Origin of the sequence: Polycladidibacter hongkongensis (genome assembly GCF_001561995.1) — a bacterium.
Lineage (GTDB): Bacteria > Pseudomonadota > Alphaproteobacteria > Rhizobiales > Stappiaceae > Pseudovibrio > Pseudovibrio hongkongensis.
The window spans coordinates 1-56,142 of the sequence record NZ_LLWC01000008.1 but is presented as its reverse complement, the minus strand read 5'-3'; the positions used below and the strand labels follow the sequence as shown (position 1 = coordinate 56,142).

At 53.3% G+C, this 56,142-nt stretch carries 53 protein-coding genes and 1 tRNA gene (1 of these 54 only partly in view); 28 read left to right on the top strand and 26 right to left on the bottom strand.

The annotated features are described in order from the left end of the window. The 3 genes from AYK82_RS18160 to AYK82_RS01425 all read right to left on the bottom strand — a co-directional run. Window positions 1-1,218, bottom strand: partial view of a L,D-transpeptidase family protein gene (locus AYK82_RS18160; RefSeq protein ID WP_208976350.1) — the 5' portion only. It extends 51 nt beyond the left edge of the window; 1,218 of the gene's 1,269 nt are visible here — the first part of the coding sequence; its start codon is at window positions 1,216-1,218; its stop codon lies off the left edge, out of view. Between the two features lie 222 nt (window positions 1,219-1,440). Then, window positions 1,441-2,397, bottom strand: a complete 957-nt coding sequence (locus AYK82_RS01430; RefSeq protein ID WP_068310580.1) for an acetyl-CoA carboxylase carboxyltransferase subunit alpha — start codon at window positions 2,395-2,397, stop codon at window positions 1,441-1,443. A gap of 231 nt (window positions 2,398-2,628) precedes the next feature. After that, entirely contained in the window at window positions 2,629-3,480 is an 852-nt protein-coding gene (locus AYK82_RS01425) for a DUF3108 domain-containing protein (protein WP_208976349.1), read from the bottom strand. A gap of 349 nt (window positions 3,481-3,829) precedes the next feature. On the opposite strand from AYK82_RS01425, the gene rpmB reads away from it, so the two are divergent. Then, a complete protein-coding gene (gene rpmB, locus AYK82_RS01420) occupies window positions 3,830-4,117 on the top strand; it encodes a 50S ribosomal protein L28 (RefSeq protein ID WP_068310578.1) in 288 nt (95 codons plus the stop codon). Window positions 4,118-4,132: 15 nt separating this feature from the next. After that, a complete protein-coding gene (locus AYK82_RS01415) occupies window positions 4,133-4,780 on the top strand; it encodes a queuosine precursor transporter (RefSeq protein WP_068310577.1) in 648 nt (215 codons plus the stop codon). A gap of 82 nt (window positions 4,781-4,862) precedes the next feature. On the opposite strand, the gene AYK82_RS01410 is transcribed toward AYK82_RS01415, so the two are convergent. The 4 genes from AYK82_RS01410 to AYK82_RS01395 form a co-directional block, all read right to left on the bottom strand. Beyond that, window positions 4,863-6,002 (bottom strand): esterase-like activity of phytase family protein, encoded by a 1,140-nt coding sequence (locus tag AYK82_RS01410; RefSeq protein WP_068310575.1) that lies wholly within the window; start codon window positions 6,000-6,002, stop codon window positions 4,863-4,865. A gap of 3 nt (window positions 6,003-6,005) precedes the next feature. After that, complete coding sequence (gene cobT, locus AYK82_RS01405) at window positions 6,006-7,886, bottom strand: cobaltochelatase subunit CobT (RefSeq protein ID WP_068310573.1); 1,881 nt, start codon at window positions 7,884-7,886, stop codon at window positions 6,006-6,008. A gap of 12 nt (window positions 7,887-7,898) precedes the next feature. Beyond that, window positions 7,899-8,885 carry a cobaltochelatase subunit CobS gene (cobS, locus tag AYK82_RS01400; RefSeq protein ID WP_068310571.1) on the bottom strand — a complete coding sequence of 329 codons (987 nt, stop codon included), beginning with the start codon at window positions 8,883-8,885 and terminating at the stop codon, window positions 7,899-7,901. Window positions 8,886-8,976: 91 nt separating this feature from the next. Continuing rightward, window positions 8,977-9,597, bottom strand: coding sequence for a J domain-containing protein (locus AYK82_RS01395; RefSeq protein WP_068311264.1), 621 nt, complete (start codon window positions 9,595-9,597; stop codon window positions 8,977-8,979). Window positions 9,598-9,716: 119 nt separating this feature from the next. On the opposite strand from AYK82_RS01395, the gene AYK82_RS01390 reads away from it, so the two are divergent. Next, entirely contained in the window at window positions 9,717-9,974 is a 258-nt protein-coding gene (locus AYK82_RS01390) for a BolA family protein (protein ID WP_068310569.1), read from the top strand. 9 nt (window positions 9,975-9,983) lie between these two features. Here AYK82_RS01390 and AYK82_RS01385 read toward each other — a convergent pair whose 3' ends face one another. The 3 genes from AYK82_RS01385 to AYK82_RS01375 are packed head-to-tail and all read right to left on the bottom strand — an operon-like array spanning window position 9,984 to window position 13,082. After that, a complete protein-coding gene (locus tag AYK82_RS01385) occupies window positions 9,984-11,276 on the bottom strand; it encodes an HlyC/CorC family transporter (protein ID WP_068310567.1) in 1,293 nt (430 codons plus the stop codon). Beyond that, the gene (gene aroB, locus AYK82_RS01380) at window positions 11,276-12,406 is read right to left on the bottom strand and encodes a 3-dehydroquinate synthase (protein WP_068310566.1); all 1,131 of its coding nucleotides are present in this window, start codon (window positions 12,404-12,406) and stop codon (window positions 11,276-11,278) included. The genes AYK82_RS01385 and aroB overlap by 1 nt, the downstream gene beginning before the upstream one ends. A 40-nt stretch (window positions 12,407-12,446) precedes the next feature. Then, window positions 12,447-13,082, bottom strand: a complete 636-nt coding sequence (locus tag AYK82_RS01375; RefSeq protein WP_068310564.1) for a shikimate kinase — start codon at window positions 13,080-13,082, stop codon at window positions 12,447-12,449. A gap of 211 nt (window positions 13,083-13,293) precedes the next feature. Here AYK82_RS01375 and AYK82_RS18085 point away from each other — a divergent pair, with 211 nt between their 5' ends. Together AYK82_RS18085 and xerD are read left to right on the top strand one after the other, a co-directional pair. Continuing rightward, complete coding sequence (locus AYK82_RS18085; RefSeq protein ID WP_172795173.1) at window positions 13,294-13,434, top strand: hypothetical protein; 141 nt, start codon at window positions 13,294-13,296, stop codon at window positions 13,432-13,434. An 8-nt stretch (window positions 13,435-13,442) separates the two neighbouring features. Beyond that, window positions 13,443-14,369: a site-specific tyrosine recombinase XerD gene (gene xerD / locus AYK82_RS01370; RefSeq protein ID WP_068310562.1), complete on the top strand. Its 927-nt coding sequence runs from the start codon at window positions 13,443-13,445 to the stop codon at window positions 14,367-14,369. Window positions 14,370-14,411: 42 nt separating this feature from the next. Here the strand turns inward: xerD and AYK82_RS01365 are convergent. Beyond that, window positions 14,412-14,497: transfer RNA gene (locus AYK82_RS01365), tRNA-Leu, on the bottom strand. 233 nt (window positions 14,498-14,730) lie between these two features. Here AYK82_RS01365 and AYK82_RS01355 point away from each other — a divergent pair. Next, window positions 14,731-15,309 (top strand): YqaA family protein, encoded by a 579-nt coding sequence (locus AYK82_RS01355; protein WP_068310558.1) that lies wholly within the window; start codon window positions 14,731-14,733, stop codon window positions 15,307-15,309. Window positions 15,310-15,317: 8 nt separating this feature from the next. After that, window positions 15,318-15,848 (top strand): disulfide bond formation protein B, encoded by a 531-nt coding sequence (locus AYK82_RS01350; RefSeq protein WP_068310556.1) that lies wholly within the window; start codon window positions 15,318-15,320, stop codon window positions 15,846-15,848. A gap of 67 nt (window positions 15,849-15,915) precedes the next feature. Here AYK82_RS01350 and ppa read toward each other — a convergent pair whose 3' ends face one another. Then, window positions 15,916-16,449, bottom strand: a complete 534-nt coding sequence (gene ppa, locus AYK82_RS01345; RefSeq protein WP_068310554.1) for an inorganic diphosphatase — start codon at window positions 16,447-16,449, stop codon at window positions 15,916-15,918. Between the two features lie 455 nt (window positions 16,450-16,904). Between ppa and AYK82_RS01340 the strand changes: the two genes are divergently transcribed. Beyond that, entirely contained in the window at window positions 16,905-17,288 is a 384-nt protein-coding gene (locus tag AYK82_RS01340) for a DUF2794 domain-containing protein (RefSeq protein ID WP_068310552.1), read from the top strand. Window positions 17,289-17,363: 75 nt separating this feature from the next. On the opposite strand, the gene AYK82_RS01335 is transcribed toward AYK82_RS01340, so the two are convergent. From AYK82_RS01335 to AYK82_RS01325, 3 genes are all read right to left on the bottom strand, one after another. After that, window positions 17,364-18,119: a Bax inhibitor-1/YccA family protein gene (locus tag AYK82_RS01335; RefSeq protein WP_082733669.1), complete on the bottom strand. Its 756-nt coding sequence runs from the start codon at window positions 18,117-18,119 to the stop codon at window positions 17,364-17,366. 145 nt (window positions 18,120-18,264) lie between these two features. Then, window positions 18,265-20,847, bottom strand: a complete 2,583-nt coding sequence (locus AYK82_RS01330) for an ABC transporter permease (RefSeq protein ID WP_068310550.1) — start codon at window positions 20,845-20,847, stop codon at window positions 18,265-18,267. Then, the gene (locus tag AYK82_RS01325) at window positions 20,844-21,560 is read right to left on the bottom strand and encodes an ABC transporter ATP-binding protein (protein ID WP_068310548.1); all 717 of its coding nucleotides are present in this window, start codon (window positions 21,558-21,560) and stop codon (window positions 20,844-20,846) included. The genes AYK82_RS01330 and AYK82_RS01325 overlap by 4 nt, the downstream gene beginning before the upstream one ends. 168 nt (window positions 21,561-21,728) lie before the next feature. Here AYK82_RS01325 and AYK82_RS01320 point away from each other — a divergent pair, with 168 nt between their 5' ends. Both AYK82_RS01320 and thpR read left to right on the top strand, forming a co-directional pair. Beyond that, a complete protein-coding gene (locus AYK82_RS01320; RefSeq protein ID WP_068310545.1) occupies window positions 21,729-22,364 on the top strand; it encodes an arylesterase in 636 nt (211 codons plus the stop codon). Between the two features lie 152 nt (window positions 22,365-22,516). Further along, complete coding sequence (gene thpR / locus AYK82_RS01315) at window positions 22,517-23,053, top strand: RNA 2',3'-cyclic phosphodiesterase (RefSeq protein WP_068310543.1); 537 nt, start codon at window positions 22,517-22,519, stop codon at window positions 23,051-23,053. Between the two features lie 63 nt (window positions 23,054-23,116). Here the strand turns inward: thpR and AYK82_RS01310 are convergent, their stop codons facing one another. Together AYK82_RS01310 and AYK82_RS01305 are read right to left on the bottom strand one after the other, a co-directional pair. Then, window positions 23,117-23,437, bottom strand: coding sequence for a hypothetical protein (locus tag AYK82_RS01310; RefSeq protein ID WP_068310542.1), 321 nt, complete (start codon window positions 23,435-23,437; stop codon window positions 23,117-23,119). A gap of 245 nt (window positions 23,438-23,682) precedes the next feature. Then, window positions 23,683-25,365: an acyl-CoA dehydrogenase family protein gene (locus AYK82_RS01305; protein WP_068310540.1), complete on the bottom strand. Its 1,683-nt coding sequence runs from the start codon at window positions 25,363-25,365 to the stop codon at window positions 23,683-23,685. A gap of 203 nt (window positions 25,366-25,568) precedes the next feature. Here AYK82_RS01305 and AYK82_RS01300 point away from each other — a divergent pair, with 203 nt between their 5' ends. Further along, complete coding sequence (locus AYK82_RS01300; protein WP_068310538.1) at window positions 25,569-26,435, top strand: YihY/virulence factor BrkB family protein; 867 nt, start codon at window positions 25,569-25,571, stop codon at window positions 26,433-26,435. Here AYK82_RS01300 and AYK82_RS01295 read toward each other — a convergent pair. Next, window positions 26,432-27,313, bottom strand: a complete 882-nt coding sequence (locus tag AYK82_RS01295; RefSeq protein WP_208976348.1) for a DMT family transporter — start codon at window positions 27,311-27,313, stop codon at window positions 26,432-26,434. The two genes, AYK82_RS01300 and AYK82_RS01295, sit on opposite strands and share 4 nt — an antisense overlap. Before the next feature lie 153 nt (window positions 27,314-27,466). On the opposite strand from AYK82_RS01295, the gene AYK82_RS01290 reads away from it, so the two are divergent. Further along, on the top strand, window positions 27,467-28,675 hold the full coding sequence (locus tag AYK82_RS01290; RefSeq protein WP_068310536.1) for an NAD(P)/FAD-dependent oxidoreductase: 1,209 nt from the start codon (window positions 27,467-27,469) through the stop codon (window positions 28,673-28,675). Window positions 28,676-28,689: 14 nt separating this feature from the next. On the opposite strand, the gene AYK82_RS01285 is transcribed toward AYK82_RS01290, so the two are convergent. Next, window positions 28,690-29,472, bottom strand: coding sequence for an alpha/beta fold hydrolase (locus AYK82_RS01285; protein WP_208976347.1), 783 nt, complete (start codon window positions 29,470-29,472; stop codon window positions 28,690-28,692). Between the two features lie 281 nt (window positions 29,473-29,753). On the opposite strand from AYK82_RS01285, the gene AYK82_RS01280 reads away from it, so the two are divergent. Next, window positions 29,754-30,377 carry a L,D-transpeptidase gene (locus AYK82_RS01280; RefSeq protein ID WP_082733667.1) on the top strand — a complete coding sequence of 208 codons (624 nt, stop codon included), beginning with the start codon at window positions 29,754-29,756 and terminating at the stop codon, window positions 30,375-30,377. A gap of 136 nt (window positions 30,378-30,513) precedes the next feature. On the opposite strand, the gene secA is transcribed toward AYK82_RS01280, so the two are convergent. Beyond that, a complete protein-coding gene (gene secA, locus AYK82_RS01275; RefSeq protein WP_068310534.1) occupies window positions 30,514-33,303 on the bottom strand; it encodes a preprotein translocase subunit SecA in 2,790 nt (929 codons plus the stop codon). A gap of 259 nt (window positions 33,304-33,562) precedes the next feature. Between secA and AYK82_RS01270 the strand changes: the two genes are divergently transcribed. The 5 genes from AYK82_RS01270 (at window position 33,563) to AYK82_RS01250 (ending at window position 37,304) form a co-directional block, all read left to right on the top strand. After that, window positions 33,563-34,417, top strand: coding sequence for a peptidylprolyl isomerase (locus tag AYK82_RS01270; RefSeq protein ID WP_068310532.1), 855 nt, complete (start codon window positions 33,563-33,565; stop codon window positions 34,415-34,417). A 110-nt stretch (window positions 34,418-34,527) separates the two neighbouring features. After that, on the top strand, window positions 34,528-35,760 hold the full coding sequence (gene argJ / locus AYK82_RS01265) for a bifunctional glutamate N-acetyltransferase/amino-acid acetyltransferase ArgJ (RefSeq protein WP_068310530.1): 1,233 nt from the start codon (window positions 34,528-34,530) through the stop codon (window positions 35,758-35,760). After that, window positions 35,741-36,556 (top strand): GNAT family N-acetyltransferase, encoded by an 816-nt coding sequence (locus AYK82_RS01260; protein ID WP_068310528.1) that lies wholly within the window; start codon window positions 35,741-35,743, stop codon window positions 36,554-36,556. The genes argJ and AYK82_RS01260 overlap by 20 nt, the downstream gene beginning before the upstream one ends. Before the next feature lie 74 nt (window positions 36,557-36,630). Further along, entirely contained in the window at window positions 36,631-37,032 is a 402-nt protein-coding gene (gene mutT, locus AYK82_RS01255) for an 8-oxo-dGTP diphosphatase MutT (RefSeq protein WP_068310526.1), read from the top strand. A gap of 26 nt (window positions 37,033-37,058) precedes the next feature. Continuing rightward, window positions 37,059-37,304, top strand: a complete 246-nt coding sequence (locus AYK82_RS01250) for a Flp family type IVb pilin (protein WP_082733702.1) — start codon at window positions 37,059-37,061, stop codon at window positions 37,302-37,304. Here the strand turns inward: AYK82_RS01250 and AYK82_RS01245 are convergent. Continuing rightward, a complete protein-coding gene (locus AYK82_RS01245) occupies window positions 37,301-38,185 on the bottom strand; it encodes a class I SAM-dependent methyltransferase (RefSeq protein WP_068310521.1) in 885 nt (294 codons plus the stop codon). The genes AYK82_RS01250 and AYK82_RS01245 overlap by 4 nt on opposite strands. 199 nt (window positions 38,186-38,384) lie before the next feature. Between AYK82_RS01245 and AYK82_RS01240 the strand changes: the two genes are divergently transcribed. The 4 genes from AYK82_RS01240 to AYK82_RS01225 all read left to right on the top strand — a co-directional run bounded on the left by AYK82_RS01240 (window position 38,385) and on the right by AYK82_RS01225 (window position 40,861). After that, on the top strand, window positions 38,385-39,086 hold the full coding sequence (locus AYK82_RS01240; protein ID WP_068310519.1) for a ComF family protein: 702 nt from the start codon (window positions 38,385-38,387) through the stop codon (window positions 39,084-39,086). An 83-nt stretch (window positions 39,087-39,169) separates the two neighbouring features. Beyond that, window positions 39,170-39,430: a glutaredoxin 3 gene (gene grxC, locus AYK82_RS01235; protein WP_068310517.1), complete on the top strand. Its 261-nt coding sequence runs from the start codon at window positions 39,170-39,172 to the stop codon at window positions 39,428-39,430. 31 nt (window positions 39,431-39,461) lie between these two features. Continuing rightward, the gene (locus tag AYK82_RS01230; protein ID WP_068310515.1) at window positions 39,462-40,313 is read left to right on the top strand and encodes a carbon-nitrogen hydrolase family protein; all 852 of its coding nucleotides are present in this window, start codon (window positions 39,462-39,464) and stop codon (window positions 40,311-40,313) included. Next, window positions 40,310-40,861 (top strand): DUF1178 family protein, encoded by a 552-nt coding sequence (locus AYK82_RS01225; RefSeq protein ID WP_068310513.1) that lies wholly within the window; start codon window positions 40,310-40,312, stop codon window positions 40,859-40,861. Before AYK82_RS01230 ends, AYK82_RS01225 begins: the two co-directional genes overlap by 4 nt. 21 nt (window positions 40,862-40,882) lie before the next feature. On the opposite strand, the gene AYK82_RS01220 is transcribed toward AYK82_RS01225, so the two are convergent. The 3 genes from AYK82_RS01220 to ubiG all read right to left on the bottom strand — a co-directional run bounded on the left by AYK82_RS01220 (window position 40,883) and on the right by ubiG (window position 43,104). Beyond that, complete coding sequence (locus AYK82_RS01220; RefSeq protein ID WP_068310511.1) at window positions 40,883-41,449, bottom strand: hypothetical protein; 567 nt, start codon at window positions 41,447-41,449, stop codon at window positions 40,883-40,885. A 181-nt stretch (window positions 41,450-41,630) separates the two neighbouring features. Beyond that, complete coding sequence (locus AYK82_RS01215; RefSeq protein ID WP_068310509.1) at window positions 41,631-42,329, bottom strand: alpha/beta fold hydrolase; 699 nt, start codon at window positions 42,327-42,329, stop codon at window positions 41,631-41,633. 19 nt (window positions 42,330-42,348) lie between these two features. Then, complete coding sequence (gene ubiG, locus AYK82_RS01210; RefSeq protein WP_068310507.1) at window positions 42,349-43,104, bottom strand: bifunctional 2-polyprenyl-6-hydroxyphenol methylase/3-demethylubiquinol 3-O-methyltransferase UbiG; 756 nt, start codon at window positions 43,102-43,104, stop codon at window positions 42,349-42,351. A 158-nt stretch (window positions 43,105-43,262) separates the two neighbouring features. Here ubiG and AYK82_RS01205 point away from each other — a divergent pair, with 158 nt between their 5' ends. From AYK82_RS01205 to AYK82_RS17680, 5 genes are all read left to right on the top strand, one after another. Next, on the top strand, window positions 43,263-44,516 hold the full coding sequence (locus AYK82_RS01205; RefSeq protein ID WP_068310505.1) for an aspartate kinase: 1,254 nt from the start codon (window positions 43,263-43,265) through the stop codon (window positions 44,514-44,516). 91 nt (window positions 44,517-44,607) lie between these two features. Further along, window positions 44,608-46,875 (top strand): phosphoenolpyruvate--protein phosphotransferase, encoded by a 2,268-nt coding sequence (gene ptsP / locus AYK82_RS01200; RefSeq protein WP_068310503.1) that lies wholly within the window; start codon window positions 44,608-44,610, stop codon window positions 46,873-46,875. Window positions 46,876-46,947: 72 nt separating this feature from the next. Beyond that, a complete protein-coding gene (gene prfA / locus AYK82_RS01195; protein WP_068310501.1) occupies window positions 46,948-48,021 on the top strand; it encodes a peptide chain release factor 1 in 1,074 nt (357 codons plus the stop codon). A 4-nt stretch (window positions 48,022-48,025) separates the two neighbouring features. After that, window positions 48,026-48,886 (top strand): peptide chain release factor N(5)-glutamine methyltransferase, encoded by an 861-nt coding sequence (prmC, locus tag AYK82_RS01190; RefSeq protein WP_244265695.1) that lies wholly within the window; start codon window positions 48,026-48,028, stop codon window positions 48,884-48,886. A 399-nt stretch (window positions 48,887-49,285) separates the two neighbouring features. Then, entirely contained in the window at window positions 49,286-50,080 is a 795-nt protein-coding gene (locus AYK82_RS17680) for a DUF4167 domain-containing protein (protein WP_082733666.1), read from the top strand. A gap of 34 nt (window positions 50,081-50,114) precedes the next feature. Here AYK82_RS17680 and AYK82_RS01180 read toward each other — a convergent pair whose 3' ends face one another. Beyond that, a complete protein-coding gene (locus AYK82_RS01180; RefSeq protein WP_082733665.1) occupies window positions 50,115-50,876 on the bottom strand; it encodes an MOSC domain-containing protein in 762 nt (253 codons plus the stop codon). Window positions 50,877-51,049: 173 nt separating this feature from the next. Here AYK82_RS01180 and clpB point away from each other — a divergent pair, with 173 nt between their 5' ends. Next, window positions 51,050-53,632 (top strand): ATP-dependent chaperone ClpB, encoded by a 2,583-nt coding sequence (clpB, locus tag AYK82_RS01175; RefSeq protein ID WP_068310497.1) that lies wholly within the window; start codon window positions 51,050-51,052, stop codon window positions 53,630-53,632. A gap of 49 nt (window positions 53,633-53,681) precedes the next feature. Here clpB and AYK82_RS01170 read toward each other — a convergent pair whose 3' ends face one another. Further along, window positions 53,682-55,628, bottom strand: a complete 1,947-nt coding sequence (locus tag AYK82_RS01170; RefSeq protein ID WP_068310495.1) for a M23 family metallopeptidase — start codon at window positions 55,626-55,628, stop codon at window positions 53,682-53,684. Window positions 55,629-56,142 lie beyond the last annotated feature (514 nt).

Here is a 56,142-nt window from a genome sequence, read left to right as displayed (position 1 = left end):
TTTTGCAACTTGAACTTTCGCTTGTTTTGGCGCTTCAAGCACCACCGGGGTCGCGTCCTGCGGCTGCTCGCGTCTTGCGAAAATTGAGTTGAAGAAGCCGATTGCGGCGTCAGCGGAGTTTTCCAGCAGGTTTGGCTGCTTTGGTTGGCTGTCCTCCTGTGGCTTTGTTGTGGGGGCGTTTGCCATTGAGCCGCCTCGTGTCAACTCCACTTGCGTCTGCTGTGATGACGGCTTCGCCTGAACTTTTTCTTGAGCTTTTGTGTTTGTCGGAAGTGGCGTTTCCAGCTTGTCTTCTGATCCAAAGAGGCGGGCAATTGCGGCATCGCGCTCTGCCTTGCGGCGTGCTTTTTCAATGTGATCTGCTATGGCGAGTTTGTCTTTTGCTTGCCGTTTTGAAAGCCCCTTGCTCAGATAATCGGGTGTTGTGTAGGCAGGGCATTTGCCGTTCGCGTCAAATTTGATGCGTGAACCAGCTGGTTTTGCATTGAATACATAACGCCCTTCACAAACCTCCACTTTGGGCGGGGTCTTGGTGATCTCGAAATGATCGGAGCCTTCTTTAAGCATCTGCCAGAATTTGTAGTGCTTGTTGTGGCGGTGGCGGGCCATGTTTTGCGCTGTCATGTGAAAGGGGAAGGCCTGCACTTGAAACTTTCTTTGTCCGCCAAAAAAGGCATCACGGCCAAGGGCGTAGATGTCAGCGATTTGCTCGTCTGTCATGGCATAGCAGCCTCTGGACGAGCAGGCGCCGTGCACCATCAAGTGTGACCCTGTCCGGCCATGGGCACGGTCATACTTGTTAGGAAATCCGAGGTTAAACGAAAGATAGTATGAAGAGTTCGGGTTCATGCGCCCCGGGGTAACTTCGTAAAAACCTTCGGGGGCTTGCCGATCTCCTTCTTTGAACTTCGGGCCTAGCTTGCCAGACCACTTGCAGATCTCGTAGGTTTCAAGCTTGGCGTATTTACCGGATCTGGTCTTTTTCCAGATTTCCAGCTCGGATTCCTCTTTAAAAATGCGAATGAAAATCGGAGCATTCGCTGCCATATCCAGCTTCTCCATTCTGCGCTTGAGCGCAGAGGAGACAGGGCGGTCTGCTTTATCCAAGCCTTCAAAGCCTGACTGGCAGGATACCATGAAGGTGAGAGCGGCCAATATGGCCATAAGCTTCAAGAGCGGCCAGCGCATAAACGCCGACAGGAAACGGGGAGCCTGCATGGTACCTACCATAATTCCATGTCCACGAGCCGCCTTCCGTAAATGCAGGCCAGTGGTGCTAGCAAATTCGCTATAAAGTTCAATATAATCTAATTGAACTAAGCTGCAATTTGTAGCCAAGTTTTATCTTTGCATTACTGGTAAGGCATGAGAAATGTGCACGAAAAAAGGCACCTGAATGAAATTCAGGTGCCTTGATTGGTTAATCTGCACAGGATTCTGCTAGGGCAGTTGACGACCGATGCGCAAAAACTTTTCTTTGCGATGCTTGCGTACATCTTCGCGGGTCATAGCGCCATAGGTTTTAAGCGCAGCCTCAACGGATTGGCCAGCACGGTCTACGACGATTTCTTTTGCGCGGTGTGCGCCGCCGATTGGTTCGGAGACAATCTCGTCGATTACACCGAGTTCTTGGAGGTCTTGAGCTGTGATTTTCATGTTGGTGGCTGCATCTTGGGCGCGCGTGCTGTCACGCCACAGGATGGATGCCCCAGCTTCCGGAGAAATCACCGAATAGATCGAATGCTCGAGCATTGCCACGTGGTTTGTTGTGGCGATTGCAATGGCACCGCCAGAGCCGCCTTCGCCGATCACAACAGAAACGTTTGGCACCTGTAGATCAAGGCAAGCAGATGTGGAGCGGGCAATCGCCTCTGCCTGGCCGCGCTCTTCTGCGCCAATACCGGGGTAAGCGCCAGCGGTGTCGACAAAAGAAAGAACTGGAATGTCAAACCGATCAGCAAGCTCCATAATGCGGACTGCTTTGCGGTAGCCTTCTGGGCGCGCCATGCCGAAATTGCGTTTCAAGCGCGATTCTGTATCGTTGCCTTTTTCCTGACCAAGGACCGCAACAGACTGGCCACGAAAGCGACCGAACCCGGCGATTAAAGCATTGTCCTCGGAAAATTTGCGATCGCCTGCCAGCGGGGTGAAATCGGTGATCAGGCCACCGATATAGTCCAGTGCGTGCGGGCGATCCGGGTGACGGGCTACCAGAGTTTTCTGCCAAGGGCTGAGGCGCTCATAAATATCGGTGAGAGCTTGATCTGCCTTTTCTTGAAGGCGGGAGATTTCGTCCTCTACATCTACGGCTTCGCCGCCTTCTGCGAGGATTTTGAGCTCCTGCACTTTACCTTCAAGGTCCGCGACAGGTTTTTCAAATTCTAGATAGCTGCGCATTATTTATAATCACTCGTTGCATGTGGCAGAAATCTGCCGCCCATGGCGACCTGCACCACTTATGTTGCAGGGAAAGTGGCGATGGTGGCCCGCTGTGTCAAGTCATGGAGCACCTTGCCGGTGCGGTTTTGCGGTTTCCTTGAGAGGTTTTGCAAAGAAAGCTGGGGCTTGTCAAATTGACGCATAGGGAAAGCGCAGGCGACGCTGCGCTTTTCCATGGGTGTTGTTAGGCTATCTAGAAGCGGTGAAGCGCCCCTTTGGCATGTCGAGCTTTTGCGCCTGCAGCACGAGGGTTCCCGTCGCCGTTGGCATTGTCATGCGGTAGGGGATGAGCACTCCTGAATCGCCCACTGGAGCGAGCCATGCCTCAATGCCTTCTGCATTTGCCAGCATTTTTACAGCTTTTCGCTCTGGCCGGTGGCCCGCAACGGGGACCCAGCGTGCGGAACAGACAACAACGGGGCCATTGTAGCCTTTACCGCTTACATCACGCTGTCCCTTGAAGCTGAGCTTGATATCGAAACGCGTCCAGCCATCGAAAATCGGCAGCGTGCGGTTGCAAGCTTCTTTGCCCAGAGTGCTGGCCCCTTTGGGCAGCGGAACCAGTGCAGCGCTAAGTGGGTCCATGGCATTTTTGCGGTGGTCTGAGCGAATCTTTACGCGTGTCTTTGAGGGCTTGAACTGCGGGGTGACATGCGCCGTACGAATATGGCCAGAGCCTTGACCCAAATTCACATAGAAATTCCGGCTGGCCGCTTTTGAAGCCATTGTGTAGCGTGCTGGCAGAATGCGTTTGCCGGAGAGCCAGCCAGTGGCTTCTGCACCGCCAGTGCCGGTGGAAAACAAGGTGCCAATGCCAGCTGGCTCCATGCCGACTTTCGCAGAATAGGCATTCCCTTGAACAATCAGCGAGACAGACCCGCGACCGACTGTGATACCGGCGATGGAAATGTCGTAGATTCCGCCAAGGCGTTCAGTTTTTCCAGAGGCTATTGTGGAAAGGCTGGAGAAAAGTAGCAGGCCGGATGCGGCGACCGCAGATACAACAACTCTATGCAGCTTTATTCTTGTTTGTGAAAGCACGTCGAGTTACCTCCAAGGCTGCGTTTCTTGCTTGTTATCGAATTAAATGCGAAGCCTTCAGTTCAAGGCCTGTTTAGAATGAGTGGAAAGCCTAGGGCGCATAAGGTAACGGGCAGGTTAAGAACACGCAAAAAACTCGCCGTAGAGTTGAAAAAATAAATTTGGCCATCAAATCCGCAGCAAACTCTTGACGAAATCGGCTGCGCTATTTATAGCAGGCCGACTTTTCTTTATAGGCCGGTTGGTGGCTTTGGCGCAGATGATGCGCGCCGCCGTAGCTTTCCGGTTCAACCAAATCATGCCTCTTTGCTTAAAAAGAGCGCGGAAATAGAACAAAAGGGTGACCCTAATGGCACGCCGTTGCGAACTCACCGGTAAAGACGTAATGACCGGCAACAACGTTTCACACGCTAACAACAAGAGCCGTCGTCGCTTCTTGCCTAACTTGTGTAACGTTTCCCTGTTGAGCGATACGCTTGGCGAGACTTACAAGCTGCGTATTTCTGCACACGCGCTGCGCTCTGTTGAGCACCGCGGCGGTCTGGACGCATTTTTGCTGAAAGCAGCAGAAGCTGATCTGTCTCCAAAAGCCCGCCTTCTGAAAACCGAAATCAAGCGCCGTCAGGCAGCTGCTTAAGATTTTGGCGCTTACATGATGGCAAGCGAATCAACGACGCGTCCACTGGCCTATGGCATCCTTGCGATGACTGCGGTTGTGGTCGCGTCGAATTTCTTGGTGCAGTACCCTGTGCATGGCATGTTGGCCGGTATAAACCTTGCCGACCTGTTGACTTGGGGTGCCTTCACCTACCCGATCGCGTTTTTGGTAACTGATCTGACCAACCGTCAGTATGGCCCAAAAGCAGCACGTAAAGTTGTGTTTGCCGGATTTGCTGTCGCTGTGGCGCTGTCTATCTGGCTGGCGACACCGCGCATTGCTATTGCTTCTGGTGCGGCTTTCCTAAGCGCTCAGCTACTGGACGTGTTCGTGTTTAACAAGCTGCGCAACCTGACTTGGTGGAAAGCGCCTGCAGTATCTTCAACAGTTAGCTCAGTTTTGGATACGGTGATTTTCTTCTTTATCGCGTTCTCTGCGCAACTGGCCTTTATGGGTGGTTTTGATGCATTCGCGGTTGAGGCTGCGCCGTTGTTGGGCGTGTTCTCGGTTGAGGTTCCTCGCTGGGTTTCATGGGCACTGGGTGACTTTTCGGTGAAGCTGCTGGTTGCCGCGGCAATGCTGGCGCCCTACCGGTTGCTGCTTGCATTGTTGGGAGCGATGCCGCAACCGCAAAACGGTTAAGGCTGACGCCGCAGTGATGGCGAATGCAAAAATTATCAAAACGGCATCCGCGTAAGCAGGTGCCGTTTTTTATTTTTGCTTTTTACTGATCGAGGCGGAACCGAAGCAAAACCGTGCGCTGCAGAAAATTGTAGTTATCGTCGGAAAGCAAGGTGAGATACGTTTCCCCGTTTTCTGCGATATGCAGTGCGATAGCTTCCATATTGTCAATATTGTGGGCAAAGCCGAGTTTGAAGACCTCATCGCCTCCCAGCAAGTTAGGCCCATTTGCGTCTTTTGTAAAAGCTTGTCTAATCTCGCTTTTTCTTATGCGCCGAACGCGGATATCAAGCCCACCGGCAATGCTAAAACGCCGTTCAAGAATGTAAAGCGTGCCGTCAGTGGCAAATACGGCGTCGGTTATATCAAGGCCGTCTTGTGCTTTAATATGGCCAATTGGTGTTTTGCCAATACTGCGATGACTGATGCCAAGCAGGAAAGCGGGGCGATCATCTTGATATTTGTTGCTGGCGGCGCGTTCGGCGATCGCCAGATATCGGCCAGAATAGGGCAAAGAGGCCGGAATGCGTGCGAGAGCTTCTATACTTTTGTTGGCACGCAGGGGCGGCGATTGCTTGTCGAGTTCTAAGATTTCCAAGAGTTGCAGCTTAGAAAGATCCAAGCTGCCGTTGGTCTCGGGGGCCTTGTAAAGGAGGGCTCCACCTTGTTTCTCATAGCCCACAGCTAGGGCTCCCCTCCGCCAATCGATGCGCAAGGCTTCTGTATCGTCTTGCGCACTGCCTTTGAGAGGTATTTGCTGCGAAGATGGTAATTCCCCCATGCGCGCATTCGTAAGCGCCAGAGGGGCTCCTGAGGGGCTTTGAGCGAGATCGGCTTGGAGCCAATAGCTGCGATCAGATATGGCGTAGAGGTGTTTTCCGTCTGGACTTATTTCCACGCCAGAGAAACCGCCCCACCAGCGGTCTGGCGAAGAGAGCACTAGGCCGCCAACAAAAACCGCTTTGCCAAAGCGAGTTTGGTCTGGCTTGCCATAGCGTAGACTGCTGATAGAAGTGGTTTGTACTGTGATGTTTCGGTGGCGCTGACGCGGCTTGAGTTTGGGCTTGACGCGGGTAACGATGTCGCTATCAGCACTTTTTGTAGAATTCGCCAATGCCGGGCCATGACTTGCTGAGGCAAGCAAGGATAGCCCAAGCACTGCGGAAAGAAGGCGGACGCGCATTGGTTAGGCGCGTCTCTTACGGGCCTGTTCCTGAGGGACCTCATCAAACAGATCTGCGAGCTGGTCGGTCATTGCGCCTGCAAGCTCTTCGGCATCCACGATAGTGACAGCGCGCTTGTAATAGCGGGTCACATCGTGGCCAATGCCGATGGCGATAAGCTCAACAGGAGAGCGGGTCTCAATCTCCTCGATGATGCTGCGCAAATGTTTTTCGAGGTAGTTGCCGGGGTTTACCGACAAGGTGCAGTCATCCACTGGCGCGCCATCTGATATCATCATCAAGATGCGGCGTTGCTCCGGGCGTGCCAATAGGCGTTTGTGGGCCCAATCCAAAGCTTCGCCATCGATGTTTTCTTTCAGGAGGCCTTCGCGCATCATCAGGCCAAGGTTGCGCTTGGCTCGGCGCCACGGCATGTCCGCAGATTTGTAGATAACATGGCGTAGGTCGTTTAGGCGTCCGGGATTTGCAGGTTTGCCATCATTCAGCCAATGCTCGCGGGATTGCCCACCTTTCCATGCTTTAGTGGTGAAGCCGAGGATTTCAACCTTAACGCCGCAGCGTTCCAGTGTGCGTGCCAGAATGTCTGCGCAGGTGGCGGCAACCGTAATCGGGCGACCACGCATGGAGCCGGAATTGTCGAGCAGCAGGGTGACGACTGTATCGCGAAACTGCGTGTCATTTTCCCATTTAAAGGCAAGAGGTTGCAGCGGATCTGTGACAACACGATACAGCCTTGCTGTGTCCAGCATGCCTTCATCAAGGTCGAATTCCCAAGACCGGTTTTGCTGCGCCATCAACTTGCGCTGCAGGCGGTTGGCAAGGCGAGAAACTGCCCCGGAGAGGCCAGACAGCTGTTTGTCAAGAAAGCCGCGCAACCGGTCCAGCTCTTCTGCGTCGCATAGCTCTTCTGCTGCGATCATCTCATCAAATTGGGTGGTGTAGGCGCGGTAGGCATCAGGGCTTGGCTGGTTTGTAAAGGGCAGTTCGCGACGCTCTGTTTCTCCAGCCTCTTGGGTGCTGTCAGACATGTCCTCTTCGGACATTTGTTCGTAATCGCTATCTGCGCCTTCGGTTTCGCCTTGTTGCTGCTCTTCGCCGGGGCGCTGCATTTCATCTTCTGCGCCCTCTTGCTCACCCTCTCCATCTTGCTGATCGGCAGCTAGATCGTTGCGTGCGCCATCATTATCCGCATCATCGCCGTCTTCTTCATTATCCTGCGGATCATCACCAAGCTCGTCACTCATATCCAGCGAAGAGAGCAGGTTGCGGATTTGTGCGGCAAATTCTGCTTGGTCTTCCATGCGCACAACAAGGCGGTCCAGCTCGGTGCCTGCTTTGTCTTCAACCCATGGGCGCCAGAGATCTACAAGGTGCGTTGCCTCTTTGGGGATAGCGCGGCCGGTAAGGCGTTGGCGCAGCATCAAGGCGACGGCATCATGAAGTGGGGCCTCACTGCGCGATGTTGCCGTGGCGTATTCTTCGCGTGCATATTTGGCGGCGAGCATGGCATCAATGTTATTGCCAGCTCCCTCCATGCGGTTTGAGCCTACTGCATCGCAGCGAGCCTGCTCCAGCGCCTCGTAGATGGCCTTCGCGTTTTCACCTTGTGGAATATGGCGCGCGTGCACTTTGGCATCATGGCAGGCAAGGCGCAGGGCCATGGAATCGCCAACACCGCGGGCGATGGCGATGTCTTTGCTGCGGGCCCTGCGGGTGATTTCTGGCAGGCGCACGCGTTGGCCAACAAGGCCGGGCCGATCCTGCGAGAAGGTGACGTCCAGTTCTGCATCGGCCGCAATGGCGCGCACAGCTCCGCTGACCGCTTGTTTTAGCGGTTGGGTTGGCGAGACTTGCTTGCCCATTTGCGCCTTATTGCCAGCCATGCAGCTTCTCCCTTAGCTCAAGAGGATGTTTGCAGCCGATTCCGGCAGCTCTTCCCCGAAGCAACGCTGATAAAACTCGGCGACGAGCGCTTGTTCGGTTTCATCGCACTTGTTTAGGAATGTCAGGCGGAAGGCAAAGCCGAGATCGCCAAAAATCTCCGCATTTTCAGACCATGTGATAACCGAGCGCGGGCTCATCACCGTGGACAAATCGCCATTGATGAAGGCGTTACGGGTCAGATCTGCAACACGCACCATCTTGGATACCGTCGCGCGGCCTTCAGCGCCGGAGTAATGGGGTGATTTTGCCAGCACAATCTCGACTTCATTATCATGCGGGAGATAATTCAGCGTGCTGACAATCGACCAGCGGTCCATTTGGCCTTGGTTGATTTGCTGAGTGCCGTGATAAAGCCCGGATGTATCGCCAAGGCCGACAGTGTTGGCGGTGGCAAACAGGCGGAACGCAGGATGCGGATGAATGACGCGGTTTTGATCCAGCAGCGTGAGACGGCCGGAGACCTCCAGAACGCGCTGGATTACAAACATAACATCCGGGCGGCCGGCGTCATACTCGTCAAACACCAGTGCGACGTTGTTTTGTAGAGCCCAAGGCAAAATGCCATCGCGGAACTCGGTGATGGTGTGGCCGTCTTTCACGGTGATGGCGTCTTTCCCAACAAGATCAATACGGGACACATGGCTATCAAGGTTTACGCGCACGCAAGGCCAGTTAAGGCGGGCAGCGACTTGCTCGATATGTGTGGACTTACCTGTGCCGTGATAACCGGTGATCATGACGCGGCGATTGCGCGCAAAACCTGCAAGAATAGCCAGTGTGGTGGCGCGATCGAACAAATAGTCCTTATCCACATCCGGCACGTGCTCACTTGGCTTGGAAAAAGCTGGCACGACCAGATCGCTGTCGATACCGAAAGTTTCGCGAACCGAAATGGTGGTGTCGGGCAGGTTTGGCAGTTTTTCTTGAGTATCGGTCATAGCTTGTCCTTGGGCGCCTTCCTTCGTAGCAAGGAGCGTTTGCAGGTGTTGTCTTCAGTGTCGTTTGTGGCACCCGTTTAGAGGGAGGTGGCTAGCAATAGCCGTTCTTTTTTAAAACATTGTAGGCCTGAATGATCTCGCGTAAGCGATCTTCGGAAGAACGATCGCCGCCATTTGCATCAGGGTGATGTACTTTTACCAATTCCTTGTATCGAGATTTAATTTCCGCTCCCCTTGCCGTAACACGCAGGTTGAGCGTTTCAAATGATCTTTTCTCAAGCGCCAAAACTTTGCGCTGCGGAGCGCTGTTGGGTGCTTCGCGCTGGGTTTTACCATCCATAAAATCAAATGGATCGGAGAATTGCGTGTCGTTGAGACGTGTGCGTGAGCCGTCGCGCCCTGCTGATGCGTCTGGATCGGAGTTGACGCCCATTTTCCACGTAGGGCGATTGCCGGTTACCGCCTCTTCTTGGATATGGCGCACTGCGTCGTCGTCAAGGCCGGAGAAATAGTTGTAATTTTTGTTATAGGCCCGCACGTGCTCTACGCAGAAGTGAAAGTACTCTCCTTCGCGGTCACGTCCTTTGGGCGCGCGATGGGCGCCGGGCGCGGTGCAGCCTTCCCATTCGCACTGGGGGCTGGAGCGGCGCGATTGTGCCTCTTTGTTTGGCTTCACGCGGATACTGTCAAAAAGAGATGATTTTAGCGTCATTTGGTATCGTTTGCTGAGTGGGGCCTGCACTGCAAAAATGCTGAAGAGCATAAATAGAAAACAATTGGGGTCGGGCGCAAGGCCTTGACGCATGTTTCCTTGCATCGGATATAGGAGAAATGAGCAAGAAAAACAGTATGCGTGACAAGTTGACCCAAGCATTTGCGCCGCAGCAGCTTGAGGTTATCGATGAATCGGAGAGCCATCGTGGCCATGGAGGCTGGCGTGAAGGAGGCGAAACGCATTTTCGTATTCGCATCGTATCCACAGCCTTTGCCGGTATGAGTAGGGTTGCAATGCATCGTGCAATAAATGCGTGCGTTGCAGAAGAGCTAGCGAGCGGTGTGCATGCGCTGGCGATTGAAGCAAGCGCATAATGCTCGCGGCTAGGCTTCGCGGCGTGGCTTGGTGTCTCCAAGAGGCATCATCCGCAGGCGCGTGATGCGGTTTTTTTCCCGTCGCAGTACTGTGAAACGGAATCCGTGGAAGGTGAAGATCTGGCGCTCCTCGGGGATTACTTTTGCCTCGTGAATGACAAGCCCTGCAATGGTGGTTGCCTCTTCGTCTGGTAGATCCCAATCTGTGGCGCGGTTTAAATCACGGATCGGGACAGAGCCATCAACAATGACAGACCCATCGGTTTGCGGGTGCAGGCCGGGCACTTCGTTGTCGTGTTCATCGGCGATCTCGCCCACGATTTCTTCCAGTATGTCTTCCAGCGTCACCAGCCCCATAACCTCGCCGTACTCGTCGACAACCATGGCGAAGTGGGTTTTGCGCTTCAAAAAGGCGTTGAGCTGATTTTGCAAGCTGGTGGTATCGGGGACGAACCATAGCGGGCTCATAACTTTATCGAGCTTGAACTTGCTGACGTCACCTTTCACATGGGCGAATGCGCGCAGCACATCCTTGGCATGGAGCAGGCCGACAAAGTTGTCCGGATTGTCGCGCCATAAGGGGATGCGGGTGAAGGGGCTGGCCAGCACCTCTTCAATCAGCTCGGCAGAAGGCAGGTCAGCATTCAGGGCAAACACCTTGGTGCGGTGAACCATGACGTCTGAGACTTCCAGCTCGGCCAAATCCAGCAGGCCGCCGATGCGGTCCTTATCGGCCTTGACGAGACCTCCTTCCAAGTGTTGCAAATCCAGCGTGCCACGCAGCTCTTCATGGGCGGACAGGATCGCGGTTTCTCCATCGATGCGGATGCCAAAAATGCGCAGAATTGCACGCACAATCACTTCAATCGTGATAACGAGAGGTGAGAGAATTGCCACCAATGGGCGCAGGATTGGCGCGACAGAAAGAGCGAATTTGTCCGCGTTGGTAATGGCCCATGTTTTGGGCAGGACTTCGGAGAAGATCAAGACCAACAGGGTCATGAGCAGCGTTGCATAGGCCACGCCAGCATCGCCAAACATGTTAAGCAGCACGGATGTTGCTAGCGCCGAAGCAAGGATATTTACGAGGTTATTGCCGAGCAAGAGTGCGCCAATGAGCCGTTCGCGGGCCTGAATGAGGCGGGAAACGATTGAGGCGCGTTTGTTGCCGGACTTTTCCATCTGGTGCATGCGCGCACGCGAGGCCGCTGTCAGAGCTGTCTCCGAGCCGGAAAAGAAGCCGGACAGGATAAGCAACAGGGCAATGCTGGCAAGGGATGCCCAAAGTGGAAAGTCGCTCATTAGGCAAGTTTCTCCTTAAGGTAGCTGGCGAGTGTTTCTGGCTCAATGGTTTTATCGATAAAGGACTGTCCAATACCGCGGGCAAGAATGAAGGTGAGCTGTCCGCGTGTTACTTTTTTGTCCTGTGCGATCAGATCCATAAACGTTTCGAGCGGTGGCAATTGGCCAGGGACTTGTTTGATCTGGGTTGGTAGCCCTACTTTTTCAAGGTGCGCTTCCACGCGCTCGGCATCTTCTATAGCGCATAGGCCAAGCTGGGCGGAAAACTCGTAAGCCAGTGTCATGCCGATGGAAACGCCCTCGCCATGCACAAGGCGGCTGCCTTCGTATGCGACGGCTCCTTCCAGCGCGTGGCCGAAAGTGTGGCCAAGATTGAGCAAGGCGCGGTTGCCGCTTTCGCGCTCATCAGCGGCGACAACAGCGGCTTTGGCGCGGCATGAGTGGGCAACAGCGTGAATGCGGGCCTCGCCACCTTTAAATACGTCTTCCCAGTTGTTTTCCAACCATTTGAAAAACGGCTCGTCATTGATGAGGCCGTACTTGGCCACTTCTGCGTAGCCCGCGCGGAAATCTCGCTGTGGCAGCGTGTCGAGTGCATCTGTATCGGCAAGGACGAGCGTTGGCTGGTGGAATACACCGAGCAGATTTTTGCCGTGGCGGGAGTTGATGCCGGTTTTGCCGCCGACGGAGCTGTCTACCTGAGCCAGCAAAGTTGTTGGGATTTGGACAAATTGCATACCGCGGCGAACCACGCCAGAGACGAAGCCTGACAGGTCGCCCACGACACCGCCGCCGAGGGCAACAACTGCGTCGCCTCGCTCTAGCCGCAAGGAGAGAACCTCATCGCACAGACGCTCGAACTGGCTGAAGCATTTGGTCTTTTCGCCTGCCGGAACCAGCAGAGTATCAAAGCCAACGCCTACGGCCCCTAAGCTGTCTTCTAGTGTTTTCAGGTGGATCGTTGCAACGGTTTCATCGCAAATCACTACACAGCGTGCGCCGGGTAGAGTTTGAGCGATATGTGTGCCCGCCTGCTGCAGAAGACCGCCGCCGATTAGAATGGGATAACTGCGTTCGCCGAGGGATACTTCAAGCTGCGTGAGGGCGGAGGTCTCGGTCACTGCGGTAATTCCTTTTAGCGCTGGGGTTACTTGATTTGTCGTAGTAAGGTTAGGGCTGCTTGGGGTCGATGCTGCTTATATTTGCAAGGTCTGCCTCATCCGCCGGGGGAAGGCCTTCCTCCAGAACTTTGAGGATCTCTTCCATCACCGCTTCGTGGCTGACATCGCGTGACCAGATATGCAGATCGGCCTCTGCGTAAATGGGGTAGCGCTTGTCCATCAGCTTTTGCAGTGTTTCTTCGGGGTTGTCCGTTTGTAGGAGAGGGCGGGTGGGGCGCTTGCGGACACGAGACATGAGCACAGGCAGCTCTGCCTTCATCCAGACAGAAACACCTTGGTTTTTAATGCGTTCACGGGTTTCAGGATTGATAAATGCGCCGCCCCCTGTGGCGAGCACTTGTGGTCCCTCATCCAGCAGGCGGGCAATGACCCGCTTTTCACCGTCGCGGAAGTAGGCTTCACCGTGTTCGGCAAAAATCTCACTGACGGTACGGTTGGCAGCTTGTTCGATTTCAGAATCGGCATCTACGAAATCTACACTCAAGTACTGAGCAAGACGGCGGCCCACTGTAGACTTGCCGCATCCCATGATGCCCACGAGCACGATGGAGCGATTGCCCAAGCGCTTGACGATGGCTTTGGCGCGTTGTTCACGACTTTTCGCATTTGGCTGTGCGGCGCTCACACCATTTCCTCTTCATACTTTATCTTTTGTTTCTGCTTTGAGCGTAAACATACCCCCAATGTCAAGCGCCAAGGCACGGTTATTGCGCAGAACGGCCTAAACAGGCTATTGAAAGAGTGTCGCATTTGATCGTTTGGCAGGTAAAGAGCCTGAACTATCTCAGGCTGCTGCTGCACCGGTTATGTGGGTGGGGATAAGGGATTTTCGGGCAATGCCTACGTTGACCAGATTGCTTTCAATTGTCGGAATGGCAGTCGTTGCCATTGTGCTGTGCATGTATGCGCTGGCAACCTTTGTCGAGCCGAACCCGCGTACCTATACAGTGCAGGTGATGGAAAGTGGACTGAAATAGGGAACGCGATGCGCTTTGTTGCTGAAGTAGACGCATTCTTTGAAATGCTAAGTGTGGAACGAGATAGCGCGTTTAACACACTGGAGAGTTATCGCGCGGATCTAGAGGATTTTGATAGCTTTCTGTCAGCTTGCGGTGTTTCCATATTGGAAGCGCAGACCAGCGACATCCGGGCCTACCTGCAAGATATTGTGGAGCGGGATTTCGCGGCGTCTTCGCAGGCGCGGCGGCTTTCGGCACTGCGGCAATTCTATCAGTTCCTCTATGCCGAAGGGCGCAGGGGCGACGATCCCACACGCACGGTTGCCTCGCCCAAGAAGCGAGCGGCGTTGCCGAATGTGCTTTCCGAGGATGAAGTCGATGCCTTGTTAAAAATTGCCGAAGACGAAAGCAAAAACCAGCAGGAAAGTGATGCAAAGCAGTTGCGATCTCTGCGGCTTTATACGCTTTTAGAAGTGCTTTACGCCACTGGCTTGCGTGTCTCCGAGCTGGTTTCGCTGCCAGCCAGTGCGGCGCTGCGCGATAGCAGGTTGCTCACCGTGCGCGGCAAAGGCAACAAGGAGCGGGCCGTACCGCTTTCTGAGCGGGCGCAGGGAGCGATGCAGCGCTATGTTCAGCTGCGCGCCACGATTGGCAATTACAAAGACAGTGTGTGGCTGTTTCCTTCGCACGGGGAAAGTGGTCATCTTACCCGGCAGGCATTTGCGCGTGACCTGAAAGATTTAGCGGAGCGCGCCAAGCTGGATCGAAAGAAGGTGTCTCCGCATGTCTTGCGTCATGCGTTTGCATCGCACCTTTTGCATCACGGGGCTGATTTGCGGGTGCTTCAGCAAGTTCTCGGGCATGCAGATATATCGACAACGCAAATCTACACCCATGTGCTTGATGAGCGTTTGCAACAGATCGTCGAACAGCATCATCCGTTGGCCGGATAATTTGGCTGCATAACTTCATATCGCCATGAATGAGAGAAGAAATGGTGCCCCCGGCCCGAATCGAACGGGCACGCCCAGAGGGCAGCAGATTTTGAATCTACCGCGTCTACCAATTCCGCCACGGGGGCCCGTGTCGCCGTGTTGTTACGGCGGGAATGAGAAGGGGTTATAGCTCGCTGTTCGCAAACGTCAATAAAAACTATCAGCTAATCACAGGTTTGCACTTTGTTTTCCCGCATTGGGGTTGTTTTGCCTTGTTAAAAGGCGGAGCCAACGGGGTTGCCGGTCTTTCAATAGCCTTCAGCCGTGATTATAAACGAGCAAACGATGCACCCTTAATCAATATTGGAGAAAAAGCTAAATGATCCGCCGCTTATACGATTGGACGCTCGCGCTGGCTGCCGGCAAACGTGCGCCCACCGCTTTAGGGGCGGTTTCTTTTGCCGAAAGCTCGTTCTTTCCGATCCCGCCTGATCTATTGCTAATACCTATGGTTCTTAGTAGGCGGGAGCGCACATGGTGGTTTGCGCTGCTTTGTACGCTTGCTTCGGTGGCAGGGGGCATTGCGGGCTACTTCATCGGTGCCCTTTTGTTTGAGCAGGTGGCTTTGCCGGTGTTGGAGTTTTATGGCTACACGGGAAAGATCGCCGAGTTTAAGCAGGTGTTTAATGAGTGGGGTTGGTGGTTTGTGTTTATCGCGGGCCTGACGCCATTTCCTTATAAGGTTATTACGATTTCTAGTGGTGCTGCGGCTATGGCGCTGCCCGGGTTTATTCTTGCTAGTCTTGTGTCGCGCGGGCTGCGGTTTTTTGTCGTGGCCGGATTGCTGTACTTTTTTGGCCCATCCATGCAAAGCTTCATTGAGAAGCGGCTTGGGCTTGTGTTTTCACTTGTCGTTGTGTGTCTTTTCGGCGGCTTCTTGTTGCTCAAATACCTCTAGGTGGGCTTATGATCGCAAAACTGTTTGATCGGGTTCTTGAGAACCCGCGCGCTTGGGCTGCAGGCCTTCTTGCCGCAGGAAGCGCCTTTTCAATTGCTATGGCGTGGGGGTTTCAGCTCATAGGCGGCTATATGCCCTGCCAATTGTGTTTGGCGCAGCGGGTGCCTTACTACATTGGTTTGCCGCTGAGCTTGCTTGTGCTTGCACTCTCGGTAAAAGGCAAATTGCGCTGGTTGAGCGCACTGCTGCTTTTGTTGGCCGCCGGGATATTTATGTATGGTGGCGGAATTGGCGTTTATCAGGCTGGGGCGGAGTGGGACTTCTGGCTTGGGCCAAATGATTGCGGCGGTGGGAGGTTCGATGTTTCTCAGGCGAGCAACATGTTGAACGCGCTTAACAACACCCGTGTTGTAAGCTGTTCCACTGCGGCGCTGCGTATTTTTGGTCTGTCCTTTGCCGGAATGAATGTGGTGTTTTCCAGCGTGATGGCCTTTATCGCGATTTGCGGTGTGGTGCTGCCTGTTCGTCGGAAGGGCTGAAGATCCGTATACTAAAAAAGCCGCAGTGCTCATGAGGCGCCGCGGCTTTTTTACACTCACTCGGGTGCTACTTGGTGTTGTTGTAGCGCTCGATGGATTCGGTGATCAGGCGCTTGGCGTCTTCCGCGCCCAGAATGCCGGTGATCTTTACCCACTTGTTTGGCTCTAGGTCTTTGTAGTGCTCAAAGAAGTGCTCAACCTGCTTGATGGTGATCTCTGGCAGGTCTTCAATGGTTTTGATGTTTTCATAGCGGCGGGTCAGCTTAGCGCTTGGCACAGCAATGATTTTTTCATCTTGGCCGGACTCATCTTCCATGATTAGAACGCCAATCGGGCGGCAGCTCATAACAGCGCCCGGAATAATTGGGCGTTGATTGACAACAACAACGTCAATCGGATCGCCATCACCGCACAGGGTGTGGGGCACAAAGCCGTAGTTGCCCGGGTAGCGCATTGGTGTGTACAGGAACCGGTCAACAAACATAGCGCCGGAATCTTTTTCCATTTCGTACTTGATTGGCTCGCCGCCCACTGGAACTTCGATGATTACATTTACATCTTCAGGCGGATTTTTGCCGATAGGGATTTGATCAATACGCATTAATTGGGCTCTCCGAGTTCTTTCGGAGTTTGTATTACAGGACCTAGAATGAGTTTCAAGAGCAAAAGTCGGATGAGGCCGCAGTTGGTGTCTTAGCTGTTCGACTAAGGTAAAGGACTTAGGGTGCGTCATGTTATGAAGGAGGGAAGTGGCTCGGCTTTGCGGTATGAGGGTCTAGACTTGGGTAGGGGAAAAACAATCAGACCACCAGCAAAACCGAGCCTTCTGGGCAACAAAGAAACAATGCCAATGCGGTGTGGCCGGCACACGGTAAAATTGTGGCACAAACAAGATAGTTTGCGGTGTTTTCGGGAGGTGGGGAAAACGACTAAAAACCTCAGAGTTGCCAGCGCTAATCGCATGCCCCACAATGGGTGTAAGCCAACTAACAATGATAAGTGCTTTGGGAAAAGCGTTTTGGCAAACAGCCACAAGACAGCTGGCGAGGAGGGCCTATGAGCGATGGAGATGATACGGCGTTGCACGGGCTGGGGAAGCCGAAGTTCTCACCTGCCAGCAACAACAACAGCCCCGTGGCGCTGATTAGTTTTCACCGGCGTGAACTGGATTTGATCTTGCGGGTCTATGGGCGTTTTGTGGCTAGTGGTGATTGGCGAGACTATGCGATTGACCATGGGCGGCATGTGGCCGTGTTTTCTATCTATCGGCATTCTCGCGAGTTGCCACTTTATCGCGTCGAAAAGGATCCGCGGCTTGCGCGCAAGCAGGGGGCATATCGTGTGGTCGCTGCTGATGGGCAGGTGCTGAAGCGTGGGCAAGATCTAGAGACAGTGCTGAAGGTATTTGAGCGGAAGAAGCACTTGCGTCTGGTGGATTGAAGTTGCTGTAATTCGGCAAATAAAAAAACGCGAGGCCGAAGCCCCGCGTTTTCACGTAATCAGGTTTTACTTGGCTTAGTCGCGGTTGCCGAACAGCGACAGCAGCATCATGAACAGGTTGATGAAGTCCAGATACAGGGTCAAAGCGCCCATGATTGCTTTTTTGCCAGCAACGTCTGAGCTATCGACAGCAGCGTACATCTCTTTGATGCGCTGGGTGTCGTAGGCGGTGAGGCCAGCAAACACCAGTACACCAACGACAGAGATGGCAAATTGCACTGCGGAAGACGCAAGGAACAAGTTTACCAGTGATGCGATGATGATGCCGATAAGGCCCATGAACAAGAAAGAACCCCAAGCGGAGAGATCTTTCTTGGTGGTGTAGCCGAACAGGCTCAAGCCGCCGAAAGAAGCTGCGGTAATGAAGAAGACGCGAGCGATCGAATTACCTGTGTAGACAAGGAAAATCGAGGAGAGCGAAAGGCCCATCAGAGCGGCGAACACCCAGAATGCGGTTTGAGCACCAGACACTGACATTTTGTGCACGCGGGCGCTAAGCAGGAAAACCATGCCAAGCGGAGCAAGCATTACCACCCATTTCAGCGGGCTGGTGTAAAGCAGAGCGCCAAACTCGGTTAACTGACCGGCGCTGGTGTCGACAGCCATATTGAATGCGGCGATTGCTACAACGCCGGTAATAACAAGGCCCATGGCCATGAAATTGTAAACGCGCAACATGTAGGCGCGCAAACCGGCATCAAATTCTGCGGCGCGAGTGCCAGCACCGGCCATACCGTACTGCTGTGCGGAATTGTGGTCGAAGCCCGACATAATTCACCCTCTCTTTGGTTGATAGCGGCAAGGTTGGCGCCGCTATTTGCGAACTGGTGTTAAATATGGGCACAAACGCCAGATTTAACAAGGGCCCAGTTTCCTATTTTTAACCTGCGTATATGCGCAGGTGTTTAACACTTTGCTAGTTGCTTCGCAGGTTGGGCGCTGGTTTTTTGCCAAGAACCTGCCATGTGCCAACAAGGCCAAAGCCTATCGTGAGCAAAAGGGCGGCGATAGTTGCGGCAAGGGCGGTTATCGGCAGGAAGGTAAACGACCCGTCCATGACGTGCACCATCACAAACCACGCTGCAATTCCTCCGGCTATCAACGAGAAAACTGCAGCTGCCAGACCCAACAGGGCGTACTCGATAATGTAGGCATGGATAAGGCGTCCGCGGGTGGCGCCGAGGGTTTTCAGGATTACGGCATCGTAGATGCGGCTTTGGTGGCCCGCGGCCAAGGCGCCAGCCAGCACCAGCACACTGGCAATCAATGTGATGGAAGAAGCGCCGCGAATACCCCAAGCAAGCTGGCCAATAAGCTCGTTCACTTGGGTAATTGCGTCTTTTACGCGGATTGCGGTCACCGTTGGGAAGGCGTCAACCACTTTTGATTGCAGTGCAATTTCCTGTTCCAAAGTGCTTTGCTGTGGCCAAGCCACTGTTGTTAAGTGGGTGTGTGGTGCACCTGCAAACGTGTTGGGTGAGAAAACCATAACAAAGTTGATGGCCATGCTCTCCCATTTCACCGTACGGGTATTGGCGATGCGCGCGCTCATCTGGCGTCCAAGGACGTTGATCGTCACCATATCACCGATCTTGACACCCAATAGCCCGGCCAGCTCGTCGTCAAAGGAAACCAGCGGTTCGCCTGAGTCGTTCTCTGACCACCATTCGCCGGAGGTCAGCTCGGAGTTTTCCGGGAGTTTTGCTGCGTAGGTTATGCCGCGGTCACCGCGTAAAACCCAAGCTGCATCGGCGGGTGGGTTCAGTTCTTCGGTTGGGGTGCCTGCCAGTTTGGTGATGCGGCCACGAAGCATGGGGGCGCTTTGTACTTTTGCGTCTGGAGCTTGTTCGGCCAGCAAAGCATCGAAGGCATCTTTCTCGTAATTCTGTACATCAAGGAAAAAGAAGCTGGGCGCTTCGCCTTCTGCGGTTTGCTGTAGCGTGTTGCGTAGATTGCCATCAATGAGGGCCAAAGCAACGAGCAAAGACAGGCCAAGGCCGAGTGACAGAATCACAGATTGTGTTAGCGCGCCGGGCCGGTGAATGTTCCCCACTGCGAGGCGCCATTCGGTTGACTTAAGCTTGGTAACCCGCCGCGCTGTTGCCATTATGAGGCGAGCGACCAACATGAGAAGCAGATACACGCCAGCACAGGCCGCAACATAAAGCACCGCAATGCGCTGATCGTAAGACATGACGACCGCGAGGGTGGCTAGCAGGGCGATGGTGAGCCAAGCGGCAATTAGATAACGGCGATGGGGGCGGCGATTGCGACTGCTGAAATCATCGCGGAACAAAACTGTTGGCGGCACATCATGGGCCCGGCCAAGTGGCCATAGAGCAAAAGCTGTCGCGGTGAGTAAACCGAAAACAGCGCCGAGGGCCATATCAGAGAGGTAGAATGTAGCGCTTGCCTCGAAGGGGAGTACAGACCCGAGAAGTGCAAGTGCGATTACTGGAAGTATGGCACCGGCAATGAGGCCCAGCACGATGCCCAGACTGGCGATGACTATGATTTGCAGCAGGTAGAGGCGAAACACGAAGTCGCCGCTGGCGCCGAGGCATTTAAGCGCTGCAATGGTTTCGCGTTTGGTGCCCAGATAACTGCGTACAGCGCCTGCAACTCCAACACCGCCAACAATCAACGCTGTGATACCGACGAGGCTAAGAAACTGAGCAAAGCGCGTAATGTTGTTTTGCAGCGAAGGCGCTGCCTGCGTGCGCGAGCGAATCCGCCAGCCTGCATCGGGGAACTGTTCTTTGGCCGCATTGGTTAGCTGTGCGATTGCATCAGTACCTGCTTCTCCTGGAAGTCTTACGCGGTAGTGGTGCGTGACTAAGCTTCCCGGTTGCATGAGGCCGGTTTGTGCCAGTGCTTCTTGCGAGATGAGGACACGAGGACCAAAGGTCATGCCACTGCCGAGTTTATCCGGTTCGCTGTCCAGCACGGCTGCAACGCGCAGTGTGGCTTGGCCAAGGTTCAGGTATTGCCCGACAGAGATGTTTAAACGCTCAAGAAGAGCTGGCTCAACCAATGCCGGGTAGAAGCCATCTTGCGCGGGGGAGGACAGAGCCGCTGGCGCGAGCTGAGGGGTTGAAGCCACTGCGCCATAAAGTGGGTAAGCGCTATCTACTGCTTTGATTTCTACAAGAGTTTGAGCGCTGCTTTGTGGCTCGCGGGCCATAGCGCGCATCGTGGCTGCGTGGGAAACATTGCCATACTGGGTTAAGAGCTTTTGTTGCTGCTCTGTTGCTTCCCGGTGAATGAGCGAAAAGGCCGCATCGCCACCGAGGATTTCTTGCCCTTGCGCTTCGATGCCTGTGGTGAGGGCGCTAGAGAAGGATTGCACGCCGGTGATTGCGGCCACTCCGAGGGCAATACAGGCGATAAAGACGTAAAAGCCGCGCAGGCCTCCGCGCATTTCCCGCAGGGCGAATCGTGCGGCAAGGGCGAAACAATTTTGGCGGCTACTCGCGGCGCCTAGGCTGGTCGTGCTCATTCACCGGCCTCCGCAACGAGTTGGGTTTGTTGCTCGATCACACCAGATCGCAGGGAAATTTGCCTGTCGCAGCGCTGGGCAAGGGCTGGGTCGTGGGTGACGAGAACCAGCGTGGTGCCGCGCTCTTTTTGCGCCTTAAACATGAGATCCTTGATTTGATTGCCGGTGGCCTCATCGAGATTGCCTGTTGGCTCATCAGCGATAAGAACGGCGGGATCGCTGACAAGCGCACGGGCAACGGCAACGCGTTGCTGCTCTCCGCCAGAGAGTTGGGCTGGGTAATGGTGCAGCCGATGGCCAAGGCCTACTGCCTCCAGCTCTTTTCGCGCTTTATCAAAGGCATTGCTCGCACCTGCCAGCTCAAGCGGAACAGCAGTGTTTTCCAACGCTGTCATATTGGGTATCAAGTGGAAGGACTGGAAGATAATACCGAGGTTTTGGCCGCGAAACTGCGCGAGCTTGTCTTCACTTAAGGCTGTCAGGTTTTCTTCAAGGACATTCACAGTACCGGTATCAGCTTTTTCAAGGCCCGCCATAACCATAAGAAGTGTTGATTTGCCTGAGCCGGAGGGGCCGATAAGGCCGACAGATTCACCTTTTTGAACTGCAAGGGAAATGCCCTTCAGGATGTGAACACGGCCAGCACCTTGGCCAAGCGATAGATCTACAGTGTCTAATGAGATAATGGGCTGTGATGGGGTGGAACGGCTCATGCCCCTGTCCTTTTTCAATAGGTTTGTTGGAGTATTGTTTTACTTAAGCTTGTTACTGCTAGCATATGGGAAAACGACTCCTATATTTCCAGAGCAAGGCATAATTTCATTTTGGATGGGTATTGCGCCTGGATGGTTACACGCAAGATTGGGCGAAGGGATATAGATATGTGGCAGGGAAATATAGGTGCTTTGATTGTGGCTGCGGGGCTTATGATGGCAAGCGCTCTTCCCGCGGTTGCGGAACCTGTTCGGATTGTTGCCTTTGGTGATAGCCTCACTGCTGGGTATCAATTGCCTGCCGAGGATGCTTTTCCTGTTCAGCTGGAAAAGGCGTTACATGTGAAAGGGCTTGAGGTTACGATCATCAATGCCGGTGTGTCCGGTGATACAACGGCAGCTGGATTGGCGCGGCTTGATTGGTCTGTCGCTGATGGCACGGATGGCGTGATTCTGGCGCTGGGAGCCAATGATGCGCTGCGAGGGCTTGATCCACGCGCAGCCAAGGTAAACCTTGAGAAAATGATCAATGCGCTGCGGGGGCGCGGTATCAAGGTATTTCTCGTTGGCATGATGGCGCCGCGCAATATGGGCGCTGAGTACGTTGATGCCTTTGACAGCATGTATAGTGACTTGGCAAAGACCTACGATTTACCGCTCTATCCCTTCTTTCTTGAAGGCGTTGCGACGGATGCCAAGCTTAATCTTGGGGATGGGATGCACCCCACCGGAGAGGGTGTGGCTGTGATCGTGGAGCGGATGTTGCCGCAGATTGAAGCGTTTTCCCGCTCATTATCACAATAAAGTTATTCGGGTGCTGCTGGATTGCGCCGTTTACCCGCCGATAACGACCTTCGCAGCTTTGCTCCCTCTAAGCTTAAGGAGAAAAATAATGGCTTGTGCACTCCTTAAAAACATGAACACACTTACTTGTATCTGCGATTGCGGAGGGAGCCATGCCTAGACTTTTCACCGGCCTTGAAATCCCCTCATCTATAGCATTGCAGCTTTCTCTGCTTCAGGGGGGATTGCGCGGTGCCAGATGGATTGATCCAGAGAGCTATCATATTACCCTCAGATTTATTGGAGATATTGAAGATCGATTGGCTGATGAGGTCAGTTTTGAGCTTGGCCGGGTGCAACGCCAACAAATATCGGTTGAGCTCGATGGCTTGGGCTCGTTTGGAAATGGAAAGCCGCATGCTGTTTGGGCGCGCGTGAAGCCAACGAGTGCCCTTGCCGAAATGCAGGGCGAGCAAGAGCGTATTTTGCAGAGGCTGGGGCTACCTGCTGAAAAACGCAAATACACGCCACATGTAACCTTGGCCCGGCTACGCAATACCGATAGCACGAGTGTGGCCAAGTGGCTTGAACTACATGGCGGCTTTCGTATTGCCCCCTTTGTTGCCGCGCGTTTTGTTCTGTTTTCCGCACGTAGTAGTGTTGGTGGCGGTCCCTATCTCGTTGAGGAAGCATTTCCGTTAGCTGCGTGAGATATTTTCTAGGTGGTGATGGAGCACGTGTTTGGGTTCAGTGATGGAACTTTGTCATACCGTTTAGATTTCATAGTTTTTTGCGGCATGGGTTTTAACTGGGTAAGGGATTAAGCCGGGGTTGATTGACCGGTTGAGTTCAATGGGTAGCAGCGCGCCAGACTTTGCCGGAAAAGGCAGTAATTTACCGTGCGCTTCAATGGGAGTTAGGCTCATCCGTTTCGTTGCTTTGGGCTGCATGCTCTCAAGGCCACTGGTTTTTACAGCGTATGGTTTGAGATTGCCTTCAGGAACGACCCAAGCAAGAAGTTCGTAACTTGACGCCGCGCCAGGCGAAAGGGCTAGCCATATGCTTGTCATTCCTGCCAAGAGCGCGATACGCATCTTTCCCCCATTTAATTAAAATTTTAACTAAGTTTTAACAAATGAAACAGCGATTACGTTGTGTGCGCAAGTAAAAAAAGGCTCAGCACAAAAGTACTGAGCCTTTTTTATCCGGCAAATATAATTGTATGAATAAAACACTTAAAATAGGCAAATAAAAACAATCACAAGTATTGTGCGAATTGCAATTAACTAAACTAGTTAAAATGCTAATAAATATGTGGCTGATGACGGAGCCACGAATCTCAAGTGGATTCGAGTAGTCGTTTGCCGATGATCTGCGCTTGAATCTCTGCGGCACCTTCAAAAATAGATAGAACACGCGCATCGCACAAAATACGTGAGATTGGGTATTCTAGGGCAAAACCGTTGCCGCCATGGATTTGCAGTGCACAATCAGCAGCAGCCCAAGCAGCGCGGGCTGCCAATAGCTTAGCCATGCCAGCTTCCACGTCGCAACGGATGTCTTGATCCTTTTGTTGTGCTGCATGATAGGTGAGGAGGCGGGTTGTCAGCAACTCGGCGGCTATCAAAACCAGTTTGTTTGCGACGCGAGGGAAGGCTGCTAACGGCTTGCCGAATTGCTTGCGCTCTTGGGCATACCGCATCCCCTGCTCCAAGGCAGACTGAGTTACCCCGACAGCTCGAGCCGCCGTTTGAATGCGCGCTGATTCAAAGGTTGTCATCAGCTGCTTAAAGCCCTGACCCTCCGCTGCTCCCAGCAAGTTTTTTGCGTCAACAGAAAAGCGATCGAAACCGATTTCATATTCTTTCATGCCGCGATAACCAAGAACTTCTATTTCCGAGCCATCGATTCCTTCTGCTGGAAAAGGATTGCTGTCCGTACCGCGAGGCTTTTCAGCGAGAAACATCGAGAGCCCACGATAGCCTTTTTCCTGCGGGTTGGTGCGGGCGAGAAGGGTCATCACATCTGCGCGGACAGGGTGGGTGATCCACGTCTTAGCTCCAGATATGTGGTAGGTGCTGCCGTCTCGCTCGGCTCGCGTCTTCAGGGATGCGAGGTCTGAGCCGGTGTTTGGCTCGGTAAAAACTGCGCAGGGCAATGTTTTCCCGCTTGCGATCTTGGGCAACCACGTTGCGCGTTGCTCAGGTGTTCCACCCGCTAGAATAAGCTCTGCAGCTATTTCTGAACGAGTACCCAAAGACCCTACTCCAAGATAACCGCGGGACAACTCTTCCGAGACAACGCACATGGCCAATTTACCAAGGCCTAGGCCGCCGTATTCTTCGGGGATTGTCAGGCCAAAAACGCCGAGATTGGCCATCTTGTTGATGGTTTCCTCAGGGATATACGCGTTTTGGAGGTGCCATTCGTGCGCATATGGGACAACTTCGGCTTCGCAAAAGCGCTGCATCTCGTCCCGGAACTGGATGAGTGTCTCATCTAGGGCGTCCTCCCCCAGAATGATGGGGCTGCCCAGTTTTTCCAGCCGTGTTGCAGCCTCAGCTCTAACTGCTTCGGTTTGGCCAAGCGCAATCAAAGCATCTACTGGCTTTGTTTCGTATTCGGAGATCTGCTCTGGCGTGAGCCCTAGATCGGTAAGGCGCGCGTACTCGAGTTGGCTCATGGGGATACCGCTGAATACCTGAGCTAGGTATTCAGCAAGTGCAATATGGATCAGCCGATCCTCAAGCAGATAATCTGATGCAGCGTTGGCTAATCTATCTGCATGTGCACACAGCTGAGTGATAGAAGTGATGTAGCTTTCCAGCCAAGCTAGCGAATGGAGAGCGTGTTGGTGTTTCTCCAGTAGTTCCGGCTGCGGGCGACTATCTTCTTCTATAAGCTTAGAGCTCAGCAGCTCTCGGCATGTGGCACTGAGCGCGCGGAGCATGCTAAGCACTTCCTCGCGTTCTGCCTTGTATTCTATTGCAAAAATCTGCTTTGTTGTACTTGGCGGTGTCATCGGAAGATCCTATTCTATTGTGCGGTGCAAAATAGTCTTCCTAATGTGCGCGGCAACCGTGCTGCGCCGCAACCTGTCTTTTGGGTGGGTCTTTTGCGTCATTATGGTCAATGAGTCTTGAATTGCCACGGTGGAAAGCGCCAGATGATTGCTGTAGAGACGTTATTGTACCAGCTTAGCGTGTGATGGAATGTGGAGAGACTATGCAGCAGCTCGTAACCTATTGCTATCGTGTGCTAGCGGATGCCTTGGGGCATTTTGGGCAGGATGAAGGTTATGCCGTGGCAAGCCATGTCGCACTTTCCACATTGATGGCTTTGTTCCCGTTTTTGATTTTTGTAACCTCGCTTTTCGGCTTTATGGGATTTGGCAGTATGGCTGTTGATGCCAGCTCGCTCATTTTTGATGCATGGCCAGAGCAAGTTGCACGGCCTGTGGCACAAGAGATCAACGCCGTATTGACCCAACCGCGCGGAGACCTGCTAACATTTGGTGTGATTGTGACCCTGTGGTTTTCTTCCAACGGAGTGGAAGCGATGCGGGTGGCACTGAACCGTGCCTATCGGTTGCGCGAGGTACGGCCTTGGTATTTGTGTCGGCTGCAATCACTGGCGACAGTGTTGCTCGGCTCGCTGGCGCTTGTGGTATTCACTGTATTGATTGTGTTTGGACCGCTGATTTGGGAGGGCTTGGTCCGCTGGTTTAGCGTGCTTGACCAGTTTGGTTATCACGCGAACATCTTGCGCTATGGGGTAACCTCTGCCCTGCTTGTATTGGCACTTCTGGGGGCGCATATGTTTCTACCGGCGGGGCAGCGCAGATTTTTGGATGTGTTGCCCGGTGTGGTGTTGACCTTGCTCTTATGGCTGGCAGGTGGGGCAATATTTGGCGCGTATCTAGCTCGATTTGCCAATTATGTGTCGATTTATGCCGGGCTTGCCGGGGTGATGACGGCACTTGTGTTTATGTACTTGTGTGCGGCGGCGTTTATTCTTGGCGGGGAGCTCAATGCTGCCTTGCTGCGGCTGCGGCGGATCGAGACCCGCCGCGAAAACAGAGCGGGCAGCTAGCTGTTCGCCGGTTTTGCCAGCGGTGGGCGCGCAAGGCGCAAGGCAGCAGCAATGATGAACATGCCGCCGATTTGTAGCGGGCTCAGGCTTTCCTCAAACAAGAAGTAGCTTTCAATGGTTGCAGCTATTGGTACGAGGTAGAAGAGGCTGGCGGTGGAGGCGACATTACCGGCGCGAATGAGCATCATCAGTAGCAGTATGGCACCGATGGATAGGACGAACACCAGCCAGAACAGGGCAAAGACAAATTCCCCAGTGAATGTGACAGAGAACTCTTGTGTGAGGGTCAATGGTAACAGCAGCAACGTTGCCCCGACATATTGGTAAAAGGTGGCTGCGAGCAACGGAGTTCCTGTTGGCATGCGTTTTTGCCAAACAGTGCCAAAGCTGATGCCTAGCATAGCAGCGCAGGCGGCAAGCAGTGGCAGTAGTGAAAATGCATCGCCCAGTTGCCACTTTGGTGCAAGAACGCAAGCAAGCCCAAGTATACCCAATGACAGGCCAATCCATTGTTTCTTTGAAATAGCCTCACCCAAGAATGCGCCTGCAATCAGAGCTGTGACCAACGGCTGCAAGCCAGTTACCATGGCAGTAATGCCAGCTGGCAGACCTTCATCAATAGCCCAAAAAACCCCTGCAAGATACACGCCGTGGACTAGCAGTCCGGTGATCAACGCATGAGTAATTTGTTGTTTTGATAGTGTCAGCGATTGTTTTGCACCCCAGACGATGAGGGCCAGCAGTGGCAGGACACAAGCAAAGCGAAGCAAGAGGAACACAAAAGGCTCGGCATAAGGCGCGCCAAGCTTCGCGCCGATAAAACCTGTAGACCAGAGAAAAACAAAGATAGCAGGGGCAAAGCGGCTGAGAATGGTCAATTCGGAATTCCAGATAATGAGAATCATTTTAAACAGGTGGGACTTCTTTATCCGCCACAAATACCGGCCATGCAAGTGATGCAATACGCATAGGCTTGCGACAATGGCATAAACGGCATAGGGATTTGCCAAGGGACAGTTTGGAGAGTTGCGATGGTCGGGAAAGAGGAAAGTGCTGGTGTGGTTGTTGTCGGCGCAGGGCAAGCTGCTGCGCAGGTGGTACAGAGCTTGCGGCAAGGGGGCTTTGAGGGCGCGTTGACGCTGATCGGTGAAGAAGCCATCGTGCCCTATCAACGCCCGCCTTTATCTAAGCGTTTCTTAAAAGGCGAGATGGAAGCACAAGCACTGCTGCTCAAGCCGGTGGAGCTTTACGAAAAGCTGAACTGTAAACTGTTGCTGGGGCGGAAGGTTTGCCAGATTGATCGGCAGGCCAAGCAGGTGGTTTTGCAATCCGGAGAGCGGCTGGATTACGCGCAACTTATCTTTGCCACAGGCACACGTGCTCGGGCGTTGCCTGCTCACGGTGCAGATTTAGATGGTGTGGTTTCGCTACGCAGCCTTGAAGATGTTGAACACATGCGGTCTCGTTTTGTTGCCGGACAGAGGCTTCTAGTGATTGGTGGTGGTTACATCGGCCTAGAAGTAGCGGCGGTTGCACGGCAATTGGGGTTAAGGGTCAGCGTTGTTGAGGCGCAGGAGCGTTTGCTACAGCGGGTTGTGTCGCCACAGGTCTCGGAGTTTTTCGAGGAGGTACACCGTGCGCAGGGCGTCGAGTTGCTGACAGGGGCAAAATTGAGCGCATTGCGTGGGAATGATGGCAAAGTAGTTGCAGCGCAGTTGGCGGATGGGCGCGAAATCGCTTGTGATTTCGTATTAAGTGCTGTTGGCGCTGTACCCAATGATGAATTGGCTCAGGATGCTGGTTTGCAGTGCGATGATGGTGTGCTCGTGGATGGGCATGGGCAGAGCAGCGATCCGTCGATTTACGCGATTGGTGATTGCGCGCGGTTCCACTCGCAGTTGTTTGGTTGCTCGTTGCGGCTGGAGAGTGTGCAAAATGCGATTGATCAGGCCAAGGCAGCAGCAGCGGCTGTGCTTGGCGCGGAAGTTGATTATGATCCGGTGCCGTGGTTCTGGTCGGATCAGTATGATTTGAAGCTGCAAATCGCCGGATTAAGTCAGGGCTTTGACAGCGCGCACTTGGTCGGTGATCCGCAGGCAAAAAACTTTTATGTGGCCTATGAAAAAGACGGCCAATTGATTTGCGTTGATAGTGTTAACCACCCACGTTCACACATGTTGGCGCGACGGGGAATTGGCAAGCCGCTTGGCGAAGCAGGCCTGCCAAATCTTGAGCTGTGAAAGATAAAGATGGGTTAGCGCGTGTTTTCCAAAACCAGTCGCTTCACCTCACGCGGGATTTCCATATGGACCATATGCCCGACGCGATCAAACACATGACAGGCAATGGGGCCGGGGAGTTTATGGCACTGGCGAGTGGGTACAACGCGATCCTGCGTGCCCCATATCACCTTCATGGGTATGGGGAGTTTGCCCAAATCTGCGCGGGGCAAAACACCTTGCCGGTCACCATCTGTGATTTGGTCGCAGATATGCATCAGTATTTCGCTTGCGCCATCGCGGGCGCGGTTGGCGGCGACGTGTTCAGCTAGGTTTTTTGGGAGATCATATCCAAAGCCGACAAACTGTTCCAAAAGGGAGGCTTGTTCCTCCGCAGAGGTGGCGGTTGCGTAGCGGCGTAACAATTTTGTGTTAATTTCTGGCCCAAAACCTCCGGGCGCTAGCAGAGTGAGGCTTTTGAAGCGTTCTGGTGAGCGTAATGCGAGCAGAGAAGCGACGGCGCCCCCCATGGAGTGCCCAATTAGATGCACATTTTGCAGGCCAAGCTCATCTAGCGCGGCTGTTACCGCCTTAGCCGATTTGCCTGCGCTGCCGGATTGGGGGTGATTGAGCGCAGCTCCATGGCCTGGAAGATCAAAGGCTATGGTATGGCGGTGGTGCTCAAGACCAATTTGCAAATTGCTCCAAGTCGCCTTGTCGCCGCCAAAGCCGTGTAAAAACACAAGCGGTGCTGACTTTCCCTTTCCCATTTCTGTAAAGGGTAGGCTGATGGTTTGTGCGGTTTGCAGTTGCGCCAATTTTTACTCCGTATGCTTTGTGGATATGCCTTTGGGAAAGCATGGAGAAGTTTTCACGGATTTTCAATTAGCTTGCGGGCTGATTTTTTTCATTGGGGTAAGCAAGCGCGCATCCTACACAAAAATGGAATTGTTTAAAATCTCTAAAAAGTTTTAAGTTGATTTTGGTTGATGTTTCGACCATTAACTTATCTCAAGGAATTCATCCTCACAATTTCTCTAGGTATATCTATATAGCTGCCTTAGTAAAATCTTAGACAGCTAACTGTCAGGGGTTGCATATGCGTTTTGGCGTGGGATTAGGTCTCGCTGCTGCGGCTACTTTTACTTGTTGCATTGCCACAATGGTCGTTTCTACACAAGCGGTTGCTGGGCAATACTACAATCATGAGGAAGGGCGCTGGGTAACATATAAGGATTCGCCAGCTACAGCGGCACGAAAAGCGCGTAAAAAATATAAGCGCAAGGTTGTTCGCTTTTATTCTGAAGAGGCTCCGGGCACGATTGTAGTCGATACCCAGAACCGCTTTCTCTACCATCTCCAAGAGGGTGGAAAGGCTATGCGCTACGGCATTGGGGTTGGCCGTGAAGGATTTGAGTGGAGTGGTAGTCAGAAGGTGACACGTAAGGCAAAATGGCCACGTTGGACACCACCACCTGAAATGCGGGTTCGTGAACGTGAAGAAAATGGGCGCGAACTACCTGCCTATATGGAGGGTGGCCCAGATAACCCGCTCGGGGCAAGAGCGCTTTACCTTGGTTCAACTATTTATCGAATTCATGGAACTAATGAAGACTGGAGCATAGGGCATGCTCTATCATCCGGTTGTATTCGTATGTTTAATGAGGATGTCGAGTATCTATACGATCAGGTTAAGATCGGTACAAAGGTTGTTGTGCAGTAGCTTTTGCTCTTCGGGTATGAATGGAGGGCTGGCCGTTGGTCGGCCCTTTTTTGTTGGGTGTCATGGTACCATATGTGGAAGAGGCAAATAAAAAAGGGAAGGTTCTAACCTCCCCTTTTTTGCGTTTTAGAGTGTCTTAGACAAGTGCGCCGTGGCAGTGCTTGTACTTTTTCCCCGATCCGCAGGGGCAAGGCTCATTTCGGCCGACTTTGCCCCATGTTTCCGGATCTTCCGGATTGCGTCCTGCCGGGGCGCTTGCCGCGCGGGCCGCAGCCAACTGCTGGTCAGCAAGGGCTACCTCATCTTCGCCCGTTTGCGGATTGGCATGGTGCTCGCTCATTTGTGGCATATCGGCATTTGTTGGAACCTGCGGCTGTTGCACGAGTTCAACGCGAAGCAGCTGGCTGGTTGTTGCCATGCGAAGATTTGAGAGCATCGCCTCAAAGAGAGTGAATGCCTCGGTCTTGTACTCTTGCAACGGGTCGCGCTGACCATAGCCGCGCAGACCTACGACCGAGCGCAGGTGATCCAGATTTGCCAAATGTTCACGCCACAAGTGATCAAGCGTCTGCAACAAAACAGCTTTCTCGATCTGGCGAATAACATCAGAGCCGTAATTGGCAACTTTTGAAGCCATGGCCTCAGCTGCCGCTTTCTGGATACGCTCGTTGATTTCCTCGTTGGCGATGCCTTCTTCGTTGGCCCAGTCAACCACCGGCAAATCAAGGCCGAGCTTGACAAGTACCTCTTGCTTCAGGCCTTCGGTGTCCCACTGTTCTGCATATGCGCGTTCGGGGATATGGGCGGCTACGAGATCTTCAATCACCTCGACACGCATATCTTCCACTGCTTCTTGCACCGCTTCGCCATCCATCATCTCAAGGCGTTGATCGAACACCACCTTCCGCTGGTCGTTCATGACATCGTCGAACTTCAGCAGGTTTTTACGGATATCGAAGTTGCGGGCTTCTACTTTTTGCTGCGCCTTTTCCAACGCCTTGTTGATCCAAGGGTGGACGATGGATTCACCATCCTTCAGACCCAACTTTTGCAACATGGAATCCATGCGGTCGGATCCGAAGATTCGCATCAGGTCATCTTGCAAGGACAGGTAAAACTTTGAACAGCCCGGATCACCTTGGCGGCCTGAGCGACCACGCAGCTGGTTGTCAATGCGGCGGCTTTCGTGGCGCTCGGTGGCGACAACGTACAGGCCGCCAGCTTCGAGCGCCTTCTGTTTGAGCTCTTCGATCTGTGCCTTGATTTTGTCTTCAGCGGCGGTGCGCTCTGCACCTTCAGGCATATCTTTCAATTCGGAAGCGATGCGCATGTCCACATTGCCGCCGAGCTGGATGTCGGTGCCACGGCCGGCCATGTTGGTGGCGATCGTGATTGCGCCGGGAACACCAGCCTGGCCAATAATGTGGGCTTCTTGCTCGTGATAGCGCGCGTTCAGAACGGCAAAGAGCTTTTTCTTGTTGCCACCATCTTTGTAAAGCGGAGCGAAGGCGTTGGGGTCTGACAGATCAACCTGTTTGTAGCCCTGTTTGCTCAGCTGTTCGGCCAGAAGCTCGGACTTTTCGATGGAGGTGGTGCCGACGAGCACCGGCTGGCCACGGGTGGCGCAATCATCGATCAAGGTGCTGATAGCCGCGTATTTTTCGGCGACGGTGCGATAGACTTCGTCGTCTTCGTCAACGCGCTGGACAGGAAGGTTCGTCGGGATATCGACCACTTCCAAGGAATAAATGTCCATGAACTCGTCGGCCTCGGTCATTGCTGTACCGGTCATGCCTGCGAGTTTGTCGTACATGCGGAAGTAGTTCTGGAAAGTGATCGAGGCGAGAGTTTGGTTTTCCGGTTGGATAGCGACCTGCTCTTTGGCTTCTAGAGCTTGGTGCAGGCCTTCGGAGAAACGGCGACCCGGCATCATGCGGCCGGTGAACTCGTCGATAATCACAACTTCGCCATTGCGAACGATATAGTCTTTATCGCGCTGGAAGAGCGTATGTGCTTTCAGGCCTTGTTGCAGGTGGTGCACTACCGCGACGTTCTCAACATCGTAAAGGCTGTCGCCTTTCAGGAGGCCAGCCTCTGCAAGCAGCTTCTCAAGCTTTTCGTTACCTTCTTCGGTAAAGGTCGCGGAGCGGGCTTTTTCGTCAAGCTCGAAATCGGCGGCTTCCAGCTTTGGAATAAAGCCATCAATTGTGTTGTAAAATTCAGTACGGTCTTCCAGCGGGCCCGAGATGATAAGCGGCGTGCGGGCCTCATCGATCAGGATGGAATCAACTTCATCGACAATCGCGAAGTGATGCGGGCGCTGCACCATGGTCTCGCGCTCGTACTTCATATTATCGCGCAGGTAATCGAAGCCGAATTCGTTATTGGTGCCGTAGGTTACATCTGCTTCATAGGCAGCCTTGCGCTCTTCATCTGCAATACCATGCACGATGAGGCCGGTGGTGAGGCCAAGGAAACGATAGATTTGCCCCATCCACTCAACGTCACGGCTGGCCAGATAGTCGTTCACGGTAATAACGTGTACACCTTTGCCGGTCAGGGCATTGAGATAAACAGGAGCTGTTGCAACGAGGGTTTTACCTTCACCGGTGCGCATTTCGGTGATTTGGCCATCATGCAAAACCATGCCACCAATGAGCTGCACATCGTAATGGCGGAGGCCAAGAACGCGCCGAGAGGCTTCGCGGACAACGGCAAATGCCGGTATCAACAAGGAATCGAGACTGGCGCCATCGGCGAGCTGCTTGCGGAAGTCGTCCGTTTTGGCTTTGAGTTCGTCATCGCTGAGTGCCTGCATTTCCGGCTCAAGAGCGTTGATTTTCTCAACTTTTTGCCGAAGTGCCTTTACTTTGCGATCGTTCGCAGAACCAAAAATCTTACGAGCGAGTGAGCCGAGCCCCACCATGTGGCGGTCCTTCCTTTTTCGAGCCTGCCGTAACCAGCGGAGCAGGCGCCCTAGAAATCGTCAAATTTCTGCTCTATTCAACCTCGGGAGCCGCTGCAGCCCGATTTGCGCCGAAATTCACCATACCCCGCAAAAAAGTGCCGGGGCGTTGAAGAGATAAGAGTGGGTTAGGAAGATGTCAACGGCAACTCGCTTAGCTTGGCCCACAATGTTGTTTTTCCGGACCCTTGCTGTCCAATAAACTGGAGAACTTTGAATAATGCTAGGTAATTTGTATCGCACCCTTGCCGGTAGTACCGCAGTTGCTGTTTTGGCGCTTGGTATTGCGCTTTCTCCTGCTGGTGCAGATGAACTGGATGATGTCGTGGCAAAAGTTGGTGATGAGGTGGTTACCGAAGCTGATCTTGCCTTTACCGCACGCGATTATTCGCAGCAGTTGCAGCGTGTCCCGCCAACCGAGTGGCGCAAGGTGCTGATTGATGTGATGGTGGAGATGGATCTTCTTGCCGAAGCGGCCAAGAAAGAAGGCATGCAGGACGATGAAAACTTCAAGCGTATGATGAAGTTTGAATCCAATCGTGCTCTGCGCAATGTCTACTACCAAAAGTATGTGGACAGCAAAGTCAGTGAAGCTGATGTGAAAGCAGCTTATGACGAGAAGTATAAAGACTTTGTCGGCCCTGAAGAGATCTCTGCTCGTCACATTTTGCTGGAAAGTGAAGCGGATGCCAAAGCGGTCATTGCCGAGCTGGACAAGGGTGTTGATTTTGCCGAGTTGGCAAAAGAGAAGTCTACCGGCCCTTCTGGCCCGAATGGCGGCGAGCTGGGTTACTTCGGCAAAGGACAAATGGTCCCAGAATTTGAAACGGCAGCGTTTGCCCTAGATAAAGGCGCTTACACCAAAGAGCCGGTGAAGACTCAGTTCGGTTATCATGTGATCAAGAAAGAAGATCAGCGACAAGCGCCAGCGCCAACTTTTGAGCAAGTGCAACAGCGTTTGCGCCAAGACTTGGTTGTAGCGAAGTATGAAGAGGTTATGGAGAAGCTGAAGGCGGATACCAAGGTGGAAATCTTGAAGCCTGAAATGCCTAGCCAAGAGAAAAAAGAACAGTAAAACGTATGATTGCCACCAGTTTTTTGTGGTAGCGCGCGTATTTTCTTGATTGGATAACCCCGGTTGGCTTACCCCTACCGGGGTTGTTTTGTATTTGGAGTGAGTTTCTTATGTCTGCTGTCGTTTCGCCATTGGCCCCAAAAGACTATCCGCAGATGCGCGAGGTTGCGGGTGTTCGCCTTGCCACTGCCGCTGCGGGGATTAAATATGCCGGGCGAACCGATGTGCTCTTAGCGCTGCTGGACGAGGGCAGCCAGATAGCCGGTGTTTTTACTAAATCAAAGTGCGCTTCTGCGCCTGTTGATTGGTGCAAACAACAGTTGCCGCATGGCAAAGTGCAAGCGGTGTTGGTGAACTCGGGAAACGCCAATGCGTTCACCGGAAAAAGGGGGCTGGAAGCGGTTGAGCAAACTGCACAGATTGTCTCTGGTGCGGCCTCTATCCCATTGAACGAAATTTATCTTGCTTCGACCGGCGTTATTGGTGAACCGCTTGATGCCAACAAATACACCGGTGTTATTGATGGATTGGTGAATGCCGCTACTCCTGCTCCCTGGCGTGCTGCAGCCGAAGCTATAATGACCACCGATACCTACCCTAAAATGCGCAGTGTTGTCGTGCCGTTTGGAGGGCGAGAGGTTGTTCTGAATGGAATAACCAAAGGTGCGGGGATGATTGCGCCGGATATGGCGACGATGCTGGGCTTCCTATTTACCGATGCGCCAATTGCCGCGCCTGTGTTGCAGCAGCTGCTCAGCGAGACTGTTGGTGGTTCTTTCAACGCGATAACTGTTGATAGCGATACTTCAACTTCGGACACTGTCCTGCTTGCAGCCACCGGTAAAGCCGGAGGTGAGTGGATTGTTGATGCGAATGCGCCCGAACTTGCCGAGTTCAAACACGCACTTGCGAAGATGATGCAAGAGTTGGCCCATTTGATTGTGCGGGATGGCGAGGGCGCGACAAAGTTTGTTGAAGTGCGTGTAGAGGGCGCGGCGGATGATGCTTCTGCCAAGAAGGTCGCGCTATCTATCGGTAATTCACCGCTGGTCAAAACAGCGGTAGCTGGAGAAGATGCAAACTGGGGCCGTGTGGTTATGGCCGTTGGTAAAGCTGGAGAACCGGCGGATCGAGACCGGATTGCGATTTGGTTTGGCGATGTGCGGGTTGCGTTCGAAGGCGAGCGTGATCCGGCGTATAGTGAGGAAGCAGCTTCCGCTGTGATGCGCGAAGATGAAATCCTGCTGCGCGTGGACCTTGGCATTGGTAGCGGTTGCGCCTCTGTTTGGACTTGTGATTTGACGAAAGAATACGTGGCTATCAATGGTGATTACCGGAGTTAACTGTAGTGGCGGCAGCGAGCCGCTGTGCTCGTTGTCCCGCGTGCTCAGGCTGGAGCAGGCGAACCTGACAGCTTTTCCTTCGGCGCGCATGCAGTTTGATCGCAGCTGGATCACGCGATTGACACCGGGTAATCCCTCGCGGCGCCTGAACTCCTTGAATGTTTACGAGCGTCAGGACAAAGAAGACGCAGAGCAGCGTTTGATGCAGGTGCGTGCAAGGTTTGTGCGGGCGGGAGTGCCGTTATGTGTGCGCTGGACGCCGTTGATGCCGAAGGAGGTTGAAGCGCTGGCAGAGGAGCTGTGCCCAAAGCGAGTTGACGAGACGATTGTTCTTGAGCGGGATATCTGGGCCGTTGGTGAACCGGATTTGCCTGACGGATATCGTGTCGAGCAGCTTGCGCTACCTGCATGGATCAAAGCTTTTGCCCATGTTGGCGGAACAAGAGCTGACGTGGTGAGGCCGGAGGCGCTGCATAGCTTGGAAGCAGCGTTAGGCGCTGTTGCTGGCGAGCTGCTTTGTCTTGCCGTTGTTAATGGGCAAGGGGCGATACAGGCGGTGCTGGTCGGCATTGTTGATGATGACTGTTTAGGGCTTTTTGACGTAGCAACGCATCCTGATGCCCGGCGTAAAGGGTTGGCCAGAGCGCTCGTAGTGGATGTTCAACGCCGCGGAGCCGAGCTGGGTGCACGCTCGGCTTGGCTGCAAGTGGTGGCGAGTAATGCCCCTGCTTGGGAGCTTTACACTGCGCTTGGCTATAAAGAGGCCTACCGCTACCACTACATGCAGCCTGAGTAATGATTGGCTACTGATTAGGGGTGCATGGTTAGCATTTGCTTTAGCCTGTGTTTCATTTTGATACGGTGATGACTATGAAAATTGTGTTGGTGGCGGCGTGTGCGCTGTTTGACAAGGATAATCGCGTGTTGCTTGCACAGCGGCCTGAGGGAAAATCTCTGGCCGGGCTCTGGGAGTTTCCGGGGGGGAAAGTCGAATCGGCAGAAAGTCCGGAAGACTGTTTGATCCGGGAATTGAACGAGGAGCTTGGGATTATAGTTAAGAAAGAGTGCTTGGCGCCGCTGACATTTGCATCACATACTTACGAAGATTTTCACCTGCTGATGCCACTTTACGTTTGTAGACGTTGGGATGGCACACCTACCGGGCGCGAAGGGCAAGAGTTGACTTGGGCACGCCCTATGCGATTGCGGGACTATGACATGCCACCAGCGGACGAACCGTTAATTCCGCACCTTATGGAGCTTGTCTCATAACGGTGCCAAAAATTTTTGGGGCATCAATGCTTTTAATGGCTGTTATGAAACGCAAGAAGACTGCAGGTTTCGCTATTTCTCATTTGAATGAAAACGAGAGAGGCGCAGTTGCAATTGAATATGCTTTAATTGCGGGACTAATTGCCCTCGTTATTGTGGCGAGTGTCGGGCTGGTTGGAACCAATCTGGAATTGCTTTTCGAAGAAAAAATTGTGCCTGCGGTTGAGCAGGCAGCCAACGCTGGCAAACCGTCGAACCCAAGTACTGATTAAGTCTTCTTTTCAAAAGTTTTAAGGGCGTCTGCCAGGCTTTGTTTTGCAGTGCCTGGCTTAAGCGGTTGTTGCTGAGATTCGTGCGGTGCCCAACCCGAGAGGCAGACGAATGTAAATGTTGCACGAATTCGGCCATCTGGATCGCTGTAGTCTGTTGCGTACAGCTCTGCTGCTCTTAAAAAGACCTCTTTGCGGGTAAAATTACGTTGCCGTGCTGTTAACGGGTTGGCGGCTCCCATTGCCCGCAGGTCTTTCATCAGTGCAAATGCGCTATCGTAGCGCACAGTAAATTTCTCTGTATCGACCACAGGCAGTGCAAATCCGGCTCTTTGCAGGAGACTGCCCAAGTCACGCGTATCTGCCATGGGAATGATGCGCGGTGAAAGACCGCCTGTCACTTCGGCTTCAGCACGCGTGAGGCAATCTCTTAGCTCATACAAGGTATCTGCCCCTAAAACGGCTGCAAGGAACAGGCCGTCGGGGCGAAGGGCCCTGCGTATTTGGCTCAGTGCGCCGGGCAAATCATCCAAAAGATGCAGGCTAAGGGGGGAGGCAACCAGATCGAGTGTTTCTGAAGCGAAGGGCAGAAGGGCATCATCGCAAATAAGATCTGGCGCTGGTAGATTAGGATCTGCGCAAAACAGATCGGCTCGTATCACTTGCCTTGCCTTGCCGCTGTTTATCAATGCCTGTGATAGTGCGCCGGTGTGGCCGCCCAGATCCAAGGCTCTGTCAAACTCTCGAGACACCATAGACAATCGATCAGAAATCTCTTGGGTGGCGAGATCTAAAAGAAAGCGAGCCTCTTGTTTGTTAGTGCTTAAGGCGCGGCGGCGGCGATCAGCCACGAGCGCTCTGTCAAAAAGAGGTTGCTGGGACATGTAGGGCCTCGCGTTCTTGTACGGCCACATCACAAGGTGGCCCTGATATTTAGCTATCGCCAAGTTTTTGACTGAAAAGGGGTAGCTGCTAGTCTCAGCCAAGGCAAGAGGGTGGGCGACGAGCTAAGTGGATTTTTATAGACTTAGGCAGAGCGTATTTGGGTCGAGTTGGCGGAGATTGATAGAGTTGGCTTTCAGCATGACCTTGAAGGATGTCGTAGAGGTTGGGGTCAACTGTGTTTGGCCGCCGACATGTGCTGCTTGTAGGCAAGTCGTTCAAGCCAATGGAGCTCTTTGTCAAAGCTGCTGGGCCGAGTTGCAGTTCCTACCTCATAATGTCGCCGGGGATATCGACAGTCTTCCGGGGGTTTATGCAGCGGTGTGCTATGACGGGGTGGCACAGGAAATCGTCAAGGCGTTCAAATTTAGACAAAAAGTGCGACTGGGCCGTACTCTAGGAGCGCTTTTGTACCTGTGCCACAGAGATCTGTTGAACTGTGTTGATTGTCTTGTTCCTGTTCCATTGCATCGCCAGCGATTGTTTGAACGTGGATATAACCAGTCCGCTTTACTTGCCAAAGAGTTGTCTTTGCATGTGAAAGAGCTGGAGGTCTGTAATGGTTTGGTACGAAACAGAAAGACAAGCCAGCAAATTGGCTTAAGCCGCGCCGCGCGTTGGAAAAATCTATCTGGTAGTATGGTGATAGATGAAATCGCCCGTTCAGACCTTGCGGGTAAACGTGTGTTACTGGTTGACGATGTTTACACCAGTGGTGCCACACTGCACGCCTGTACGCGTGCCCTGCAACACGAGGGCGTGGATGTGCTCGGCGGTCTTGTGTTTGCCAGAGCATTGCCTGAACGAATGGTTTTAGATATGGACTTACAAAAAGATAACTGAATAGGCCTTGATGTTTATTAGGGCGAGAACATATATGGCTAATTGGAATTTGGCACTGAGTCAAAACGTACAGGGAATCTGAGATGGCTAATGTAGTAATGTACACGCGTGATATGTGTGGTTATTGTTTGCGGGCCAAACGCCTTTTGGAACAAAAAGGTGTCGCGTATACGGAGTATAATGCGAGTGATGAGCCATCTTATCGGGCGGAAATGATCTCTAAATCCGGCGGTGCAGCGACGTTTCCGCAAGTATTTATCGCAGGAGAACATATTGGCGGTTGTGATGACCTTTATGCGTTGGAGCGCCGTGGGCAACTAGACGCGATGCTTTCGCTTTCCTAAGGTTTATACAATTATTTGTTAAGGGGCGCCCATGGGTAAGTTTATTGCGGCATGTGTTCAACTGCGTTCATCTCAGCAGCCGTTAGAAAACCTTGAGATGTGCAAGGACCTGGTGGAACAGGCCGCGGCCCGTGGTGCTGAATATGTACAGACCCCCGAGATGACCAATGTTCTGTGTCGCAGCCGCGATGAACAATGGGCCAGGGCTTCTGACGAAGCACAAGACCCGTTTTTGCTAGAGTTGGCGGGAACAGCCGCAAAGCTGGGCATTTGGCTGCATCTAGGGTCCCTTGCTGTGCGCCTTGAAGGCGGTGTTTTAGCCAATCGTGGTTACATGCTTGCGCCAGATGGCCTGGTTCACGCGCGCTATGATAAAATCCATATGTTCGATGTTGATTTGGCCAATGGCGAGAGCTGGCGCGAAAGCGATAGCTATCGAGCAGGAGCGGCGTGTGTCACGGTGCGGACACCAATGGCGAAGTTTGGCATGGCGATTTGTTATGATGTGCGCCAACCTCATTTGTTCGCAACGCAAGCGCGCTCGGGTGCGCACGTGCTGTCGGCTCCAGCCGCATTTACCGCGCAAACTGGTCGGGCGCATTGGCATGTCTTGCAGCGGGCCCGGGCCATTGAAACCGGATCATTTATGATCAGTAGTGCGCAAGGCGGTCTTCACGAAGATGGCCGGCAAACATTTGGGCATTCGCTAATTGTTGATCCTTGGGGGCGCGTGCTTGCTGAGGCTGATGGGGACGATCCATGTGTCGTGAGTGCAGAGATCGATGTGAGTATGGTTGATGAATGCCGGCAGCGAATTCCGGCCTTAAAGAATGCCCGCCACTTTGATTTGCAAGAGTTTCATGCGGGGGAGCCCGCAGTTTGATTAAGTATGCATTGGGCTGTGACAATGGCCACAGCTTCGAAATCTGGTTTCGTAATTCTGGAGACTTTGAAGAGCAGCGGCGTGCAGGTTATGTGAATTGCCCGCACTGCGGCTCGACAGAGGTGGAGAAGCGCTTGATGGCGCCAAATGTTTCCACTTCGAGAAAACAGGAGAATGCGCGTAACGAGCTGGAGCGGAAGGCTGTGGTTTCAGCAGTGGAGAAACAGCACAGCACGCAAAAGGCAAGTGCTGGGAAAGGCACGGCTGCGCAGGAAAACGCAAGTGTATCTGCCGCTGCTGCGCCCATGCTTGGCGGCGACGCTATAACGCAAGAGGCGGTTGAATCTCTACGTAAGCTACGTGACCACGTGACCAAGAATGCGGAGTATGTAGGCGCTGATTTTGCCGATGAAGCGCGAAAAATCCACTATGGTGAAGCTGAACAGCGTGGCATCTACGGCGAAAGCAGTTTGGATGATGTGCGCGAGCTTGTCGACGAAGGCATTGACCTGTTACCGCTACCAAGTCTCCCAGAGGACAAGAACTAATCGTCCCCGCCAGCAGAGAATTTAAGTAACAGGTGTTGCTTTGCGTGCCGGCCGCTTCCGAGGTGCAGCGACTTTCGTTGCTGTCGAGGTGCTGGTTTTCGCTGAAGCCGCCCGGCTTTTTGCAGGGGACGGGCTTTTGGTCGTGCGTTGTTTCGTCGGCTCTGGCTTAGTTGAAGGGGCAGGTGTCTTGGTGGTTAGCGGTTGGGTGCCCGATGAGAGGGGCCCTTGCGCCGTGTCGCTTGTGGTATTCTCGGCGGAGGTGGGCGCAAGATTTTCATGGGCGAACGAGCCCTTAAAATCTTGCAGGGCCTGCTGCCAGTACTCTCGGGAGATTTCCGGTAACGCAGTTGGTGAAGGCGCTTCCCCAAGCGTTTGCAACAGCTTACTATCAGCGCGCAGCCGCGTTTGGAAGAAATCCATTTGTTTCGAAAGTGCGTTGTAGCCCAGTTCAATCCATTTGAAGTGAAGTTGGCTTGGCAGAAGAACACTTTTCATCTCCAAGGCATCGACAGTTTCTGCCCAGTACCATGCGTCTGCTGGATCGACAATTTTCGGCTTACTGTCAGCTGCTGTTTGTTTATCTGCCATATGTGCCTCCCTTAGTTCACGGGTGGAAGTATTCATGGGCGGGTGCGCCGCAAACCCTGCACTTACAAGCAAGAACAGTGTTGCATAACCCTAGAGATTGGCATGGGTTATAGGCAAGAGTCGGGTGTTAGAGATAGCCTTGATATTTAATGGGCCGCTACCGCGTGTAACGGTATTTTTCTTAATTGCGCAGCATCGCTCGTAAACTCTGTGCAAGTTGGTCGGGGGCGTCTAGCGGTATCAGGTGACCACAGTTCTCGAAGCAGTAAAATTTCGCCTCTTCTATCTGCTCCGCTATTTCCTGCATATGCGTTGAGGGAGTAATTTTGTCGTTTGTTCCATGCACAATCGCGGTGGATATTTTGATTTTTGCAAGTGCATTTAGCAGGTTGCGGCGGTGCATTATTGCTGTTTGTTGATTGGCAAAGCGTTCAGCGCCTGTTTCGACAAACATCTGTCTCACCAGCTGCTGTGTTTCCGGTCTTGGACAGGCAAGCAATAGCGATAGCTGCGCGGCGACCAGTTTTGATAGGCCTCCGTTTTTCGCTAGTTGAATTTGTTTGCGCCGTTTGGCGCTTTGAACGGCCGTGTCGGCACGTGCGTTGGTGCTTATAAAAGCAACGTGAGTTATGCGTTCAGGCGCCAAGCGAATCATTTCAAGTGCGACGTAGCCCCCCATAGAGACGCCAGCCAAGGCGAAGCGTGGTGGCGCATTGGCGAGCACGGCGATCGCCAGTTCTTCTACACTGTGATTTTCACAGTAGTTGGGGCAGATTATCTCAGCCTCTGGCAGGTTTGGGGCAAGATACGAAAAAAGCCGCGCGTCACAAGCTAGCGCAGGCAGAAAGACCAAAGGGTGAGGTTTGGCATGCTTAGACATGCGGGCGCTCCAACTTAACCTAGCCTGTAGGTTTTTGAGCGATAAGCATGTAGTTCACGTCTAGATCTGTTGAGCGTGACCAGCGGTCAAATAGTGGATTGTAGCTAACGCCGCAACGCTCGTACACGTTTAGCCCGTGCCCTTTGAGTGGCTCTTCGATCTCTTCGGGGCGCAGGAACTTGCTGTAAGTGTGGGTGCCTACCGGAAGCCAGCGCAGCACGTACTCCGCGCCGAGGATAGCGAGGGCGTAAGACTTTGGTGTGCGGTTAAGCGTTGCTACAAACATGAGCCCGCCCGGCTTTACCATTTTGGCACATGACTCCAAAAAAAGTGGAACATCTGCAACATGTTCAATGACTTCCATGTTGAGGACGACATCAAATTGTTCCCCGGCTGATGCAAGCTCTTCCGCGGTGGTGTGGCGATAATCGATGTTCAGGCCTGACTGCTGCGCATGAAGACCGGCAACTTGTATATTCTTTTCTGCGGCATCGGCACCAACCACATCTGCTCCCATGCGTGCCATGGGCTCGCTCAACAGGCCGCCGCCGCAGCCAATATCAAGAATGCGGAGGCCCGTTAGCGCCTTGGCGTCTTTTTCGTCCTTGCCGAAGTGATCGCAGACGTACTCTTTTATATAGGATACCCGAACCGGGTTGAACTTGTGCAACGGGCGGAACTTGCCAGCAGGATCCCACCATTCGGCGGCGATGGAGGCAAAATGTGCCACCTCGGATGGATCGATGGTTGCGCTGTTGTTCTCTGGCTGTGCCATGTGTAACTCCCGTATCGGCGTGGGTTACTGGTGGTGGTTTGGCATGGTTTTGTCAAGTCACTGGTTGCGGTTGTAAGGCGTGGGTTGTATGGATAGCCGCTGAAAAGATGGCAATATATCTAGCCTGCGACAAGGCCCTCGGAGGATACTATTAGGCGATGGCCCGATTAGTTATGAAGTTTGGCGGCACCTCCGTCGCTGATTTAGAAAGAATTCGCAATGTGGCGCGCCACGTTAAGCGGGAAGTTGATGCAGGTAACGAAGTGGCTGTGGTGGTTTCTGCCATGTCCGGCGTTACCAATCAGCTGGTTGGTTACACCAAGGATGCCGCGCCGATGCATGATGCGCGTGAGTATGATGCGGTGGTTGCCACCGGCGAGCAGGTGACTTCCGGTCTGCTGGCAATCGTGCTGCAAGAAATGGGCGTGGATGCCCGTTCTTGGCAGGGATGGCAAATCCCGATCCGCACCAATGAGGCGCATGGGGCCGCTCGAATTCAAAGCATTGAAGGCGATGTTTTGATTGAGCGGCTGGAGCGTAAGCAAGTGGCAGTTATCGCTGGCTTTCAAGGGTTGGCGCCGGATAACCGCATTGCGACATTGGGACGTGGTGGCTCTGATACCAGCGCTGTGGCAATTGCTGCGGCAATCAAGGCGGATCGCTGCGATATTTACACTGATGTTGACGGTGTCTATACCACCGATCCACGCATTGTCTCTAAAGCCAAGCGACTGGATCGTGTCGCTTTTGAAGAGATGCTGGAGATGGCATCTCTTGGTGCTAAAGTGTTGCAGGTGCGCTCTGTTGAAATGGCCATGGTGCATGGCGTGCGCACTTTCGTACGCTCAAGTTTTGATGACCCGGATGCCCCACAGATAGGCGCGGGCGGTTTGCCGCCGGGCACTCTTATCTGCGATGAGGATGAAATATTGGAACAACAAGTCGTAACCGGTATCGCCTACTCCAAGGACGAAGCGCAAATCTCCATCCGCAATGTGGCGGACAAGCCCGGTGTTGCCAGCGCGGTGTTTGTGCCGCTTGCAGAGGCGAACATCAATGTGGACATGATTGTCCAGAATATCTCGCCGGATGGCAAAACAACCGATATCACTTTTACGGTTCCTGAGTCTGATTATGATCGCGCTCTCCAGGTCGTTGAAAAGCATCTGGAAGACATTGGCTATGAAAGCCTTGAGGGCACTACAGATGTGGTCAAAGTCTCAGTGATTGGTATGGGCATGCGCTCTCACGCCGGTATTGCTTCGGAGTGTTTCCGCGGGTTGGCCGAAAAGGGCATTAACATCCGTGCTATTACCACCTCGGAGATTAAAATCTCGGTTTTGATTGATTCTGCCTATACCGAGCTTGCGGTGCGTGCCCTGCATTCGCTATATGGTCTCGACGACAAGTAAAGATCTGCTTGTCAATTTGCCAAATGTCCCGCTTTGCAAGTGGGGCATTTGATGCATCAATAGAACGAAATGAATTTAGGTAGGTCGAGGCATGCGCAGCAGCTTGGCCGGACCACGCGTTTTGCTTCGTCGCCTGCGTGAGGTGATGGCGGAGCCTATCGACGCGCAGGAGCGGCTTGATAATATCGTACGTCTTATCGCAGCGAATGTGGTTGCAGAGGTGTGCTCTGTCTATATTCTGCGCGCGGATGGCGTGCTGGAGTTGTTTGCCACCGAAGGCCTTAACAAGCGAGCGGTACACCAAACAGCGCTAAAAGTGGGGGAGGGGCTTGTGGGCCTTATCGCCTCGAATGCGCGGCCGCTCAACTTGCCAAATGCGCAGGCGCACCCTTCTTTTGCCTATCGCCCCGAAACCGAAGAAGAACAATATCACTCCTTCCTCGGGGTACCTATATTGCGCGCTGGCCGAACGCTCGGCGTTTTGGTCGTGCAAAACAAAGAGCACCGAACCTATTTCGAGGACGAAGTAGAGGCGCTGCAAACCACAGCGATGGTTATCGCCGAGATGGTGGCGGCCGGTGAGCTGGAAGCGATCACTCAGCAAGGCACGACAATAGATCTTACAAGGCCCATGCACCTTACCGGGGTTAGCCTTGCCGATGGTATTGGTCTTGGGCATGTGGTGCTGCACGAGCCGCGCGTTGAAATCACGAAACTGATTGCCGAGGATGGCGAGGCGGAGAAAGTTCGGCTTGGGGATGCTGTGCAACGGTTGCGCCAATCTCTGGACCGTATGTTGGCCTCTGGCGAATTTTCCCAGCATGGCGAACACCGAGAGGTTCTAGAAGCCTATCGGATGTTTGCTTATGATCGCGGATGGATCCGCAAGATCGAGGAGGCCATTCGCAACGGCCTGACAGCCGAGGCGGCAGTTGAAAAAGTACAAAGCGACACACGTGCGCAGATGTTGCGCCAGACCGACCCTTATTTGCGTGAGCGCTTGCACGATCTGGATGATCTAGCACACCGGCTGATCCGTGAGTTGATGGGGCGCGAGCACGGCGCACAGGATAGCGAATTACCCAAGGATGCGATAATTGTGGCGCGTAATATGGGCGCTGCCGAGCTGTTGGATTATGACCGGGATCACGTGCGGGGTCTTGTCTTAGAAGAGAGCGGTGCAACCAGCCATGTGACGATTGTCGCGCGGGCACTGGGTATTCCCACTGTCGGGCAAGTTGAAGACATCGTCTCGGTGGCAGAAGCCGGCGATGCCATGATCGTTGATGGCGAGATTGGCCAAGTGTTTTTGCGGCCTGCTGCGGATGTGGAGCAGGCGTTTGCGGAGAAGGTGCGTTTTCGTGCCAAGCGGCAGGAGAAGTACCGAGAACAGCGCGATGTTGCCTCTGTTTCCAAAGACGGTGTGCCGGTAACCCTGCAGCTTAATGCTGGGTTGCTGGTGGATTTGCCGAGCCTTGAAGATGCCGGAGCTGATGGCATCGGCCTCTTCCGCACCGAGCTACAGTTTATGGTGGCGAGCTCTATTCCACGCATGCAACAGCAGCAGATGCTTTATAGCAAGGTGCTGGATGCGGCGAAGGATAAGCCGGTTACCTTTCGCTCGCTCGATATTGGTGGTGACAAAATGCTGCCATACCTGCGGTTTGCGCAGGAGGAGAACCCGGCAATGGGCTGGCGCGCTATTCGTTTTGGGCTTGATCGTCCGGGCATGTTGCGCACGCAGATCAGGGCGATGCTTCACGCCGGGGCAGAACGGCATTTGCGCATTATGTTCCCCATGGTTGCAAACCTTGATGAGTTTCATCAGGCTAAGGATTATGTGGAGCGCGAGTTGAAGCATTTGCGCCAACATGGCCATGCTGTGCCTGCGGATCTGAAGCTTGGCGTGATGCTGGAAGTGCCAGCGCTGCTGTATCAGCTGGAAGAGATTTTTGCAGAAGTAGATTTCGTCTCTGTTGGCTCAAACGATTTGTTGCAATTCTTCTTTGCTGCAGACCGTGGGAACAACCGTGTTGCCGATCGCTTCGATGCGTTGTCGGCAGGGTTTTTGCGGGCACTACGCGAGATTGCGCAGGCTGGTGCCAATGCAGATGTGCCGGTTACCCTATGCGGCGAGTTGGCTGGTAAGCCATTGACTGCATTGGCGTTGCTGGGCTGTGGCTATCGCCGCTTGTCTATGTCGCCCTCTTCTATCGGCCCGGTTAAGCGGATGCTGCTGGAGACGGATATAAGCCTGCTGCAGAGCGAGATGCAGACAGTTCTGCAAGCAGGCAAAGGCCGGAGCGATGTGCGTGCCTTCTTGCAAGACTTTGCCAAGACACACAATATTCCCGTATAGAGATCGGTAGTGCGCACTGGATAGACAGATGCGTGTTGCTTTGACCTGCTTTTTCTGAGGAGTTGCGCGCGGATGCTAGCGCCTGAAAAACTAGATACCCTGCTGTCCCGCTTTGAGCAGATTGAAGCCGAAATGGCTTCTGGTCCGGAACCGGCGGTTTATATCAAGCTGTCGCGTGATTATGCGGAGCTGGAACCAATTGTGCACACTATTCGAGATCTGCGTAAGGCGGAGGAAGATCTGGAAGGGGCGAAGCTGCTGCTAGATGACAGCAGCACTGATGCGGAAATGCGCGAATTGGCCGAGCTTGAAAAGGCCGAGCTCGAAGAGCAGGTCGAAGAGCTGGTGCAGAAGGTGCGCATTGGCCTGCTGCCACGGGATAAGGCTGATTCCCATGATGTTATTCTTGAGGTTCGTGCTGGTACTGGTGGTGACGAAGCTGCGCTGTTTGCCGGTAATCTCTTTCGTATGTATCAGCGCTTTGCCGAGCTGAATGGCTGGAAAGTGGAGGTTATGTCCTCTAGCGAGGGTGAAGTTGGTGGCTTTAAGGAGATCGTTGCTGCGGTAACAGGCGCTGAAGTGTTTGCCAAATTCAAGTTTGAATCTGGGGTTCATCGTGTTCAGCGTGTGCCGGAAACCGAATCCGGTGGCCGAATCCACACTTCTGCTGCAACCGTCGCCGTGTTGCCGCAGGCAGAAGAAGTGGACGTGGAAATTAACCCATCAGAACTGCGCATTGATACCTATCGTGCGTCTGGTGCCGGTGGGCAGCACGTCAACACCACAGATTCCGCTGTTCGTATCACGCATGAGCCAACAGGTATTGTTGTTGCGGTTCAGGATGAGCGCTCGCAGCATAAGAACAAAGACCGTGCAATGAAGCTATTGCGCGCAAAAATCTTTGAAGTGGAGCGCGAGCGCGCCGCCTCTGAACGGACAGAAGCAAGGCGTCTTCAGGTGGGCTCTGGTGATCGCTCTGAACGCATTCGCACCTATAACTACCCGCAGGGACGGGTGACTGACCATCGTATCGGCTTGACGCTTTACAAGTTGGAACAGATTGTTGCTGGTGATGGGCTGGAGGAGGTTGTGGATGCCTTGATCCTTGATCATCAGGCAAATCTGCTCGCAGCTGAAGGGCTTTAAGGTAGTGGGACTACGGCTTGAGCAGCTGCTCATTGAAACGCGCTGTTTGTTAAAGGACGCGGGGATTAGCGAGGCTGCTCTTGATGCTCGCATTTTGGTAAGTGAGGCTAGTGGAATCGCCGCGGCTTCATTACCACTAGAGTTTGACAGGGTTTTATCGCCAGACGTGGCAGAGCAGGTGCGTCTATGGGCCGGGCAACGCGTGGCGGGTAAACCTGTGCACCGAATAATTGGTTGGCGAGAGTTTTGGGGGCTGCGATTTACGCTTGGCCCGGACACACTGGAACCACGGCCGGATACAGAAACACTTGTCGAGGTTGCCTTGCGCTGGGTGGATGCGCAAGGGCTGCGTGAGGCGCCGCTTAAACTTGCAGATATTGGGACGGGAAGTGGTGCAATTGCCGTTGCTATGCTGAGCGAGCTGCCCAATGCACAGTGTGTTGCTGTTGATTTGTCGGCTGGTGCACTAACCACCGCACGGAAAAATGCCGAGGCAAATGGAGTTGGCGCGCGTTTTCTACCAGTTCAGGCGGACTATGTATCTGCTCTCTCAGGTGGATTTGATATGGTGCTTTCCAACCCTCCTTATATCCGCAGTCGCGTGGTTGCAGAGCTTTCAGAAGAGGTTCGTACGCATGATCCCATGCTTGCGCTTGATGGAGGAGATGACGGGTTAACGCCTTATCCCGTTTTGCTACAAAACGCCTCGCATTTGTTGCGCAAGGGGGGGGCGATGATGTTGGAAATTGGTTTCGATCAGGCCGCTGATGTTCTTGATATTGCGAAAAAAAACAATGCGATTTTCGCTAGGTGTCATCAAGATCTAGCGGGGCAGGACCGCGTAATCGAGGCGTTATTCCGCTGATTTCCACGGTTTTTGGAGGACCTAAAAAAAGGTCTTGGTTTATGGAAGGAAACAGGGTAGTTTCTTCCTTGCCGACAAGCAGAACCAGCGAAAGCGCTGTTGAGGGGTGGGCGGTTTTGTTTTAGCCGCAACCAGTAAGATGCGCCGGTACTTTATGTTCATGACAGCATATAGGGCGACCCTCAAATAAGTGTCTGGCTCTGCGTTCCGTATGGAAACCTTTTGGCGTTGGCCTATCGCATGACAACAGATTTTTGATAATCGAATGCGATTGCATTTCGACTGCTAGGCCTGAATGTGTCTGGCACACTAGTTTTTGATGGCTGTTCCTGCTTGGCAGGGGCAATCCAAATGGAAGGTCGGCATTGCCGATCGCCGTTCTTGAGAGTCAACGGCAGAATGAGACCAGGAAATCAAAATAACAAGCGTATGCGTGGCCGCGGTGGTCGGAAGGCGCCTAATCCACTTACACGTAGTTTCGAGTCCAACGGACCGGATGTAAAAATCCGCGGCACCGCGATGCATATCGCCGAGAAATATCAGCAGTTGGCGCGTGATGCGCAAGCTTCTGGTGATCGGGTGATGGGCGAGAACTACCTCCAGCACGCCGAACACTATCAGCGGATTATTGCTTCTGCGCAGGGGCAAAACTCTCCGCAGAACTCTGCTGGGCATAGTCAGCGCGGTCAGGAAAATACTCCGCAACAGGGCAATGGCGCCGAGCCAGCTGCAGATGTTGTCGAGGCACCTGAGGCGATATCGCAGCCTAAGGTTAAGGCTGAGGCTGTTGCCGAGCCGGTAATGGGTCTAGATGCGCCGCAGCCGTTTATTCCGCATATGCCGACACCGGCGGAAGTTGAAGCAGCTTCTGCGGCCGACGCGGCGGAAAAGCCAGCAGATGCTGAGGGTAGTGATGTTGATGACAAGCCGCGTAGGCGCACCCGTGGTGTGCGTGGACGTGGTGTGCGCCGTGTGAGCGGGGCACCCGCTGCTGCCTTGCCTGAGGGGGATGCTCCAATGGGTGAAGGTGGTGAAGAAGAGGCCGCACCAAAGCCCAAGCGCGCACGCACGCCGCGCTCTGCGACGGGGCGTACCCGTCGCGCGCCTAAGAAGGCGGAGGGCGAGGCAGGAGCACCGGACACACCAGTTGCTGTTGCACCTGAAAGCCCAGCATCAGAGCCTGCTGAGAGCTGATAAAAAGACCCCGGTAATAAGCCGGGGTTTTTCTTTAGGGGGCTAGAGCCAATTTTTCTTCCACTGCAAGGGGCCCTGGTGCTGTTACCTCAAAATAGACCCCCATATCCATATGCCCAAAGTGCTCATTGAGATCTTGCAGCAGGTTGCCTTCAAACTTTGCCCTCGTGAGATTGACGTTTACAGCGTTGCAACGCTGTGTACGTTTGTGAAATTGCAGCTTAAGTCCATTAGCGGTGGTTAAGGTTTTGCCTTCCCAAGTGTGCTCTTCCCAGGGTTCAAGCCCTTCCAGAATAACATTTGCCCTGAAAAGTTCCTCAGGCAGGGCGCGGCCAATTACTTTCTCGGCGTCGGCAAGGCTTGCGCGATTTAGTACATGCAGCCGCTTGCTTCTTAGATCGGAAAAGGAGTGACCGGGAGCGCTCAACACTTTCGCCGGGCCGCGCAATTCTCCTTGTAAGTAGCTTTCAAATAATGCTTCGATTTGCTTTTTTCCATCATCGGATATCAGGCTAGCTTTAATGAGCTGCTCGTCACCTCGGGTGATGTGCAAGGAGCATTCCTTTGGATCGAAGTGCGTTGTCAGGGCGGCAAGCTGTGCAAAGCGCATCAATACAATGAAGCGGCTCTTTGAAATGTGGTTTGGTTCAGCCTGATCAAAGCCTGATGGGCCATTTTCAATAGCAAAGGCACGATCCCATGGCATTGTACCCCCTTGATCCAAATCTACTGATTGCCAAGGGTGGCCGCTCAGACCTTTAACGGGATAGGAATATAGTGCTTTAACTATAGCCATGGGGTGGGTTCCGTTTTTAAAATGTGAGAAAAAAAGCTGCTACCTATTTTGATGCAGATTTGCCTCACTATATCAACGGGTAGGGAACAGTTTTCCCGCTATGAGTGCTTATGGAAGGCTCATAGATCCAAACCGTCTTCCGTGCTTCGGGCGAAAGGCAGATAGGAGTTCCTATGAACATTGAAAAGTACAGTGAACGCGTTCGGGGATTTATCCAGTCCGCGCAAACCTACGCGTTAGGGCAAGGGCATCAGCAGTTTACGCCAGAGCACTTGCTGAAAGTGCTTCTGGATGACAAAGAGGGCATGTGCGCAGGCCTCATTGACCGCGCCGGTGGGCGCTCGATGGATGCCCGCTTGCAAGTAGAGAGTGATTTGAACGCCCTGCCAAAGGTTTCTGGTGGAAACGGGCAGCTTTATCTGGCAGCAGAAACTGCGCGCTTGTTTGATCAGGCTGAAAAATTGGCTGAAAAAGCCGGAGACAGCTTTGTGACCGTTGAGCGCGTCTTGCTCGCTATGGCGATGGATAGCAACAGCAAGGCCGGAAAAGCCTTGTCGCAGGGCGGTGTTTCAGCCTCTGCCCTAAATGAGGCGATTAATAGCCTTCGCCAAGGGCGAACTGCCGACAGTGCTTCTGCCGAAAACCAGTATGATGCGCTGAAAAAGTACGCGCAGGACCTGACGCAAGCAGCGCGGGACGGCAAATTGGATCCTGTAATCGGGCGCGATGAAGAGATTCGTCGTGCTATTCAGGTTTTGTCGCGACGCACAAAAAACAATCCGGTGCTCATAGGTGAACCGGGAGTGGGCAAAACGGCTATTGCCGAAGGGCTTGCTCTAAGGATTGTAAATGGCGATGTACCTGAATCTTTACGTGATAAGCAATTGCTGGCGCTCGATATGGGGGCACTCATTGCCGGTGCGAAGTATCGAGGCGAGTTTGAAGAGCGTCTCAAGGGTGTACTTTCAGAAGTGCAAGCCGCCGAGGGTGGCGTGGTTTTGTTCATCGATGAGATGCATACATTGGTAGGTGCTGGCAAAAGTGACGGGGCGATGGATGCTTCGAACTTGTTAAAGCCTGCATTGGCGCGCGGTGAATTGCATTGTGTCGGCGCAACAACACTGGATGAGTACCGCAAGCATGTGGAGAAAGATGCTGCTTTGGCGCGGCGCTTTCAACCGGTGTTCGTGAGTGAGCCCACGGTGGAAGACACCATTTCCATTTTGCGGGGCATTAAAGAAAAATACGAACTGCACCACGGTGTGCGCATCGCGGATGGGGCGATTGTCTCAGCTGCCACGCTGTCTGATCGTTACATAACGGATCGCTTTTTGCCGGATAAAGCGATTGATTTGATCGATGAAGCGTCTAGCCGGTTGCGGATGCAGGTTGATTCCAAGCCTGAAGAGCTGGACGAGCTGGATCGGCGGATTATTCAGCTGAAGATTGAACGTGAAGCGTTGAAACGTGAAGATGATGACGCGACGCGGGATCGACTTTCCAAATTGGAAGAAGAGCTGAATGACCTTGAAGAGCAGTCACGCGCATTAACCCAACGGTGGCAAGCTGAGAAGGACAAGCTGTCGTCCGAGCAGAAAATCAAGGAGCAGCTAGAAGAAGCGCGCACACAGCTGGAGCAAGCGCAACGTCAGGGAGACTTGGCGAAGGCAGGTGAGTTGGCCTATGGCGTGATCCCTGATCTTGAGCGCAAGCTAAGCGCGGCTGAGAGCAGCGAAAGTGAAGGCGAGATTCTTAACGAAACCGTCGACAGCGAAAATATTGCGCAGGTAATTTCTCGTTGGACCGGAATCCCCGTCGACAAAATGCTTGAGGGTGAACGTGAGAAATTGCTGCGTATGGAAGACGAGCTTGGCAAGCGGGTCATTGGCCAGAGTGAGGCAGTGCATGCTGTCTCTACTGCTGTGCGGCGTGCGCGCGCCGGGTTGCAGGACCCAAACCGGCCAATTGGTTCCTTTTTATTCTTAGGTCCAACTGGTGTTGGGAAAACGGAGCTAACCAAAGCATTAGCCGCTTTTCTTTTTGATGACGAGAGCGCGATGGTGCGCATTGATATGTCAGAATTCATGGAGAAGCACAGTGTGGCACGCCTAATTGGCGCTCCTCCGGGATACGTGGGCTATGAAGAAGGTGGGGTGCTGACAGAAGCAGTGCGCCGACGGCCTTATCAGGTGGTGCTTTTTGACGAGATCGAGAAAGCGCACACGGATGTTTTCAATGTGCTTTTGCAGGTACTTGATGAGGGTCGATTGACAGATGGGCAGGGGCGTGCTGTCGATTTCCGCAATACTCTGATTATTCTCACCTCCAACCTTGGTGCAGAGTTCCTCAGTGCGCAAGAAGAGGGTGAGGATGTTGACGCGGTCTGTGAGCCGGTGATGGATGCGGTGCGCGCGCATTTTCGGCCCGAGTTTTTGAATCGGCTTGACGAGATTATCTTGTTCCATCGCCTGCAACGGGCACATATGTCTCGCATCGTTGGCGTCCAACTTGCGCGGCTGCAGAAGCTGCTTGATCCACGTGGCATTGAACTTGAGATGGATGATGGGGCTGTACAGTGGATTGCTGACAAGGGCTATGACCCTGCGTATGGCGCACGCCCGTTGAAGCGCGTAATCCAGAAGCAGGTACAAGATCCGTTGGCGGAGATGCTGCTTGCCGGTAAGATTCGCGAAGGTGAGCGTGTGGCTTGTGAGGCTGCGGGTGAGCGGCTGTTGTTTAACAAGAAAGCTGATTAATGCTTGAATAAAAAAGCCGCCATAGCGAATGGCGGCTTTTCTTTTCGGTTTACAGGCCTGAGACCACTTGTGCGTCAGGTTTTTTCTCACGTAAAGCGTCGATGCGATCTCTTTCGCGCTCGAAAGCGGTGAGCAGAGTGCCGTCCAGCGTTCGACCCTTGGGAAGCTTGATCTTAAGTGGATTTACGAAACGGCCATTTACTTTCACTTCGTAGTGCAGGTGGTTGCCTGTTGAAAGGCCTGTCGTGCCCACATAGCCGATCACTTGGCCCTGAAAAACTTGTTGTCCTGCTTTTAACCCTTCGGCAATGCGGACCATGTGGTTGTAGGTCGTTTCATAGCCATTGGCATGACTTAGGATAACGCGCTTGCCGTAACCGCCGCCCCATCCTGCCTTTTTGATGGTGCCATTTCCCGCTGCGAGAATCGGTGTACCACGCGGCGCGGCCCAGTCAACGCCTGTATGCAATGTGCGGGTTCGGCGGATCGGGTGGCGTCGCATTCCGTAGCCAGAGGTGAAGCGCCCTGCGGTTATGGGTTTGCGCAACAAGAACTTCTTGGCGCTTTTTCCGGTGCGATCGTAAAAGTCTACTTGGCCATCATCAGGGCTGCGGAAGCGATAGAAAATGTGCTCACGACCATTGGCAAGAACAGAGGTATAGAGAATCTCCGGGATGCCTGCTGCTGTTTGTTTGTTGTTCAGACTGTAGATGACATTAAACTTGTCGCCTGGCTTGACCGTCGCGTTGTAATCCAGATCGAACGAGTAGATGCGAATGAGTTCTTCGACAACCTCGCGCGGGATTTCATTTTGAAGGGCGGTCTCGTAAAGGCTTGTGTAATATGTGGGCGTAGGCCCATCATTTACCCCACCCTCGGCAACTGCGAAGGCATCGGGGATTGCCTCATCAGTTGGGGCTGCAGAGGCGATGAAGCCGCCTTCGTCAGTCCGAGCCACCGTCGCGATGTGATCTTGATAATCATAGAGGGAAACGCGAATGAGTTTGCTGCCACCATCTTCTTGCGGCGAAAGGCCGAAGCGCAACACTTGCCCTTCCTCAAGCTCGGCTATCTGGTAGCTTTGGGAAAACGCTTCAAGAATAGCCTTGGCCTCAGCCTCGGTTGCTTCGTTATCTAGCAACATATCAAGGAATACAGCCTCCTCAGCCACAGGCATAAAGCGTTCTTCTACCCGTTCGCTGGTTTGTGTGAAGTCTGTTTTGGGCTGGAAAGAGACATTCTCCTGGGTAATGCGGACCTGTAAATTCTCCATGTCTTGTTGTGCTATATTGGAGAATGAGTAATCCTTCAGCGAGTATTTGGGTGTTGAGACGATATCGGTGGCGTTCTCGCTCATAAATCTCGCGGCGGTTTTCACCTGATCAAGTATATCATGATCGGTAAAGTGCTGGTTGTCCGTCGCATAGCCCATTAAGTCCGTCGGAAAATCTTTCTGTGATATAGAAAGATCCCCTTCAATGTCTGCGCCATAAACAGCGTCACTGGCAATAATTGATGGGCCGCTCACCTCTCCTTGATACATCGCCACAGGATCAAATTCAGGTATTTCTTGTTCGAAATGCTCGAGTTTCGCCTGCAACAGATCTGCCGCAACAACAGCGTATGGCTGTTTGGTGATAAAGTCGCGCCCGCCTTTTCGATTGACGGTATTTACAGAAATGCGGCGCCGATTGGATGTGCTGTCTTCGTCGAAAGAGGCGATGTCGCCCTTGCCGGCGTCTGCGCTCTGCAGTTCCGCAGCTAGTGAATCTTGGTTGGTCAAGTTGGCACGGCTAATGGAGTGATGTCCGTCCAGCGCGACCAATAGCGCGCCCCCCATTAAGGTAAATGAGGTTACGCCTGTAAGGATCGTGCCTATCAACCAACGCGCGTTCAACGAGCTGTTTTGGCCGGCCGAAGCACCTTCTATTAAAAGCGCAGGCTCATTGCCGAGCTCAACGAGTGGTCGTTGGTGGTGTGACACAGTGACATGCATTTTTAAATAGGTCCCAAAGCTTCAAGGCTGCTGCTCAGGCGGCCTCCCGAACGCTGCAACTGCTTAATAGCAGAACTTAGTAAAATTTGGGCGTAATTTGCAAACCTACATAAATTAACGGGTAATCCTGTGAGTTTCCCTGAGCCCCTTCTATAGGATTGTGGATTGTGAACAGCTTACTGACGTTTGTGTCAAAAACTTTTCACATTTGGGAAAAAAGCGCTTGACGGTTTTTAATGTTGGTCCTATAAGTCGGGCCATCGAGAGCGACGGCGCTGCCGGCGACGGCATGATGCGCTCTGGATTATCTGACAGATTATCGGTAGCTCTAAGCTCCAGAGAGATTTGGGGTTGCGGTTCGGTTTTCTGTTTTTGAGGGAATTGGTTGTTTGATTTTCTCGTGCTCATTGACAATTATATAAAGTAAGAAAGAGAAACGTAGGCGGCGCTGTCTGCGGCTCAGGATTTGGATGAGAGTTCGAGTTCTGGCTATATAAAAGACAAGACGACGTAT

Coding starts and splice junctions, on each gene's coding strand:
- AYK82_RS01220 (WP_068310511.1), bottom strand. CDS start 41,449: ATGGCAGATAAACAAACAGCAGCTGACAGTAAGCCGAAAATTGTCGAT.
- AYK82_RS01430 (WP_068310580.1), bottom strand. CDS start 2,397: ATGCGCAGCTATCTAGAATTTGAAAAACCTGTCGCGGACCTTGAAGGT.
- argJ (WP_068310530.1), top strand. CDS start 34,528: ATGTCTGCTGTCGTTTCGCCATTGGCCCCAAAAGACTATCCGCAGATG.
- AYK82_RS01320 (WP_068310545.1), top strand. CDS start 21,729: ATGTGGCAGGGAAATATAGGTGCTTTGATTGTGGCTGCGGGGCTTATG.
- ppa (WP_068310554.1), bottom strand. CDS start 16,449: ATGCGTATTGATCAAATCCCTATCGGCAAAAATCCGCCTGAAGATGTA.
- secA (WP_068310534.1), bottom strand. CDS start 33,303: ATGGTGGGGCTCGGCTCACTCGCTCGTAAGATTTTTGGTTCTGCGAAC.
- cobT (WP_068310573.1), bottom strand. CDS start 7,886: ATGGCTGGCAATAAGGCGCAAATGGGCAAGCAAGTCTCGCCAACCCAA.
- AYK82_RS01280 (WP_082733667.1), top strand. CDS start 29,754: ATGCGTTTTGGCGTGGGATTAGGTCTCGCTGCTGCGGCTACTTTTACT.
- prfA (WP_068310501.1), top strand. CDS start 46,948: ATGCTAGCGCCTGAAAAACTAGATACCCTGCTGTCCCGCTTTGAGCAG.
- AYK82_RS01240 (WP_068310519.1), top strand. CDS start 38,385: ATGACCTTGAAGGATGTCGTAGAGGTTGGGGTCAACTGTGTTTGGCCG.
- ptsP (WP_068310503.1), top strand. CDS start 44,608: ATGCGCAGCAGCTTGGCCGGACCACGCGTTTTGCTTCGTCGCCTGCGT.
- AYK82_RS01300 (WP_068310538.1), top strand. CDS start 25,569: ATGCAGCAGCTCGTAACCTATTGCTATCGTGTGCTAGCGGATGCCTTG.
- AYK82_RS01355 (WP_068310558.1), top strand. CDS start 14,731: ATGATCCGCCGCTTATACGATTGGACGCTCGCGCTGGCTGCCGGCAAA.
- AYK82_RS01170 (WP_068310495.1), bottom strand. CDS start 55,628: ATGCATGTCACTGTGTCACACCACCAACGACCACTCGTTGAGCTCGGC.
- AYK82_RS01205 (WP_068310505.1), top strand. CDS start 43,263: ATGGCCCGATTAGTTATGAAGTTTGGCGGCACCTCCGTCGCTGATTTA.
- AYK82_RS17680 (WP_082733666.1), top strand. CDS start 49,286: ATGAGACCAGGAAATCAAAATAACAAGCGTATGCGTGGCCGCGGTGGT.
- mutT (WP_068310526.1), top strand. CDS start 36,631: ATGAAAATTGTGTTGGTGGCGGCGTGTGCGCTGTTTGACAAGGATAAT.
- AYK82_RS01410 (WP_068310575.1), bottom strand. CDS start 6,002: ATGCGCGTCCGCCTTCTTTCCGCAGTGCTTGGGCTATCCTTGCTTGCC.
- AYK82_RS01215 (WP_068310509.1), bottom strand. CDS start 42,329: ATGTCTAAGCATGCCAAACCTCACCCTTTGGTCTTTCTGCCTGCGCTA.
- AYK82_RS01330 (WP_068310550.1), bottom strand. CDS start 20,847: ATGAGCACGACCAGCCTAGGCGCCGCGAGTAGCCGCCAAAATTGTTTC.
- rpmB (WP_068310578.1), top strand. CDS start 3,830: ATGGCACGCCGTTGCGAACTCACCGGTAAAGACGTAATGACCGGCAAC.
- AYK82_RS01325 (WP_068310548.1), bottom strand. CDS start 21,560: ATGAGCCGTTCCACCCCATCACAGCCCATTATCTCATTAGACACTGTA.
- AYK82_RS01340 (WP_068310552.1), top strand. CDS start 16,905: ATGAGCGATGGAGATGATACGGCGTTGCACGGGCTGGGGAAGCCGAAG.
- AYK82_RS01390 (WP_068310569.1), top strand. CDS start 9,717: ATGAGCAAGAAAAACAGTATGCGTGACAAGTTGACCCAAGCATTTGCG.
- AYK82_RS01245 (WP_068310521.1), bottom strand. CDS start 38,185: ATGTCCCAGCAACCTCTTTTTGACAGAGCGCTCGTGGCTGATCGCCGC.
- AYK82_RS01310 (WP_068310542.1), bottom strand. CDS start 23,437: ATGCGTATCGCGCTCTTGGCAGGAATGACAAGCATATGGCTAGCCCTT.
- grxC (WP_068310517.1), top strand. CDS start 39,170: ATGGCTAATGTAGTAATGTACACGCGTGATATGTGTGGTTATTGTTTG.
- AYK82_RS01230 (WP_068310515.1), top strand. CDS start 39,462: ATGGGTAAGTTTATTGCGGCATGTGTTCAACTGCGTTCATCTCAGCAG.
- AYK82_RS01270 (WP_068310532.1), top strand. CDS start 33,563: ATGCTAGGTAATTTGTATCGCACCCTTGCCGGTAGTACCGCAGTTGCT.
- AYK82_RS01305 (WP_068310540.1), bottom strand. CDS start 25,365: ATGACACCGCCAAGTACAACAAAGCAGATTTTTGCAATAGAATACAAG.
- AYK82_RS01260 (WP_068310528.1), top strand. CDS start 35,741: ATGGTGATTACCGGAGTTAACTGTAGTGGCGGCAGCGAGCCGCTGTGC.
- AYK82_RS01350 (WP_068310556.1), top strand. CDS start 15,318: ATGATCGCAAAACTGTTTGATCGGGTTCTTGAGAACCCGCGCGCTTGG.
- AYK82_RS01335 (WP_082733669.1), bottom strand. CDS start 18,119: ATGTCGGGCTTCGACCACAATTCCGCACAGCAGTACGGTATGGCCGGT.
- thpR (WP_068310543.1), top strand. CDS start 22,517: ATGCCTAGACTTTTCACCGGCCTTGAAATCCCCTCATCTATAGCATTG.
- AYK82_RS01395 (WP_068311264.1), bottom strand. CDS start 9,597: ATGACGCTAAAATCATCTCTTTTTGACAGTATCCGCGTGAAGCCAAAC.
- AYK82_RS01385 (WP_068310567.1), bottom strand. CDS start 11,276: ATGAGCGACTTTCCACTTTGGGCATCCCTTGCCAGCATTGCCCTGTTG.
- xerD (WP_068310562.1), top strand. CDS start 13,443: ATGCGCTTTGTTGCTGAAGTAGACGCATTCTTTGAAATGCTAAGTGTG.
- AYK82_RS18085 (WP_172795173.1), top strand. CDS start 13,294: ATGCCTACGTTGACCAGATTGCTTTCAATTGTCGGAATGGCAGTCGTT.
- ubiG (WP_068310507.1), bottom strand. CDS start 43,104: ATGGCACAGCCAGAGAACAACAGCGCAACCATCGATCCATCCGAGGTG.
- AYK82_RS01250 (WP_082733702.1), top strand. CDS start 37,059: ATGCTTTTAATGGCTGTTATGAAACGCAAGAAGACTGCAGGTTTCGCT.
- clpB (WP_068310497.1), top strand. CDS start 51,050: ATGAACATTGAAAAGTACAGTGAACGCGTTCGGGGATTTATCCAGTCC.
- AYK82_RS01290 (WP_068310536.1), top strand. CDS start 27,467: ATGGTCGGGAAAGAGGAAAGTGCTGGTGTGGTTGTTGTCGGCGCAGGG.
- AYK82_RS01180 (WP_082733665.1), bottom strand. CDS start 50,876: ATGGCTATAGTTAAAGCACTATATTCCTATCCCGTTAAAGGTCTGAGC.
- cobS (WP_068310571.1), bottom strand. CDS start 8,885: ATGACCGATACTCAAGAAAAACTGCCAAACCTGCCCGACACCACCATT.
- AYK82_RS01415 (WP_068310577.1), top strand. CDS start 4,133: ATGATGGCAAGCGAATCAACGACGCGTCCACTGGCCTATGGCATCCTT.